General features: G+C 56.7%; 46 protein-coding genes, 1 tRNA gene and 4 pseudogenes (2 of these 51 running past the window's edge). 31 read left to right on the forward strand and 20 right to left on the reverse strand.

Features of this window, described 5'->3' with window-relative positions:
* Positions 1-403: the 3' end of a quinone oxidoreductase family protein gene (locus ACYASS_RS07320; RefSeq protein ID WP_463585633.1), read on the forward strand. 557 nt of this gene lie to the left of the window's left edge; 403 of the gene's 960 nt are visible here — the last part of the coding sequence; its start codon lies beyond the left edge, outside the window; its stop codon occupies positions 401-403.
* Between the two features lie 150 nt (positions 404-553).
* On the opposite strand, the pseudogene ACYASS_RS07325 reads toward ACYASS_RS07320, so the two are convergent.
* Positions 554-1,045: pseudogene (locus ACYASS_RS07325) on the reverse strand (methyl-accepting chemotaxis protein); the annotation flags it as partial.
* A gap of 792 nt (positions 1,046-1,837) precedes the next feature.
* Positions 1,838-2,122, reverse strand: a pseudogene (locus ACYASS_RS07330) (PAS domain-containing protein); the annotation flags it as partial.
* A gap of 794 nt (positions 2,123-2,916) precedes the next feature.
* On the opposite strand from ACYASS_RS07330, the gene ACYASS_RS07335 reads away from it, so the two are divergent.
* The 5 genes from ACYASS_RS07335 to ACYASS_RS07355 all read left to right on the forward strand — a co-directional run bounded on the left by ACYASS_RS07335 (position 2,917) and on the right by ACYASS_RS07355 (position 15,113).
* Positions 2,917-4,596 carry a ShlB/FhaC/HecB family hemolysin secretion/activation protein gene (locus tag ACYASS_RS07335; protein ID WP_463585634.1) on the forward strand — a complete coding sequence of 560 codons (1,680 nt, stop codon included), beginning with the start codon at positions 2,917-2,919 and terminating at the stop codon, positions 4,594-4,596.
* 32 nt (positions 4,597-4,628) lie between these two features.
* Positions 4,629-12,578, forward strand: a complete 7,950-nt coding sequence (locus ACYASS_RS07340; RefSeq protein ID WP_463585635.1) for a hemagglutinin repeat-containing protein — start codon at positions 4,629-4,631, stop codon at positions 12,576-12,578.
* Positions 12,575-13,366, forward strand: coding sequence for a hypothetical protein (locus ACYASS_RS07345; RefSeq protein ID WP_463585636.1), 792 nt, complete (start codon positions 12,575-12,577; stop codon positions 13,364-13,366). The genes ACYASS_RS07340 and ACYASS_RS07345 overlap by 4 nt, the downstream gene beginning before the upstream one ends.
* Positions 13,367-13,431: 65 nt before the next feature.
* Positions 13,432-14,019 (forward strand): hypothetical protein, encoded by a 588-nt coding sequence (locus ACYASS_RS07350; RefSeq protein WP_463585637.1) that lies wholly within the window; start codon positions 13,432-13,434, stop codon positions 14,017-14,019.
* Positions 14,020-14,261: 242 nt separating this feature from the next.
* Positions 14,262-15,113, forward strand: a complete 852-nt coding sequence (locus ACYASS_RS07355) for a CAP domain-containing protein (protein WP_463585638.1) — start codon at positions 14,262-14,264, stop codon at positions 15,111-15,113.
* A 310-nt stretch (positions 15,114-15,423) separates the two neighbouring features.
* Here the strand turns inward: ACYASS_RS07355 and ACYASS_RS07360 are convergent, their stop codons facing one another.
* Positions 15,424-15,720: a DUF6124 family protein gene (locus ACYASS_RS07360; RefSeq protein WP_463585639.1), complete on the reverse strand. Its 297-nt coding sequence runs from the start codon at positions 15,718-15,720 to the stop codon at positions 15,424-15,426.
* A gap of 1,332 nt (positions 15,721-17,052) precedes the next feature.
* Between ACYASS_RS07360 and ACYASS_RS07365 the strand changes: the two genes are divergently transcribed.
* The 4 genes from ACYASS_RS07365 to ACYASS_RS07380 are packed head-to-tail and all read left to right on the forward strand — an operon-like array spanning position 17,053 to position 21,580.
* Positions 17,053-18,222: a DNA adenine methylase gene (locus ACYASS_RS07365; protein ID WP_463585640.1), complete on the forward strand. Its 1,170-nt coding sequence runs from the start codon at positions 17,053-17,055 to the stop codon at positions 18,220-18,222.
* Positions 18,219-18,944 (forward strand): hypothetical protein, encoded by a 726-nt coding sequence (locus ACYASS_RS07370; RefSeq protein ID WP_463585641.1) that lies wholly within the window; start codon positions 18,219-18,221, stop codon positions 18,942-18,944. Before ACYASS_RS07365 ends, ACYASS_RS07370 begins: the two co-directional genes overlap by 4 nt.
* On the forward strand, positions 18,937-19,920 hold the full coding sequence (locus ACYASS_RS07375) for a beta-ribofuranosylaminobenzene 5'-phosphate synthase family protein (RefSeq protein ID WP_463585642.1): 984 nt from the start codon (positions 18,937-18,939) through the stop codon (positions 19,918-19,920). Before ACYASS_RS07370 ends, ACYASS_RS07375 begins: the two co-directional genes overlap by 8 nt.
* On the forward strand, positions 19,913-21,580 hold the full coding sequence (locus ACYASS_RS07380) for a non-canonical purine NTP pyrophosphatase (protein WP_463585643.1): 1,668 nt from the start codon (positions 19,913-19,915) through the stop codon (positions 21,578-21,580). The genes ACYASS_RS07375 and ACYASS_RS07380 overlap by 8 nt, the downstream gene beginning before the upstream one ends.
* Positions 21,581-21,617: 37 nt before the next feature.
* Here the strand turns inward: ACYASS_RS07380 and ACYASS_RS07385 are convergent, their stop codons facing one another.
* The 3 genes from ACYASS_RS07385 to ACYASS_RS07395 form a co-directional block, all read right to left on the reverse strand.
* The gene (locus tag ACYASS_RS07385) at positions 21,618-22,328 is read right to left on the reverse strand and encodes a restriction endonuclease (protein ID WP_463585644.1); all 711 of its coding nucleotides are present in this window, start codon (positions 22,326-22,328) and stop codon (positions 21,618-21,620) included.
* A gap of 325 nt (positions 22,329-22,653) precedes the next feature.
* The gene (locus ACYASS_RS07390; RefSeq protein ID WP_463585645.1) at positions 22,654-22,929 is read right to left on the reverse strand and encodes a hypothetical protein; all 276 of its coding nucleotides are present in this window, start codon (positions 22,927-22,929) and stop codon (positions 22,654-22,656) included.
* Positions 22,926-23,906 carry an integrase domain-containing protein gene (locus ACYASS_RS07395; protein WP_463585646.1) on the reverse strand — a complete coding sequence of 327 codons (981 nt, stop codon included), beginning with the start codon at positions 23,904-23,906 and terminating at the stop codon, positions 22,926-22,928. Before ACYASS_RS07395 ends, ACYASS_RS07390 begins: the two co-directional genes overlap by 4 nt.
* A 716-nt stretch (positions 23,907-24,622) precedes the next feature.
* Here ACYASS_RS07395 and ACYASS_RS07400 point away from each other — a divergent pair.
* Entirely contained in the window at positions 24,623-25,264 is a 642-nt protein-coding gene (locus tag ACYASS_RS07400) for a BRCT domain-containing protein (protein WP_463585647.1), read from the forward strand.
* 236 nt (positions 25,265-25,500) lie between these two features.
* Here ACYASS_RS07400 and ACYASS_RS07405 read toward each other — a convergent pair.
* Positions 25,501-25,576, reverse strand: a tRNA-Thr gene (locus tag ACYASS_RS07405).
* 279 nt (positions 25,577-25,855) lie between these two features.
* On the opposite strand from ACYASS_RS07405, the gene ACYASS_RS07410 reads away from it, so the two are divergent.
* Entirely contained in the window at positions 25,856-26,860 is a 1,005-nt protein-coding gene (locus ACYASS_RS07410) for a J domain-containing protein (RefSeq protein WP_463585648.1), read from the forward strand.
* A 276-nt stretch (positions 26,861-27,136) separates the two neighbouring features.
* Here the strand turns inward: ACYASS_RS07410 and ACYASS_RS07415 are convergent, their stop codons facing one another.
* The 3 genes from ACYASS_RS07415 to ACYASS_RS07425 are packed head-to-tail and all read right to left on the reverse strand — an operon-like array spanning position 27,137 to position 29,283.
* Positions 27,137-27,727, reverse strand: coding sequence for a YggT family protein (locus tag ACYASS_RS07415; RefSeq protein WP_463585649.1), 591 nt, complete (start codon positions 27,725-27,727; stop codon positions 27,137-27,139).
* A 28-nt stretch (positions 27,728-27,755) separates the two neighbouring features.
* Positions 27,756-28,574 (reverse strand): pyrroline-5-carboxylate reductase, encoded by an 819-nt coding sequence (gene proC / locus ACYASS_RS07420; protein ID WP_463585650.1) that lies wholly within the window; start codon positions 28,572-28,574, stop codon positions 27,756-27,758.
* 22 nt (positions 28,575-28,596) lie between these two features.
* On the reverse strand, positions 28,597-29,283 hold the full coding sequence (locus ACYASS_RS07425) for a YggS family pyridoxal phosphate-dependent enzyme (protein ID WP_463585651.1): 687 nt from the start codon (positions 29,281-29,283) through the stop codon (positions 28,597-28,599).
* Positions 29,284-29,338: 55 nt separating this feature from the next.
* Between ACYASS_RS07425 and ACYASS_RS07430 the strand changes: the two genes are divergently transcribed.
* Positions 29,339-30,373 carry a type IV pilus twitching motility protein PilT gene (locus ACYASS_RS07430; RefSeq protein WP_463585652.1) on the forward strand — a complete coding sequence of 345 codons (1,035 nt, stop codon included), beginning with the start codon at positions 29,339-29,341 and terminating at the stop codon, positions 30,371-30,373.
* A 117-nt stretch (positions 30,374-30,490) separates the two neighbouring features.
* Here the strand turns inward: ACYASS_RS07430 and ACYASS_RS07435 are convergent, their stop codons facing one another.
* Positions 30,491-31,183, reverse strand: a complete 693-nt coding sequence (locus ACYASS_RS07435) for a C40 family peptidase (protein ID WP_463585653.1) — start codon at positions 31,181-31,183, stop codon at positions 30,491-30,493.
* A 249-nt stretch (positions 31,184-31,432) separates the two neighbouring features.
* Between ACYASS_RS07435 and ACYASS_RS07440 the strand changes: the two genes are divergently transcribed.
* Entirely contained in the window at positions 31,433-31,852 is a 420-nt protein-coding gene (locus tag ACYASS_RS07440) for an NINE protein (protein WP_463585654.1), read from the forward strand.
* 159 nt (positions 31,853-32,011) lie between these two features.
* Here ACYASS_RS07440 and ACYASS_RS07445 read toward each other — a convergent pair whose 3' ends face one another.
* The 7 genes from ACYASS_RS07445 to gshB form a co-directional block, all read right to left on the reverse strand.
* A complete protein-coding gene (locus ACYASS_RS07445) occupies positions 32,012-33,283 on the reverse strand; it encodes a dihydroorotase (protein WP_243244044.1) in 1,272 nt (423 codons plus the stop codon).
* Positions 33,280-34,284, reverse strand: a complete 1,005-nt coding sequence (locus tag ACYASS_RS07450; RefSeq protein WP_027898382.1) for an aspartate carbamoyltransferase catalytic subunit — start codon at positions 34,282-34,284, stop codon at positions 33,280-33,282. The genes ACYASS_RS07445 and ACYASS_RS07450 overlap by 4 nt, the downstream gene beginning before the upstream one ends.
* A gap of 24 nt (positions 34,285-34,308) precedes the next feature.
* On the reverse strand, positions 34,309-34,830 hold the full coding sequence (gene pyrR, locus ACYASS_RS07455) for a bifunctional pyr operon transcriptional regulator/uracil phosphoribosyltransferase PyrR (RefSeq protein WP_463585655.1): 522 nt from the start codon (positions 34,828-34,830) through the stop codon (positions 34,309-34,311).
* A gap of 100 nt (positions 34,831-34,930) precedes the next feature.
* Positions 34,931-35,374 (reverse strand): Holliday junction resolvase RuvX, encoded by a 444-nt coding sequence (gene ruvX, locus ACYASS_RS07460; RefSeq protein WP_243244048.1) that lies wholly within the window; start codon positions 35,372-35,374, stop codon positions 34,931-34,933.
* Positions 35,374-35,943 (reverse strand): YqgE/AlgH family protein, encoded by a 570-nt coding sequence (locus ACYASS_RS07465; RefSeq protein WP_243244050.1) that lies wholly within the window; start codon positions 35,941-35,943, stop codon positions 35,374-35,376. Before ACYASS_RS07465 ends, ruvX begins: the two co-directional genes overlap by 1 nt.
* A 76-nt stretch (positions 35,944-36,019) precedes the next feature.
* Complete coding sequence (locus ACYASS_RS07470) at positions 36,020-36,913, reverse strand: energy transducer TonB (protein WP_463585656.1); 894 nt, start codon at positions 36,911-36,913, stop codon at positions 36,020-36,022.
* A 179-nt stretch (positions 36,914-37,092) separates the two neighbouring features.
* Entirely contained in the window at positions 37,093-38,046 is a 954-nt protein-coding gene (gene gshB, locus ACYASS_RS07475; RefSeq protein ID WP_463585657.1) for a glutathione synthase, read from the reverse strand.
* Between the two features lie 261 nt (positions 38,047-38,307).
* On the opposite strand from gshB, the gene pilG reads away from it, so the two are divergent.
* The 7 genes and pseudogenes from pilG (at position 38,308) to ACYASS_RS07510 (ending at position 48,577) form a co-directional block, all read left to right on the forward strand.
* A complete protein-coding gene (pilG, locus tag ACYASS_RS07480; protein ID WP_243244056.1) occupies positions 38,308-38,718 on the forward strand; it encodes a twitching motility response regulator PilG in 411 nt (136 codons plus the stop codon).
* Between the two features lie 49 nt (positions 38,719-38,767).
* The gene (gene pilH / locus ACYASS_RS07485) at positions 38,768-39,133 is read left to right on the forward strand and encodes a twitching motility response regulator PilH (RefSeq protein ID WP_003316741.1); all 366 of its coding nucleotides are present in this window, start codon (positions 38,768-38,770) and stop codon (positions 39,131-39,133) included.
* A gap of 13 nt (positions 39,134-39,146) precedes the next feature.
* Entirely contained in the window at positions 39,147-39,686 is a 540-nt protein-coding gene (locus tag ACYASS_RS07490) for a chemotaxis protein CheW (RefSeq protein ID WP_463585658.1), read from the forward strand.
* 73 nt (positions 39,687-39,759) lie between these two features.
* Entirely contained in the window at positions 39,760-41,802 is a 2,043-nt protein-coding gene (locus ACYASS_RS07495; protein WP_463585659.1) for a methyl-accepting chemotaxis protein, read from the forward strand.
* Positions 41,803-42,105: 303 nt separating this feature from the next.
* Positions 42,106-44,616, forward strand: a pseudogene (locus tag ACYASS_RS07500) (Hpt domain-containing protein); the annotation flags it as partial.
* Positions 44,617-45,258: 642 nt separating this feature from the next.
* Positions 45,259-48,102, forward strand: a pseudogene (locus ACYASS_RS07505) (hybrid sensor histidine kinase/response regulator); the annotation flags it as partial.
* A complete protein-coding gene (locus ACYASS_RS07510) occupies positions 48,095-48,577 on the forward strand; it encodes a chemotaxis protein CheW (protein ID WP_243244062.1) in 483 nt (160 codons plus the stop codon). The pseudogene ACYASS_RS07505 and the gene ACYASS_RS07510, both read left to right, overlap by 8 nt.
* Before the next feature lie 812 nt (positions 48,578-49,389).
* On the opposite strand, the gene ACYASS_RS07515 is transcribed toward ACYASS_RS07510, so the two are convergent.
* Together ACYASS_RS07515 and ACYASS_RS07520 are read right to left on the reverse strand one after the other, a co-directional pair.
* Positions 49,390-49,665 (reverse strand): type II toxin-antitoxin system RelE/ParE family toxin, encoded by a 276-nt coding sequence (locus ACYASS_RS07515; RefSeq protein WP_463585660.1) that lies wholly within the window; start codon positions 49,663-49,665, stop codon positions 49,390-49,392.
* Positions 49,643-49,891: a CopG family ribbon-helix-helix protein gene (locus ACYASS_RS07520; RefSeq protein ID WP_463585661.1), complete on the reverse strand. Its 249-nt coding sequence runs from the start codon at positions 49,889-49,891 to the stop codon at positions 49,643-49,645. The genes ACYASS_RS07515 and ACYASS_RS07520 overlap by 23 nt, the downstream gene beginning before the upstream one ends.
* Before the next feature lie 527 nt (positions 49,892-50,418).
* Here ACYASS_RS07520 and ACYASS_RS07525 point away from each other — a divergent pair.
* From ACYASS_RS07525 to madM, 10 genes are all read left to right on the forward strand, one after another.
* Positions 50,419-50,631 carry a DUF6124 family protein gene (locus tag ACYASS_RS07525; protein WP_463585662.1) on the forward strand — a complete coding sequence of 71 codons (213 nt, stop codon included), beginning with the start codon at positions 50,419-50,421 and terminating at the stop codon, positions 50,629-50,631.
* 265 nt (positions 50,632-50,896) lie between these two features.
* Positions 50,897-52,573 (forward strand): malonate decarboxylase subunit alpha, encoded by a 1,677-nt coding sequence (gene mdcA / locus ACYASS_RS07530; RefSeq protein ID WP_463585663.1) that lies wholly within the window; start codon positions 50,897-50,899, stop codon positions 52,571-52,573.
* Positions 52,573-53,454 (forward strand): triphosphoribosyl-dephospho-CoA synthase, encoded by an 882-nt coding sequence (locus ACYASS_RS07535; protein WP_463585664.1) that lies wholly within the window; start codon positions 52,573-52,575, stop codon positions 53,452-53,454. The genes mdcA and ACYASS_RS07535 overlap by 1 nt, the downstream gene beginning before the upstream one ends.
* Positions 53,455-53,456: 2 nt before the next feature.
* On the forward strand, positions 53,457-53,756 hold the full coding sequence (locus ACYASS_RS07540) for a malonate decarboxylase subunit delta (protein WP_087265683.1): 300 nt from the start codon (positions 53,457-53,459) through the stop codon (positions 53,754-53,756).
* Positions 53,749-54,600 carry a biotin-independent malonate decarboxylase subunit beta gene (locus ACYASS_RS07545; RefSeq protein ID WP_463585665.1) on the forward strand — a complete coding sequence of 284 codons (852 nt, stop codon included), beginning with the start codon at positions 53,749-53,751 and terminating at the stop codon, positions 54,598-54,600. Before ACYASS_RS07540 ends, ACYASS_RS07545 begins: the two co-directional genes overlap by 8 nt.
* Complete coding sequence (gene mdcE, locus ACYASS_RS07550) at positions 54,597-55,397, forward strand: biotin-independent malonate decarboxylase subunit gamma (RefSeq protein ID WP_463585666.1); 801 nt, start codon at positions 54,597-54,599, stop codon at positions 55,395-55,397. Before ACYASS_RS07545 ends, mdcE begins: the two co-directional genes overlap by 4 nt.
* Complete coding sequence (locus ACYASS_RS07555; RefSeq protein WP_463585667.1) at positions 55,398-56,024, forward strand: malonate decarboxylase holo-ACP synthase; 627 nt, start codon at positions 55,398-55,400, stop codon at positions 56,022-56,024. It begins immediately after the preceding gene.
* Positions 56,021-56,956, forward strand: coding sequence for a malonate decarboxylase subunit epsilon (mdcH, locus tag ACYASS_RS07560; RefSeq protein ID WP_463585668.1), 936 nt, complete (start codon positions 56,021-56,023; stop codon positions 56,954-56,956). Before ACYASS_RS07555 ends, mdcH begins: the two co-directional genes overlap by 4 nt.
* A gap of 72 nt (positions 56,957-57,028) precedes the next feature.
* The gene (gene madL / locus ACYASS_RS07565) at positions 57,029-57,469 is read left to right on the forward strand and encodes a malonate transporter subunit MadL (RefSeq protein WP_095092781.1); all 441 of its coding nucleotides are present in this window, start codon (positions 57,029-57,031) and stop codon (positions 57,467-57,469) included.
* 1 nt (position 57,470) lies between these two features.
* Positions 57,471-57,671 carry the beginning of a malonate transporter subunit MadM gene (gene madM / locus ACYASS_RS07570; protein ID WP_027901340.1) on the forward strand. The gene runs 564 nt beyond the window's last position, so only the first 201 of its 765 coding nucleotides appear in the window; its start codon is at positions 57,471-57,473; its stop codon lies beyond the right edge, outside the window.

Below are 57,671 nucleotides of genomic sequence, written 5' to 3' on the forward strand. Positions count from 1 at the left end.
AGGCATTCTGTTGGGTAAGCCAGAGGAATTGGCTGCGCAGGTCAATGGCGTCTTCCAGAGCGGTGCCGATGTGATCTTCGACACCACCGGCTTCTGGCTTCCGGCAGCAGTGCCTGCCTTGGCCACCTTTGGTCGAATCGCGATCATTGCTGCTCCGGCGGACGGCCATGTGCAACTGCCGTCATTGGCGCTGTACCGCAAAGGCGGTTCGGTGGTGGGGATCAACTCATTGCTATACGACTGCAAAGCTTGCGCGAAGATGCTTGATCAGTTCGGCCGCTTCTTTGACGAAGGCACGCTGGAACTGCCTTCCGGGTTGGTCGAGTCGCCGCTGAGCGAAGGCGTGGCGCGATACGATGAGGTGAATCAGGGCGCGGGGGAAAAAGTGATTCTTTTGCCGTAAGGCCATCACGAAGCAAGCACAGTATCTGTAGGAGCTGCCGAAGGCTGCGAAAGCAGCGTGTCAGGATGAATGCTTCGCAGCCTGCGGCAACTCCTCAGAAATGCCATTCCCATTCAATGGTTGGCATTTTTTTTGATGGGGGCGATGTCGTTAGCGATTGAACCGCTCTACCAGTGCACGTAATCCACGGGATGTGTTTTCCAGTTCCGTACCCCGCGCCACTGCGGCATTGGCGTTGCTGGCTGAGGTCTCGAACGTCGCTGCGACGTTATTGATCTGCCGGGAAATATCTTCCGCCACATGAGCTTGCTCCTCAGAGGCGGTCGCCATCTGGTGGCCCATGCTGCTGATGCGTGCAATGGCCTCGCGGATGCCCTGCAAAGCGTTTTGTGCTTCGATAACCTGCGCGACACCGTTGTCGGCTTCGCTGATACCGACCTGCGCAATACTCACCGCTTCATCTGCACCTTTCTTCAAAGACTCGATGACCCCCTGAATCTGTTGGGTCGACTCGCGAGTCTTACCGGCGAGAGCGCGAACCTCGTCAGCCACCACGGCAAAGCCCCGACCTTGTTCCCCAGCCCGTGCCGCTTCAATTGCGGCGTTGAGCGCGAGCAGATTGGTCTGATCAGCAATGGCCTGAATGACGCTGGCTGCTGACATGATCTGCTGGGTTTCGTTGGCCAGATTGTCGACCGCGTTACTGATGCTGGTCACCGTGCCTGCCAGGCGCTGAATCGCTTCGCGAGACGTGCCTGCTACCCTGTTGCCTTGTTCAGCCAGCTCGTTTGCGGTAGTGGCTTCGGCGGCGGTGTGCTGTACGTGCTTGGCCACTTCATTGATAGACGCAGCCATTTCGGTCATGGCTGCGGCGGTCAGGTCGGTTTCCGCGCGCTGCTCCAGCAAGGCATGCTCACTTTGCGTGGACAGGTGCGAGGAATGTCCGGCTGCTTCCGATACTTGTGCCGCAAGGTCGCTCAAGCGTGTCAGGGCGGTGCGCAAGCGAGCATCTTCACTGACCAATACCATTTCAAGGCGTGCGCTGGTCCCGTAGGCGTCGCTGTAAGTCAGGGCGCTGACAGGGTCTGTGAACGCACCAGGTGCGCTGCGAATGATGCCCGACAGTTGCTGCTCGAAACGCATGTGCGCCCAGCCGCCCAGCGCCAGAAACAACACAGCGGTTGCCACGTGGGCGACGGTGCCGGGGAAGAAAACGTTGACGCCTACGCCCAGAACGGCAGCAATGGCTGGCACCGCCATGACGCTCAGGAACGCGGTCAGGTGACGTGAGCTGGCGACAGCCTTTTTGCCGCCACGCAGCCTTGCATAGAGCGTTTCGGCCCGGCTGACCTGTTCCGGCGTTGGCTTGACCCGCACCGACTCGTAACCGATCAGCCGACCGTCTTCGAGGATGGGCGTGACGTAAGCGCTAACCCAGTAATAGTCGCCATTCTTGCAGCGGTTCTTGACGATGCCCATCCAGCTTTTACCCGCTTTCAGGTAGCTCCACATCAGCCCGAACACCGCGGCAGGCATATCAGGATGGCGTACCAGATTGTGTGGGCTGCCGATAAGCTCGGCTTGAGAGTAGCCCGCAATTTTCGCGAACTCATCGTTGCAGTAAGTGATTTTGCCCTTGGTATCAGTCGCTGAAATCAGGCGTTGTTCGGCAGGGAAAGTCTGTTCGGTTTGAGTGATGTGTTTGGCCATCTTCAGCATCCGTATGAAGTAACTTCAGGCACCGGTGAAATCCATTTCTAGCAAATGGGTTTGACCTACAGGAAATTCGGGTTAAGAGTAAAAACTGTTAAATCAACAAGTTAAAAGCTTTTTTCGGCAAGCGCTCCTGTCTGGCGTTGAATCGCCACTGTATTGAGAGCTTCCGTGATGGCTGCATGCACACTCAAATGATGTGGGGAGTATAGATAGCGTCACGCGCTTATCAAATGTTGCGCCGATGGCCTTGCAACTTGCTGTCTGGTGGCGTGCTATCGGCCTGAACCGGGCGTTCTGAAGGTGCGGATCAGCGCTTTGTATGGGGGGCATCCTTTGACGCTTTTTTCGGACCCCTGACTGATGGAGCCCCCGAAACTTCGGAGGCAATGAAGACGCTACAGGGCTATCTTTCTACGAATCATTCGAGCGCCGTAAACAGTAATGTTTACGGCGTGTTTTTGTGCGCTCGATTCCCGGTTCAAAAATGCGTGCAATCGCATTTGTTGCATTCGCAACCGCCAGCTCACTTCATTTTTTTAGTGAACCTCATCACAAAATTTTTTCCTTGCAGGAACTTTCTTCGAATTAGCTGTCTGTTTCAGCGTTGATACACTTTGTTTAACTTTGTCATCTTTTGATGGCACTTTGCTGCTATTTGCTGGCATCTAGCCGGTATCAAAGCTTCCACTTCGCGGTTGCTGCTCTTCTTCTAGTCGGCGCACTTCAAACGCCCCCGGCATATCGATGGAATGTTTATGTTTGCTGCCCCACGGACGTGGTTGCCTTCGTGCGCCCTCATGTTTGCTTTTTGCTCGCCTGTGTTTGGTGCGACTCTGCCGACCCCTGGTGACCAGGACCTGATTCGTGATCGACAGAATCGCCTGATCGAAGAGCAGCGCCGTCGTCTTGAGGAACTCAAGGAGCTGCCAGGCTCCAGTGCAGAGCCTGCTAAACCCGCCTCGCCTGACGATGCGCGCTGCTTCCCGATCAAAACCATCGAACTGCAAGGTGCCGAACGCCTGGGCGGCGTTGATCGTGATCGGTTGCTCAAACCGTACATGGACCGTTGTCTGGCCGTTGCGGATCTGAATGAGCTCCTCAAGAGCATTACCACTTACTACCTGGACCAGGGGCTGGTCACCAGCCGTGCGTACCTGCCGCAACAGGATCTCTCCAAAGGGCATCTGATTGTGCTAGTGGTGGAAGGCAAGCTAGAAAGCCTGAAAGGTGCGCCGGGCAGTAACGTGTCTGATCGCGAACTGGCGATGACCTTTCCGGGAGCTACCGGCGAAGTGTTGAACCTGCGGGAAATCGAGCAGTTGGTGGACCAGCTCAACCGCTTGCCATCCAGGCAGGCGCAGATGGAACTGACGCCCGGTGAGCAAGTAGGTGGCAGTCAGGTAGTGGTACGCAACATTCCACAAAAGCCCTGGCGGGCGAACTTGTCGCGTAACAACAACGGGCAGAAGAGCACCGGTGAGCAGCAGGTCAATGCCGGGCTGGAATGGGACAGCCCGTTGGGTATCGCGGATCAGCTGGTTTTGCGCGGTGGGCACGACTTGCTCAGCGACCACAAGGCCACCTCGAAAAACGCCATGGCTTATTACAACGTGCCGTGGGGCTGGTGGAACTTCAGTTACAGCTACAGCCAGAGCGAATACCGCTCGCAGGTGAAAGCGGATGATTTTAGCTTCAAGCAAAACGGTGAAAGCCAGAATCATCAGTTTCTGGCCGAGCGCCTGATCCACCGTGACGCGGTCAGCAAAACTTCGGTCAATGCCGGGCTGGCTCATCTGCGCACCAACAACTACATCGAAGACAGCAAGCTTGAAGGCAGCAGCAACCGGATTACTGAAGCCCAATTCGGTATCAACCACGGTCGGCGTATAGGCAACTCCTTCATTAACCTTGATCTGGGCATGCAACAGGGCATCGGCGCACTGGATGCGCAACGCGAAGCTCAGCAGCGTGACCAATTCGGCAACCTGACTCCCACTCCGCGCTATCGCAAATACACCGCCACCGCGAGCTATTTGCTGCCGTTCAACTGGCTCGGTGAGTCGTTCAGTTTCAGCAGCCTGGCCACGGGGCAGCGCAGTGAAGACGTGTTGTTCAGCTCGCAGCGCATCAGCGTAGGCGGGAGCTCCTCGGTGCGCGGCTACAAGGATCAGTTCTTGACCGGTTCCAGCGGTGGCTACTGGCGTAACGAACTGCGCTGGACGCGGCCGGTGACGCTCGACTGGTTGCGCCCGATCGTTAGTCAGTACGGCACCAGCGTCGGTTATGACCAGGGTGTGATCAGCAACGATCGATACAGCGGCGGGTTCAACGGCCGGGTATCAAGCAACTCATTACAGCTGTTTGCCCGGGGTGAACACGTCAGCGCCAGTGTGACGTTCGCCCATTCGCTGGAGCGCCCAAGTGTGCTCACCGAGCGTGAGGCACCGATCTATTTCCAGGTCGACCTGTTTCTCTAATTAATCAAGTTTGTTGCCGCGAGACTTCGAAAATGGATGTTCATCAGTTTGCACTTCTGGCCCGCCAACCTTCCGCTGAGTTGAACCCGCGCAAGCGCTTCCTGGGCGTGTCCAGACGTGCGCTGGCGGTGCTGATGATCAACGTCGTGTTCTGGCAACCGATCTGGGCGCAGGCTGCAGGCATCGTGGTCAGTGGTGGCACCAACACCACGGTGGGCCAGGCAGGCAATGGTGTTCCCGTCGTCAATATCGCAGCGCCTAACGCTTCGGGTCTGTCGCATAACCAGTTCAAGGATTACAACGTCGGCAAGGAAGGCGTGATCCTCAATAACGCCACCAATGCCGTGCAGAGCACCCAGTTGGGTGGCTATATCAACGGCAATAGCCAGTTGGGTGGCCGAGCGGCGGGGATCATCCTCAACGAAGTCAACGGCGGTAGCGCCAGCCAGCTCAACGGTTACACGGAGGTTGCCGGTCAAGCAGCGCGTGTCATCGTCGCCAACCCTTACGGCGTAACCTGTAATGGCTGCGGCTTTATCAATACGCCGCGTGTGACCCTCAGCACCGGTAAGCCAGTCCTGGACAGCACCGGCAAGCTCGATCACTTCGCCGTCGACGGCGGCAGCATCAACATTGAAGGCGACGGGCTCAACGCCAGCAACGTCGACCAGTTCGACCTCATCACTCGCTCGGCGAAAATCAACGCCAAGATCTACGCCAAACAACTGAACGTCGTAGCAGGCGCCAACAACGTTAATGCCGACACGCTGGCCACCACTGCACGTGCGGGCAACGATGCCGACAAGCCTGCTTTGGCCATCGACTCCTCAGCGCTGGGCGGCATGTACGCCAACACGATCAAGCTGGTGGGCACGGAACAGGGTGTGGGCGTCAAACTCGCTGGCGATATGGCTGCCAGTGGCGGAGACATGCAGATCGACGCCAATGGCCATCTGACCATGGCCAAGGTTGCGACGAGTGGCGCGGTCAAGGTCAACGCCGAGAGCCTTGATGCACAGGACGCTATCTACGCCGGAACCAGCGCAGACATCAAAACCCGTGGCACGCTCAAAAACCAGAAAGTGCTGGCCGCGCGCGACAGCATCACCCTGACCAGCGATGGGCAACTGAACAACAGCGGCACGATTCAGGCCGGCATCAATCCCGATAACTCCCGCAACGCCAACGGTGACGTCACCCTCAAAGCGAAGGCGATCAACAACACCGGCAATGTCATCGCCAGCCGTAATCTCACGGCTACAGCGACGCAGGGGCTGGTCAACAATGGCGGCACTGTCGCCGCCGGTCAGACGCTGAAGGCCACTGCCGCGACGCTGGATAATCAGAACGTTGGCCAGATCCTCAGCGATGGTCGCATGGAGCTGACCGCCGACAGTCTGCTCAACACCAGCAATGGCTACGTCAGCAGCGGTGGTGCGTTGACGGTCAACGCAGGCGCGATCAACAACCGTCTGGGCGTGATCGAAGGGGCGACCACCCTCACCGTCACCGCGAACAGCCTGGACAACACCCAAGGGCAGATCCGCTCGCTGGGTCGCACAGGCAAAACCAGCTTTGCCATCGGTAGCTCGCTCAACAACAGCAGCGGCACGCTGGAGACGGCTAACACTGACCTGAGCCTTGCTGCGAGCAGCTTTCAGAACCTGGGCGGCAGCGTGTTGCACGTTGGCAGCGGCGCACTCGATCTTGATGGGCTGAACCTCAACAACGCTGGCGGCAGTCTCGTTACGCAAGGCGATCTGACCTTCAAAAATGCCGCCTGGACCAACAGCAGCGTAATTCAGGCTGGCAACCTTAACCTCGACGTCGACAATTTCGAGCAGACGGCCACGGGCCAACTGCTCGGCACTAACAGCTTTGTCGGCAAAGGCCTCAGCTGGAACACCAACGGCGTCATCGCCAGTGATGGCGGTGTCGACCTGACCCTCAGCGATCAGCTCACCAACCGCGGTCGTATTACCTCCGCGACCAGCCTTGGCATCAATGCGCCGCGAGTCAGCAATCTGGGCACGCTGGCAGCCGGTCAGGTGCTGGCGGTCGGCACTGGTAGCCTGCTCAATGATCACGCACTGATTTTCAGCGGCGGCAACATTAGCCTGCGTGTCGATCAGTTGAACAACCGCTATGCGGATATCTACGCCATGGGCAACCTGAGCGTCGACCGTGACGGTCTGGGTGGGCTGGCGACCCTGATCAGCAACAGCTCCTCGAATATGCAGGCTGACGGCACCGTGAGCCTGGCGGCGAGCACCATCGAGAACATCCGGACCATCCTGACTGTTGAGTCCGGGATCTACAGCGCTTCTATCACGCCGACCGCGTGCATTGAGGGTGTTACCGGGGGCGACTGCCGAGGCGGCAAAGAAAACCGCGTATTTCTGATCAGCCAGCGCGATCATCTGGCGGTCACCGAAGCCAGCGCTGCTTCGAGTATCACCTCGGGCGGCAGCATGCTGCTCACCGGCGGCAGCCTGAACAACAGCAGCAGTAGCATTGCTGCGGGCGGCGACCTTACCGCTATTTTCGATCAAGTCACCAACACCGCGATTGAAACCCACGACACCCAGACTGACCGTGTATTTGCGACCGTGCGTACACGCAATCCGGGCGGTTGGAACCAAATGGCTGCGGACTTCACGCGCAAGTATTCGCAGCAAAGTCCTTCTTATGACAAAAACGCGCTGGGTGGCCTGGAAGCCGGTTTGGCACGGTTCATCGGCACCACGCAAAACGAAGTACCGAGCAAGGCAAAAACTACTCAGCTGTCGGCACCTGATCAAAGCTATTCCGCAGTGATTCAGGCGGGTGGCACCGCTAACGTGCAGGCCACAAACGGCATCGACAACAGCGTCGTGCGCGGCGGCTACACCTACGTTGGCAGCGGTGCAAAAACGGATACCAACGAGCCGGGTTACTCCACCGTCGTCGCGCTCAATCCGCAGCTGCCACCGGATCAGACCCAGCAACCGGTCAACCCGATCGACCTGCCGGGCTTCAAGTTGCCCACCAGCCAGTTCGCGTCCAACCCGCAAAAGTACCTGATCGAAAGCGACCCGGCGTTCACTAATCTGGGCCTGTTCATGAGCTCGGATTACATGCTCGCCAAACTGGGCTACAACCCCGACGAAGCCCAGCGACGTCTCGGCGACGGTTACTACGAACAGACGCTGATCCGGCAAGCGGTTATCGCTCGCACCGGCCAGCGGTTCATTGACGGGCAAACCAGCGATGCCGGTCTGTTCAAGTACCTGATGGATAACGCCATCGCCAGCAAGGACGCCCTCAACCTGTCGGTGGGTGTGAGCCTGACTGGCGAGCAAGTCGCAGCGCTGACCCACGACATCGTGTGGATGGAGCAGCACGAAGTCGCGGGCCAGAAAGTACTCGTGCCGGTGCTCTATATGGCTCAGGCCAATAACCGTCTGGCCCCCAACGGCGCGCTGATTACTGGCAATGACGTTTCCCTGATCAGCGGCCAGAACCTCAATAACAGCGGCACCCTGCGCGCCACCAATAACCTCGGCGTGCGCGCTGGCGGTGACCTGACCAACTCAGGTCTGGTCGAGGCGGGCAACCAGCTGCAACTGCGTGCCAACAACAACCTGAGCAACACTGCTGGCGGTGTGATTGCCGGGCGTAATGTCGAGCTCGTTGCCGTCAATGGCGACCTGCTCAACGAGCGCAGCGTCACCACCCACCAAAGTGACAGCGGCTATCGCGCCGAGCGCACACAGTTCGTCAACAACGCCGCGCGCATCGAAGCCGCCGACACCCTGACGATGCAAGCCAAGCGCGACGTCAACAACATCGGCAGCGTGATCAAGAGCGGTGGCGACACCACTGTTCAGGCCGGACGCGACGTCAACATCGTCGCGGCTCAGCAAGACAGCAGCGGCGCAATCGGCACGCGTTCGAACCATCAGAACATCACCCAATACGGCTCCGTTGTAGACGCCGGTCGCGACTTCCAGGTCGTCGCCGCCCGCAACATCAGCGCCGTCGCCAGCCAGATCAGCGCTCAGCGGGACCTGACATTGGGCGCTGCCGAAAACCTCAACGTTGCCTCCGCGGCCGATGAGCAGCACTCCTACAGCAAGAGCAAAAAGGTCACCGCCCAGGAGGACCATGTCAGCCAGGTGTCGAGCGTGCTTACGGCGGGTCGCGATGCGACGCTGACCGCCGGGCAGGACATGGCGTTGACTGCCAGTCAGGTAAACGCGGGCAACGAAGCCTATCTCGTAGCGGGCAATAACCTTGCCCTGCAAGCGGCTGAAGATCAGGACTACAGCTTCTACAGCAAGACCAAGAAAACCTCGTCCGGGAAGAAATTCCGACTGGATGAAACCAGTAGCACTACCAATGTTGGCAGCCTGGTCAGTGCGGGTGGCGACAGTGTTGCAGTGGCGGGTAAAGATTTACTGCTGGCAGGTAGCGCGATCACGTCTGAAACAGGCGCCGCGCGGGTTGCCGCTGGGCAAGATGTTCAGGTTGTGGCTGTCACAGACTCTGCTAGCGCTCGCCACGAGCGCAAAGAGAGTAAAAGCAGCTGGGGCGGCCTCAAGTCCAGTAAGGTCCAGACCAAGGTCGACGAGGCAACCACCACGGCAGCAGGCAGCATGGTCGCCGGCGAAACCGTCAGCGTATCAGCCGGTCGGGATGCGGCGGTTACGGGGTCTTCGCTGGTCAGCACTAATGATTTGATCGTCGAGGCAGGGCGTGACCTGAAAGTGGATGCAGCGCAAAACACCTTCTCGCGCACCGACATGCACAAAGAAAAAAATCGGGATCTGACTGGCGTTCTTACCGCGAACAACCTTGGCCTGGACGACATCACCGGTAATCAGCACCTGTCTATCAGCAGCCAGAAGCACAATGGCAAAGCGTCAGAAACAACCCTTACTGGCAGCACTATCGGCTCCAGCAAAGGCAACGTCACGCTGACTGCAGGGCGCGACTTGAATGTGACCGCGAGTGACCTGGTAAGTACCAAGGATATGTCCTTGAGCGGCGCCAACGTTACGATCACTTCCGGCAACGAGACAGCAAGCCAAAGCAGCCAGGACAGCTCCAGAAGTCTGGCTGTCGGACGAGTGATTGGTGGCATGGTGGTCGACACTGCCAGAAGCATCCGCGACGCAACCAAGGCAGCGGAGGAGGCCGACGATCCGCGGCTCAAAGGCGTGAAAATCGCTCAGGCGGCGATGGCGGCCTACAATCTGGGCGGCCAGGCATCTGATGCCGCGGCCCAAAGTTCCGGGTTTGCGGATAAGCAAGGCGGCACCGCCAGCAACGGATCACTGATTAAAATCGGTACAGAACTGGCTAACACTCGCAGCAAGAGTTCGAGTGAGTACAACGCCCAGACTGCCAAAGTCAGCACGCTCAATGTGGGCGAGGACCTGTCTATCGTGGCCACCGGAGACAATGCGGGCGCGCAAGGCAACATTCAGATCACAGGTAGCAACCTGAAGGCTGCCAATACTTACCTGCTCGCCAAAAACAACATACTGCTCAATAGTTCGCAGAACACTACTGATCGTAAGAATGATGCGTCCAACAACAAGACGGCAATCGGTGCCAGTTTCAACATCGGTGAGCAAAACGGCTTCACCCTGGACCTGGGCGCTCAAGCGGCAAAAAACAACGGTAATGGCAACTCCGTCACCCAGGTGAACACAACGCTCGATACCGGGCTACTGGTGTTGAGCAGTGGTCGGGATACCACTCTTGAGGGCGCGCAGGTCCGTGCGGACTCAATCAAGGCCGTGGTGGGCGGCGACCTCAACATCACATCTCGCCAAGACACCGAGTCTCAGAAGAGCAAGCAGAGCAGCGGCGGTTTCGGGGCCAGCATTTGTATACCGCCGTTCTGCTACGGCTCGCCCGTTACGGCTTCGGCGAATATCGCGGCGGGCAACATGAACAGTGATTACAAAGCCGTGACTGACCAAAGCGGGCTGTTTGCAGGGGCGGGTGGTTACGATATTTATGTCGGGAAAAACACCAACCTCAAAGGTGCTGTAATCGCCAGCGAAGCCGCTGCAGAAAAGAATCACCTCAGCACGGATCGCCTTATCGTCAGCGACATCAAGAACACCAGTGAAATTAAAAGCAAATCCGCTAGTGTTGGCGTCTCCTTCAGCAGCAATAACGGCTTCACGCCCGGGGGCGCCATCCCGCTCGCGCTTGAAGAGTCGGATCGTAGTCAAACCCGAAGCGCTGTCAGCGAAGGCACTGTGGTGGTTCGCAATGCCGAAGGCGCCAATGATCTGGCAGGCCTCAACCGCGATACAGCAAATGCCAATCACCAGCTGGACAGGCCAGATCAAAAGGCCATTCAGGAGCGCATGGATCTGATTCAAAGTTCTGTCGCGCTCAGCAAGGATGTGGTGAACGTGGTCGCTACCAAGTCTGTTAATGATGCTAAAGAGCAACTGGACAAAGCAGATACCCCAGAAAAAGTTAAAGCTGCCGAGCAGAATCTGGCGGACGTTTCGAAGAGTTGGGCAGCAGGCGGCGATAATCGAGTCATCACTAATATCGTCACCGGCGTAATTGGTGCCGCAATGGGCGGCGCGGGCGGTGCAACTGCTCTGGGCATCGTAGCCAACACGACCGCCGCTGATGTCTACAAGAAAATCGGCGACTATGCCGATCAGCAACGTGATCTTGCAGGCAAGTCCGGTAACCTGGCAGCCCAGTCAGCATGGGATGAGGGCGGAGCTGCACGCGTGCTGCTGCACTCTCTGGCGGGTGCATCCCAAGGGCTGTCCGGTGGTACCGTGGGCGCCAGCGCCCTGGGTGCAGGTGTATCGAGCCTGACCGTGCCGATGATCGCCGAACAGGTTGCTCAGCTCGATGTGTCCGTCGAGGTCAAAAAAGCTCTGATTTCGAGTACTACCGGGCTTGCGGCTGCTGGCGTTGGCGGGATTACAGGCGCCGGTGCAGGCTTGCAGCAGGTGCAGAACAACTACCTGACGCACACCGATATCGAAATACTGTCCAAACAATTGGCCAGTTGTGCGGCGGATAACGCAACCTGTCGTCAGCAAGTTGTAGTGGATGCCAAGAAAATGAGCGACGCAAACGATGCTGAGCTGATGAAGTGCCAGGATCAGGCATGCCTGAACACGCACATCGCTAAAATCTTCGAAGGCGCCAAGAGCTTTGGTGAGATCTACGCAGCCGATCAGGCGCTGGATTCAAAAAACAAAACTACGTTTGGTGCGATCAGTGACATCGAAACCAATAGCCTTCTGTTAGCCGCCAACATGGCATCCGGCCTGCCGGGCTACAAAGCCTGGGCAGATAACAACTGTGCGTCATTGGGTGCGGCCGCCTGCCAGACCAAGTTTACTGAGACGGTGAAAGATGGCACGTTCATCAATTCTCAAGGGCAGCCGGGTGGGATGATTCCCGACTTATTTAGCTGGTACGAGAATAAATATCCGGAAGTCAGACAGCCGCACGAGTATCGGGATGTCACGCAGGGCTGCCTTGTCTCGCTCGGCGGCTGCGGCACGATGGCCCAAGCCTATGAGTCATTGCGTCGCAATGCAGGCCCCGGCGGAGATGGGGTGACCGTCGTCAAGAGTGGTGATGTGAGTGAGCTACATATGATGATCGCCAAGCTGGGACACGTAGCCCATTTGACCGACGACAGTACGATGAGTGTGATTAACATCACTTTGCCAGGCATGCATGCTTTGGACCCGGGTTTTGTCGTTCGCTCGATTCAGCCTACAGAGGATGGGGGCTTTAATGTGGATACCCGCGGTTGGGGTACGGGGCCGAGTCCGTTTAATAATTCAAATAGCTGGGGGGCGAAATATGTCTGGGGTGGCAATACCTTGTTGGGTATTTCATGGCAGGAGTTTGTTCGCAACAACCCTGAACATATCAAGAGCAACCTTCAAGACTTCAAAAAGATGATCATGCCGTCACCTGAGCTTGCGAAATGAAAATAGTGGAAGCCTTCAGGTTGCTGGCAGTACCTGTTGGCGGAGCATTGGTTTTCGCGATTTTTGTTCCTGTCATGACTGACTTCAATTTAGCATCAGTCTTTGTCGGGTTGTTGTGCGGCTTCATTGGTTCGATGCTTATCGGTATCCCGTTACTTTTACTGGGCGATTGGCTGTTCCCTGATTTCAAAGCTCGCCATGTGCTCAGCAGTGTTATTCAGGTCGTGGTGACCTATCTATGCTTTAGCGGATTTTCTCCGCGCTTGTTGATGGCGGCGATAGTTGTTGGTCTGGCACTCGGTGTTGGCTACACCGTTACGGACAAGGCTCTGGTGCGGTACGCTGCTGATAAGCACTCGCCTCAAATGAGTAAGGTATACGTGCTCGGCATCCCATTATGTGGGGGCCTGCCCTTGGCTGTTATTGCCACTTGGGCTTTCGCCTCCCCCTCTGAGATAGTGGCCTCTTTAATCCTCTCCTTCTTGGTAGGCGCTGGTCTGAGCATGCTGGCCGGCTGGCCCGTTCTCTGGCTGACCGAGCGCTTTCTCACGACCCGTTGGCGCTATGTCATCGGAGGAGTGATCACCGGATTGCTGTTATGGCTGCTCTTTGGGGTTCCGGGCCTGCGCCCGACTCCAGTCGCGCAGCACATGAATTTTCTGATGTACCAGATCAAATACGGGGTGCTTCTTTATGTCTTGATGGGGTGTGTATCCGGTTTGCTGTTTACCGGCTTCCATTGGGTCTATTCAAGGCTGTCTCCGCGCAAAGAAAACCCTCTCGACTGAGCGCATTGCTTTTGATGCAACAGCTTCAGCGCGCTCCAACTTTTGTCCCAAGGAATAACTACGCCATGCAAAAACTTACGTTCCTGGTACTGGCTGTGGCTGTGGCTGTGGCAGGGTGCCAATCCAACGTCAGAAGCTCCGCACCAACACTGCTTAAAGACGGTGTTCAACTGCAGCAAAAGCAGGTGGTCGCGGATGCTGAGCACGCCAAAATCATCATGAAAGCCACCGGCTTCACTTATCCGGTTCAATTCTCAGTGCGTCGTGCTGCGGACGCTGATCAGCGCCCTGAAATTCTAGGTCGGGTGGTCGATTCCGGTCGTGGCAAGGTTTTTGGCTGGATCGCCAAGATGAACGAGGTCGCCAACAGCGCAGCAGTCAAACGCTTCCCTCAACTCGAAGTACAGGCAGATCCCGGTCAATCCATAGAGGTGATTGGTGAGTCCAGAGTCATCCAGGAGAACGGGCTTTTCCCAGACTCTGTTGTGTACGACTGCGGCCCCATGCGCTCGACGTTCAAACCTGAAAAGCAGAAAACCTATCTGGTTGAGTTTGTGATCGTCGGGAAGGGCTGCGAGCAGCATGTTTATGACGTGACTCAGCCTAGTACGCGTGTACCTGTGAGCACTGAGAGTGGGGCGGGTCCGGTCTAGCCATCCTGAAGCCCCGCCAGTTTAGTCATGGCGTAACGACGTATGCGTTGGCGAATGCGCGGCGACGGCTTGCCGCGCAGACGTGAACAGAGAGGTGCATAGCATCCTGCATGATGGCTCTTGAGCAGTATCTGATCGAAGAGCCATCTCGGTGAATACGGCTGAGCACCGCCATCACGAACTTGTTCCCGATTCCCCAGTCAGATCAGCGCCCGATTTCGATCATCAGAGCAGCCCATCCCATGCGCCTGATTTCCCGCTTCACCTCGCTCTGCTTCATCGCCTTACTCCCACTGCTCGCCAGCCACGTTCATGCAGGCGAGACGCAGCAACTGGTCTCGATTATCAACGACTATCGCGCACAGCCTTCACGTTGCGAGGGGCGGGCGGTGCGTGGATTATCGCCGCTGGAGTTGAGGCAGGACCTGGCGCTGCCCATTGGCTTTGCGGGCGACATGCGCAACACTTTGAAGGCCTCCGGTTATCGGGCCGTGGCCGTGCGCAGCATTCGGTTGGTCGGCGCTCAGGATGCCAAAGGCGCGTTCGCCATGCTGCAGAGCCGTTACTGTGGCGCATTGCTGGATAACCAATACGCCGACATTGGTATCACTCAGTCAGGCCGGGACTGGCGATTGGTACTGGCCAAGCCGTTGCTCGACGGTCATCTGGGTGATCAGCAATCGGCGGGCAGAACGCTATTGGCTCAGGTCAACGCTGCCCGTGCCAAGCCTCGCATGTGTGGCAGCCAACCCTACGCCGCTGCGCGGCCTCTGACATGGAATACCACGCTGGAAAACGCCGCGCTACGGCACAGCCAGTCGATGGCCAGCGGCGGCTATTTCTCCCATCAAGACCCTAACGGCGACATTGCCAAAGACCGCGCCCGAGCGGCCGGCTACAACGGTCGTCAGGTGGGCGAAAACATCGCCAGCGGCCAAGGCTCGCCTGAAAAAGCCATGCAAGGCTGGCTAGCCAGCCCCGGCCATTGCGCCAACCTCATGAACCCGATGTTCACCCAGATGGGGGCTGCTTACGGGACTAACCCGAACAGCAAAGCCGGGGTGTACTGGACCATGATGTTTGGTGCGCCTTGATGGACTGGATCAGGTTTTCATTGGCGCGAGGTTTTTACAGTTTTCCTTGCGGGTCGGGTACTGCTCGCACTTGAGCCGCACGCTCTGGGCATTTCGCGAGTTTCTCGGGGGCGGTGATGCGGGAGATGATTGATTGGGGCATGGGCTAAGCAAACACTAGAGCCTAACGACGAACACCGCCCCGGTAGGAGCGAACTTGTTCGCGAAGCAATTGAGCTGACACGCTGTGCTGACGCTGAAAACGCTCAAGCCCCGCCCCTGTTGGAGCGAGGCCTGCCCGCGAACCGACTAACGGCACAGATCACCTACGTTACTTCGGTCGTTGCTTCTCCTCCAACCCCGCCACCGAAGCCTCAACCAGCGCTCTGGCCGCTTCAATCTGATGCACCACCGACCTCGCCAGCGGGCGAAATTCCAGCGTGCTGTTATCTGCCGTTTCATAAGCCGTAGCCGCCGCGCAGCTCAGGTATTCCGACGCCAGAACCAGTGCGTCTTCGATCTTGATATCGGGCTTCACGGTGAACAGGCTGAGGTTGCCCAGGTTGGTATTGCTGACAAGGTTTTGCTTTATGGGCGTAGCAGGGGGATGTGGCGTGGATCTGATCATGGTGACTCTCCCGGTATAGTTGAGCCATCGCTCTTTGCGACTAAACAAAGGGTGGCGGCTGTGCGCGGGTTAGTCGACCGGGAACCAGGCAGCCCGGCGCACCCAAAGGTGCCCCTTGCACAGCCGCCATAAGATTCCACGCCGTCGCTCAAGGCTTCGGCAATGGTTATGACAGATGCTTCGCTTGGTTATTTATTGGGCGACTAAACCCGATCGTTGAAATCAACGACAGGCAGGAAGGTAGTCGCCGCATCAGGCATCTACAAGCGGACGCAGAGCATATCCTGAATTTTCAGAAAGGTCCTACAGGCCGCGGGTTTTGGGGCTGAAGGTTGTTTCTGATTGTTGAGTAGTTTTGGAGATTTTACGGGGAGTAGGCGACAGGGGGGAGTTAAAGCGGCCTCTTCAAAAGAAGGGTTTTTACAGGAGCCTTCTTGATCGCGGTAAAAACTCCAGACGAAAAAACTCGCCTTTTGCACGCCTGCCTATAGGCAGGTCCCTACCCGTTGAGTAGGACGTGTGGCGAGCGTGTTGCGGGTAGGTTCTGGGCACCACATTGGGCTAGGCCGATTCCAATCTTGCAATGCCTGCTACACCGCCTTCGCAGCCATTGGTAGCTCCGAAATCAAGCGCGCACAAAAAAACCACCTTTCGCGAGGCTCTTTCGATGGCGGTATGATGCGGCACCAGACGAACGGTATGTTTCGGCGAGGCTAGGTTTTCCGGGCGTCTGGAGCTCGCTGGAAAATTCGGCGTACCCCAACTAGTAACTATAAATAAATCAGCTAGTTATGGCGTTCGGTGGAATCGAACTCGGGATTTTTTAGATGTCAGCACGTGTCGGTCTGCAAGTAATTCAGAGCCAATACGGAACGGTAAACCTCCTGAGTTCGATCATCCCCTCCGTAGAGAATAGGCAGGAATTCGCCAAAAGCTGCCCTGGCGACAGGCTGCAGACGGGCTAGAAGCGGACGCTCCACCAAGGGACGGCTTCCAGCTTAATTGAGCTCGTAATCGTAGATGAGCTTCACATATGATTTGCTTGGTAGCAGTAGCAATACGGCATAGCTCAGGCGATGATGTCCGGTCAGCTAGGCTAGGCGAAGAGATGAGGAAGGATTGTTCAGATGGAATGCTCAGGCGAGATCTACCCGTCTAGGTCAAATAAACCTATAAATGACGCAGCAAAAGTCGCCGAAGAATACAACTGCTTTCTTTGTTTAAAAGTTATACATTCTCACCTTCTATACTTCCACGTTCAACTTGCAATGAAGCACCAAAAAGTTCTGGCGCTCGCAAAGCTAAGAATATTAATAGCCTCCGGAGCGCTAAATGCTTGATCCTCAACTAAGCGAAATGTTAAGTCATGGGAGCGCAGCCAAAGAGGACTGGCGCGCGCTGGAAAATCAGTCACAGTATATCCTTCCAATTTCTAAAAAAAATAGCTTGGATACATTAGAGGTAGAGGAGGTATTCCTCCCTCAAACAAGGTACTACGGAAGCAAGCGAAGACTAGCCAAGTGGATGTTAGGTGAATTTAAAAACCATAGTTTCCATACGGCAATAGATATATTTGGTGGAACCTCAACCGTATCACTAGCACTAAAGCACCTTAACAAAAAAGTTACCTATAACGATATTTTAGAGTCAAACCGCACCATAGCTACGGCATTACTATCTAATGAACCTTGTGCGACAACTGAGCAAGAATTAGAGTCATTCATCAGAAGCGTACAGCCAGAAAGCGGATTCATTTCGAAAACTTATAAAGATATTTATTACACAGATATAGAGAATGCGTGGCTCGATGGTGCGTTAAGAGCTTTATCAAAAATTGAAAATCCGTTAAAAAAAGCAGAAATATCATATTGCTTGATTCAGGCCTGCTTGCAGAAAAGACCATTTAATCTGTTTCATCGAAAAAATCTGTATCTAAGAGAGAATAATAATAAGGATACAAAGTTTGGTAACTGGGCTACATGGGAAAAGCCGTTTTCAATTCTAATGATTCGCGCGCTCAATGAAATTAAAAAAACGAGGTGGGCATCAGAGCACGCCCCCATAATTATGCCTTGCACTGACGCCATTGAAATCCCCAATATCTACGATTTTGTATATCTTGACCCCCCTTATGTTCCTCAGAAAAAACAAGATATATCGTACATGGACAGATATCATTTTTTAGAGGGGATCTCCTTGCCTCAACTTTGGGATCAGCGAATTGATCGTTCAAAGAAAAATCACCCTATCCCCAGTCCTGAAGAGATGCTGAAGTGGAATACTAAAAGTCACTTCAAAGATAATCTCTTTGAGTTGGTCGAGAAACATAAAAATTCTATTGTATGCCTTTCATATGTACATGATGCATTTCCAAGCATTCAAGAGATACGGGATTTTTTCTCCTCTAAATTCAAAAAAATTACGTTGCTCGAGTATGAAATGCCGCATGCTTTAAGCAAAAAAACAAAAAAGGAAGTCATCATTATTGGAGCTCCAAGATGAAAATGCTAAAGCACAATTTCGTCGTTAATACGCCGCGACTCTACTTAATGACACTTATTCTCGCGGCAGTATGCTTCAGTGTGGCCTTGTATATAACGGACGATAAAGCAGATGCTCGCCTACTCGGAGTTTTGAGCGGCTTGGCCTCTGGCCTAGTCATAGCATCACTTCAGTTTCTTACCCAGTATCTAGAGCAAAAAACTTTAGCTGAGTATAAAAAGCACGGGTTAATTGAATTTTTAACCAACAGAAAAGACACTGAGTATTATCGGGAGCTAATTGGAAGCACAAAAGTTGGCGATAAAATCATCGTTGCGGGTGTAACCTGCAATAGATTGTTAGATGACTTCGCGAATACCCAAGTGCCACAATCTCAAAACCTTTTAGAGGCATTAGCGCGAGGAGTTGAGGTGACGCTACTGCTTCCTAAGATATCTTATTTGGAAGAGCCGAATTTATCAGATTTTAAAAATAAAACCCTGCAAAAGGCAGAGGAAATAACAAATAGATATCCGGATAAATTCAAGATCTATTATTACGATTTCGAGCCATCGCACAGCATATTTCTTGCGGGTTCACGCTGCCTGGTTGGACCAATTTTCAAAAACAAAAGCAGTAAAGAGACTCCAGCTATTAGCTTCGATAAGGATGGTTTGTTTATCAAGCCATACTTAGATTACATTCAGGAGACACTGAAGGGGGCATCTGAAAAGTATGACTAGATCATTAAAGATCTCGGCTCCTGCGCGCCTGCATGTTAATTTGTTCGATATGAGTGATCTTGGATATAGGCAAAACGGCGGCATAGGTTTTTGTGTGAAAGAGTTCGACACCATTATCGAATTTAAAAGTAGTCAAAATTTTGAAATAGTTGACAAGCGAGCAGTAGGTTTAACACAAACCGAAGAGAAAGCCTTGATGAATTTCTTACAAGGGCTTTATGAAGTAAATAATTACTCTCAAAAAATGGCTGTCGTATTTTTGTCAGGACCACCGCCCCATAGTGGATTTGGAACAGGTACTGCATCAAAGCTAGCGTGTGCTGAGGCCGCAAGCATTTTCAACCACGTTGATGCCAATCAAGCACAGTTGGTAACTGCTTCCGGACGAGGTGGCACTTCTGGAGTAGGAATAAACACCTACTTTAAAGGTGGGCTAAATATTGACTTTGGTGTAAAAAGTAACGGGCTTCGGCTAGGGCCTTCTTCCTCTAGGATAAGCCCTTCACAAAAACCAATCAATTTGTTAAATATTAAACTGCCCACTGAGTGGAATTTTGGTGTAGTTATTCCCCCCGGCGCGCATAGGATATCAGCGAAAGAAGAAGTGGATTTTTTCAATAGAACTTGTCCTATTTCGCTGGAGTCAGTTCATGAGTCAATCTATCACGCGGTCTCCGGAATGGCTTGCGCCGCGGTAGAAAAGGACTATTTAACCTTTTGCACATCTATTAATGCCATTCAAAAAACCCAATGGAAAAAAGCAGAGTGGGCAGCGCAAACGAATCCAGTTCGTAGCTTAAAAATTGACTTGTATGATGCAGGTGCACAATGCGTCGGCCTGTCGAGCCTCGGTCCCGCTGTGTATTTCATGACACCAAATTTTGAAGAGTTGATAGAAAAGCTTCAGCTCTCTAAGGAGTACATCGTGGCACAGTGCTTGCCAAATAATTTTGGAAGAGAGTTAGAAATTGATTAAACTCGTTTTTTTGTCATCCAATCTTACAAAAATTGCACATTTTGAATATTTGCTGCGAGAGCAGCCAATTTTGCTGCTCCCGCCTCCAAACTATGGCAAGCCTTACTATGAACCTCGTATAGAGGATAGAGAGAAGCTACTCGAAGAAAGCATACAAAGCGCCAATTTAAAGTTGGCCAAGAATTTAAGCGGCATTGATCAAGAATTGCAGAGTGGTATTTTCAGCAATGGGGGGGTTGAAGATGCCGCCCTTCTAGCACGATACGCTTCAATGCATCAGCATAAGCTTTTCTTTATTGAAGACACATCTATTGCTATCGAGGCTCTAAGTGGAGATGGAGAGTTTCCCGGAGTAAACGTTAAGTACTGGATGAGAGAAACATCATTTGCAAAGTTAGACGAACTGCTAAAAAAACTTGGCAACAATAGAAAAGTAACTGTTCGATCAGACATCGTCTTATATTTGCCGCCAAATTTGCGGACTACTCCAAGCGAAACTTATAAGGTTTTTGTTGGTAAGACCCAGGGTAGTATAGTAGAGAAAGAAGTAACGTTTGAAACAAATAAAATTTACCCTTGGCTCGACAATAAAACGTTTAACAAATGGTTCGTGCCTAAAGGCGCAAAAAAGCCAATAAGTCTGTTACCAATAAATACTGCAATTAAACACGATTTTCGAAATTTAGCATTACAGCATCTTATAGAATTTTTAAGATCAAAGGATCTTATCGATGATAAAAGGCTACAAGATAAACCGTTTCAGGGAGAGTTGTTCCCCAGGAGAAATTATATTATATGTGGTTCAACATGCGCAGGGAAAACAATTCTAGCGTCTGCTCTGACTAGGCTTCACGCATACAGGCATATTGAAGCTAGTGACTTCATGAGGTGCGCCTTGTATACCAGGCATGGTTATTCTAGCAATATGAAGATCCAAGACTTTGCTAAAAATGCGTTGGATACCGATCCAGGAATCGTAGCGAGACAAATTTCCGAGTATATAAAAGGCACTCCTAAAACTGGGCTAGTCATAACAGGTTTTCGCTCGCCGAAGGAAATCAGAATACTGCAAGAAGAACTGTCGGGGATAGAGCTAGAGGTATTATTTATCGATAGTAGTCTCGAAACTAGATACCAGAGAAATATAAAAAGAAATAGATCAGATGCGCCAATAAGCTTTGCAGAATTTGAAAGTAAAAATGAAATTCAAAACTCTATGGGTCTGTCTGCCATAGCTTCAAGCGCCAAAATAATCATAAATGAAAGCAATCTCATAACTTATATAAGATCAACAGTAGCTGCTTTAACTAATGAAGCCCAGCTCATTCCATTTGCTTGCGAGATATCAAAAATAACTGACTTCTTACCCTTGGAACAGGCAATTCTCGTTTCAATGCTAATTGATCACAAAAAAGATATATTGCCCTCAACCACTACGCAAATTGCAAAAAACATGCAAGGAAACATACCCACGCTAAGGCAAAAGGGCAATAAAATTATGCCTGTGGACAAAAACAACGTGAGCAGATTTTTCAATCAGCGATTTAGCCCTCATTTTGAAGCGCATATTAAAAATGAAAAAATCCATTTCAGCCTCTCACACACAGGCATCAGCGCAGCGATATCCCTTATAAGAAAGATAATCAGCGATAACTCATGATGGGGCTTTAATCACAGGACTCGTTAGCTGTCTAAGTCTACCGGCACGAATCTGCAGAAGAGCAACGAACCAATTTAGCTTCTAGTACCACCAGCATTTTCTCCATTAATTCGATAAGTTCATCGAGGCATTCAATTGCAGTTGGCAGTTCTTGATCAGCAAGATTAACAGCAATTGATAGATGTATTGAAGTAGGATGTATGGGGTAAATGCCACGAAAGCCTTTTGCTGCCAGATCCTCTAGTATTTCTATAACATTATTGCCGGAGTACCCAACTTCGCTAGTGTCGGGTCGTAAGCCATACTCAATTCGACGCCGTTTAGGGAGATTCCAGTAACTGATTTTACACTCTAAAATCCGATCATATGCTTCTCGCAGTCTCATTGACAGTATATCATGGCTAGCAGTTGTCATAACGTTCTGAAGCGATGTTAGGTGAACATTTGTCAATGCAGACGCTTCGATGGCACCGCTTTGGAAACCATTTTCCGCTAATAGAATTCCTCTGTCAGCACCGATATCACTAACAATCTCCCGTAGCGCGAGGACATGTAATTTAGTGACTTTGGTGTTCCATAGCTTACATTCCACTATCCAAGTAACCTCAAAACCAGCATGCTTTGACTTCACAAGAACATCAACATCATGCTCCGTTCTCACGCCTTTAACTGTCACATCCGTCTCAGCTTCTAACCCTAAAGACCTGAAGAATAGTGCTGTTTCTTCTTGATATTCCCTCCAGTTCAAAAGCGATTCCTCTAGGATAAATTTTGGGGAGCATTAGGGCAGCGTTGATTGTGACCTAACTGTCTATGAAAACACTTTTTAAGCTTCAATTGGCGAGGGTCACTAAATCATAGTATCGCCTATCTTGCATGACCGCTGCTGTCGACGCTATCGGTTGGACCGAATCGCCGCTTACTGCGTCATAGGCGCCGTTTACTCGTGTAGATACTCCCTCATTCACCTGGGGAGCATGAGTATCTGCGAAAAATCAGCGCATTGACCTAGCTACATGCCAGAACGCGGGTCTGATGCGAGCGTCCGATATTAGCCGTTTTCTCACCTTTGTTTAGCGATTGAACTGCCAGCGTTTTCCTAAGCGATGAGTGAGTAATTGCACGGTCAGCAGATAGTAATAGCGCGTCGATTCAGCGTGCTGGTTCACATGGTGATTTAGGAGCCATGCGAGATGTTTTTGCTGCCAAGTCCATGGATTATCGCGTTGCCAGCGATCAGCTATTGCTGTTTGTATAGCCTTCGCCTGACGTAGGTGGCGTTGGCGCGTGGCATGAGATCCAGTCAGGACGCTCGCCAGGAACAGTTCCATATCGAATGCGTTACTCATGCTCGGCCCCCAATGTAAGCCGAAACTACGTCGATACGACCGTGTCCCAGCTCATAGCTGATTTGCACCCGGGCCTCCTGATCGAGGTGTCGGTCGAGCTGGTAGCAACGGCCACCGTTGATTGGCGCAGGATGCTGGGTGATTTGCTCATATCGTTCGCACGCATAGGCTGCCCGCAACTCGTGGAAGCCTTTGAGGTTGTGCTTATGGAGGATGTCCCGTGCGGGTCGGACGATTCCCTGCAAGAAATCGAGGTAGCGTTCGTTCGGTGCAAGCAGGTTGCGGCTACCGTCGGGCGAGACCTGTTCGGCAAACCTCAATGCGTCACGAATATGATCATCTACCGTAATCCAACGAGGTGCTGACGCGCCTGAACGGCCACCTTTGGTGCCGTCCTGGATGTTGATCTTGCCGAATTGCGTGGCTTCACCTTTTAGACGGGGAAGGTCGGCCAAAATCGTCTCGCGTAAGCGCATACCGGTGGCTCGGGCCAACAATGCGATAGCGGCTGCGCGCGATTGCTGATGTCCCCAGAGCGCCTCTACGACCCGCTTCACGTGTTCGCGGTCTTGGCCTTGCGGCACCGAGCTGCGAACACTAGTGCGCTGCATGCCCAACGCCTCGCTCGGACTCGGGACGTTCACGTATTGATCGCCGCGAAGCGCAGCTATGGTTCGGTTCACGCTGGACAACCGGTTTTGCGCAGTGGCGATGGCGAGCTCACCTTGTTCAACTTGCAGGCGCAAATATCCGACGTAGTCGAGCAGCGTTTTCTGATCTATTTGACGCGCATCGTTGACCCCTGGCCCCTCCTCTGAGCGACACCACCGCACGAATGCCCGCCACCGATCACTATGCGCCTTGACTGTGCCGTAATGCCCACCGCCAAACAGATCACGTAGTGCCTGTGGCCCGGCATAGCTCAATTGCCGGCCATAGCCAAAGTTCCGCCCATCCCGTTTACCCACCAGGGCCATGATCGAACACCTCTTGAAGCCAAAACTTTTAAAACCTTCCCCACGTCATCCCGCCAAGAATGTTGAGTGTTATCAGGGATCAGGGCCCCTGCGACCTGTGAGGGTTGTCCACTAACGCGGGACTGACGGCTCTTTACGACCGGGAGCTTGGGCATCTCATGATCTGACCTCCTGAGCACTTCCGAAGAAGTGGGCGGGTGGAGGCTGCGCTGGCTGACGAGACCAGCACCGCGAGATCCTGAGTCGGGTGAAGGCAGTGAGGCGATGACCGGGGCATGCCTAACTGTCAGTCAGGTGCAGTCCATTCCGTGGGCTGCGGCACCATCATCTGCATCGCTGTTGCTGGTGACTTTTCGGTGTTTGTCACGCCGATTGTCACGAGGGGAATGCCGCAAAGCCTTGTACGAGTTGGGCTGCAGCAGCGGTTGGAGCGCCCGTCTCTTTCCAGGAGAAAGAGACGGGCGCAGGTTGGCGCAATGAAATGGCCAAGCGGATAGGTTGCTGCAGGGCAGCTATGAAAGGGGATGAGTTGCCGCAGTGGGCACACTGGTAAAAGTGGGCATCCATCACCGAGAGAATGGTAAATGTTCAGAAGTTGCAGCAAGCCATGGCGATGATTGAAGAAGCGTCGTCATTCCTGCCTTTCAGCGGGTGATGTCTCTAGGCTAGTATCGGTCGAGTCAGCAACCGTATGACGTTCAAAGGAATGGTAAGTAATGGACCTACACAACGAGTTCGAAAAAAGTAAGTTTTTTCATAGCGCTCGCATTGATCGCCGCTCCGCCGATGCACTGGTCGGCTTGGCCGCTGGTTTGACGGCTGACGGTGCGGTAACCACTAGCGAGGCTGTGTTCCTAAAGCAGTGGCTGGATACCAATCTGATTCATCTTGATGATCCGGTGATAAATCTTCTGTACTCCCGGCTATCGAGAATGCTTCAAGACAACGTTTTGGACGCTGACGAATCCCAAGAGCTGCTTAGTCTTCTGCACAGTTTCTCTGGCCTGCCGGTAGAAAAACCGAAGGGTGCTGATCTGGGTTTTGTCGCGCCTAATGATTTGCCTTTCAACGCTCCTGCGCCTGATCTGATCTGGGACGGCAAGATGTTCGTTTTCACAGGGATCATGGCTTACGGACCTCGCAAGGATTGCCAGGCGTTGATAGAGGCGCGTGGGGCGTTGATTGGTGGGGGCGTGAGTAAGAAAGTGCATTATTTGGTTGTTGGCAGCGTCGGCAACGAGCAATGGCGTCACAGCACTTACGGCACCAAGATCATGAAGGCAGTGGAGCTTCGCGAGGCGGGAGCGCCGATAGCCATTGTCGGTGAGAGTCATTGGCAGCGCATGCTGTTCGGTTGAGGCGTCGTGGCGCTCAGGCGAATCTGATTGAATGCTGCAGCGGACGTTCATGCCTGTTGTTGCTCGATTGGTCTTGAGGTTGCTATCGCGAGCAAGCTCGGCTCCTACAGAGTGAGGGTAGCGGGGCGTTTGTCGTTGTTTTGGATGACGCCTTCGCAGCCTTCGGCAGCTCCTACAGAAAACACACGCGCACAAAAAAGGCCCACCTTTCGGTGAGCCTCTTTCGATGTAGCGTATGGTGCCGGCACCAGGAGTCGAACCCGGGACCTACTGATTACAAGTCAGTTGCTCTACCAACTGAGCTATACCGGCGTGATGGGCGCTGAGTATATAGAGTTTTTTTTGGCTGTAAACCTTAGCTCACTGATTTCGTTTAAAAATTTCTTGAGCGGTTGGCTGCGCGCAGGCGTTGGGGCAAAGCGTTGAGGGAGTGAGCCTTTATCGGCGTTCTGGCGTGGGGCTGAAGGGCGATTCGTCAGGTGGGGCCGGGTTTTGTTTTGGTTTGTGCGCTGGCCTTCAGCTTGGGGTGTGGGGCGGTTGCGGTGGGGGAAAGCTTGCTAAGATGTCGCGTCGCAATGGATAGCAAGCTCAATGCCCAGAACACGTACTTATTACGACGAGCTCAATGTTGCTCGGGATGCCTCGCCAGAGGAGATCAAGCACGCCTTCCGGAAGCTGGCGCAGCAGCTGCATCCGGACCGTAATCATGCCGCCAATTCGTCTGATTTGATGGCAGTGGTCAACGCTGCTCATGATGTGTTGGCCGACCCCGCCAAGCGCGCTGCGTATGACGCCAGTCTGGTTCGTGATGCGCAAGTGGCCCGTCAGGCTGCCACTCAACGGCGTCAGGCCGGGCCGCGAAATGCGCCGCAAGCCGCCGCAAGGCCGCAGGCTCGTCCCTCCGTAAACCCTCAAGGCAAATCAACTAAACAAGCAAAGCCAGCGCGGCGCGGCAGTCGTTTGCGTTGGGTGGCGGTGTTTGTGGTCGCTTGTGGCGCGGGTGCCTGGATGGGTTATGACCGGGACGCAGGCAAGGCGTCTATTCCGCCATCACTGCCGGTGGTGGACGATATGGCGATTCTGGCTGAGGCGCAGGCCAAGGCGGAGGCTGTTGCTGAAGCGGCCAGGGTCGCAGCTGCGGTGCCGGTTAATACGCCCGTGAAGATCGTCGAGCCGGGGCAGCCGGAGTGTGTGCCGCCGCTGGTTGATCCTTTGGGAGCGCCTTGGCCGTCTGCGGCAGGTTATATCGCGGGCATGCCGTTGATGCGTGACGGTGGCTGGTCGGAGATCACTGTGGATAACACTGCGGGCGAGCAGGCGGTGTACGCGAAGATTACCGATGCGACGGGTAAGCGTGATTTCCGGCACGCGTATATTCCGGCGCGCAGTCGCTTTACGTTTGGGCGCATGGATGTCGGTTATTACCAGCTCAAGTACAAGATGCTCGATACCGGGTGTGCTTATGCGTCGAGCCGGATTCGGCTGGAGGAGACGCTGGTCGGGGACCGGATCAAGTCGAGTGTTTACAAGCTGACGCTGCGCAAGCTGCAGAATCGGAATTCGCAGTTTTCGAATGTCAGGAGTGAGGAGTTTTGACGAAGAGCTAGTGCTGGGCCTTTGTTATTTTCTCTATTGGCCTGTAAGCGAAAATCGTGTGGGAGCGAATTCATTCGCGAAGGGGCCGTTACATTCGCAGCCTATGTATCGCATGAAATACCGATTCCCGAATAAATTCGGTCCCACCCTTACGTCGTGAGCTTGAGGCCACAATCAACCTGTGATCATTGCTTGTCCGCGATGAAGTCAATCAGGTCTCAGACACCGAGTCGATCTTATCGCGGGCAAGCCCGGCTCCCACCCAGGGCCAGTTGATTACATCAGCAAACGCAGTACGCTCGGCATTTGGGTCATGGCGGCGAGGTTGTTGATGACCAGCATGTCCAGCAGTTTGAGGATCATGAACGCCAGAATTGGCGAGATATCCAGGCCGCCCAGGTTTGGCAAAATCCGGCGCAGCGGTGCCAGCAACGGTTCGGTGATCTGATTGACCAGCTGTGCGCCAGGGTTGTGGCTGCCAGGGGCGACCCACGACAGGATCACGCTGATGATCAGGGCGTAGAAGAAGATGTTCAGGAACAGACCGGTCACGCCGATGATTGCCCAGAGCAGCAGGTGCAGCGGATCGCCGGTGGTGCCGTAGGCCAGCAGCAAGGTCAGTGCCATCAGGATCATCTGCACGATGATCGCCAGGATCAGCGAGGACATGTCCAGGCCGAACAGGCTCGGGATGATCCGGCGCAGCGGCTTGAGCAGTGGCTGGGTGGCTTTGACCGCGAACTGGCTCAGCGGGTTGTAAAAGTCAGCGCGTACCAGTTGCAGCACGAAGCGCAACAGGATGATCAACAGATACATACTGCCGATGGTTTGCAGCACGTAGATTGCAGCGGTGTTCAGTCCGATCATCGGTCTGCTCCTCAATGGCCTAAAAAGATTACTTGCCCAGCTGTTCGGCCATTTCTGCCGAACGATGTGCGGCGGCGGTCAGCGCGGTGTCTACCAACGCTTCGAAGCCTCCGGCCTGGAATGATTTGATTGCGGCTTCCGTGGTGCCCGCTGGCGAGGTCACGCGGCGGCGCAGCTCGGCAGCATCCACATCGCTGCCGGTGGCCATCAGCGCAGCGCCCAGCGCGGTTTGCATTGTCAGCTGCGCGGCCACGTCCTGAGGCAGGCCGAGTTTCACGCCTGCGGCGGTCATGGCTTCGATCAACAGGAAGAAATACGCCGGGCCGCTACCGGAAACGGCGGTCACGGCGTCCAGTTGCTGCTCTTCTTCCAGCCACAGCGCGATGCCGACAGCCGACAGCAATTGCCCGGCCTGCGCACGCTGCGCGTCGTTGACTTGCTCGGTGGCGTACAGGCCACTGACGCCCTGACGCAGCAGCGCCGGGGTGTTGGGCATGCAGCGTACGATGGGCTGTTCGCCGAGCCAGTTTTTCATGCTCGCGCAGGTGATACCGGCTGCGATGGAGACGACTAGCTGATGCGGTTTGAGGCTCGGGCGCAGGGCTTCGCAAACGGCTTTCATGGCTTGCGGCTTGACGGCGATCAGCACCACATCCGCGCCTTCCACGGCTTCGGCGTTATCAGCGAATACCTGGATACCATGCTCGGCGCTGATCTTGCCGCGTGTTTCGGCGCCCGGGTCGCTGGCCCGGATAGAGTCGGCTTCAACGCCTTGGGCGCGAAGCCCTCCGATCAGGCTGGCGGCCATGTTGCCAGCGCCGATAAAGGCGATGCGGGTTTTGCTCATGTCGGGTTCCTTGCGTCAGAGGTCATGGCTGGCCGTAATCACGGGCGCCAAAAAGGGCAGTGCCAATCCGCACCCAAGTGGCGCCTTGTGCAATGGCAGCCTCCAGGTCGTGGCTCATGCCCATGGAAAGGGTGTCCAGCGGCAGGTTCAGTTGCGCCTGCAACGAGCTGACAGCGGCGAATGCAGCGTTCTGTTCTGCGCTGTCTTCAGTGGGTTCCGGGATGGCCATCAAGCCACGCAGCTTCAAGCGAGGCAAGGCGCTGATGGCTTCGGCCAGCGCAGGCAGGTCGGCGGGCGTACAGCCGGACTTGCTGGCTTCGCCACTCACGTTGACCTGAATGCAGATATTCAGCGGCGGCAGCTCAGCAGGGCGTTGCTCGGACAGGCGTTGCGCGATTTTCAGGCGATCCACTGAATGTACCCAGGCGAAGTTCTCGGCGATAGCACGAGTCTTGTTCGACTGAATGGGGCCGATGAAGTGCCAGCACAAGGGCAGGTCGGTCAATTCGAGCTGTTTGCCGAGTGCTTCCTGCAAATAGTTTTCGCCAAAATCCCGTAAGCCCGCTGCGTAGGCTTCGCGCAGGGCCTGGGCCGGTTTGGTTTTGCTCACCGCCAGCAGGCCGATGGACGCCGGGTCACGCTGCGCCGATTGAGCTGCTGCGCTAATTCGCTCGCCGAGCGTTGAAATGTTCGCTGCTATCATGGACATTGATTTGCGCCAGCAGGGCTAAAGTCTGCGGCATTCTATGTGATTGAGGAGCTGTATGGATATTACCGAGCTGCTGGCTTTCAGTGCCAAGCAAGGCGCATCGGACTTGCACCTCTCGGCTGGGCTGCCGCCGATGATTCGTGTGGATGGCGATGTGCGTCGGATCAACCTGCCCGCACTGAATGCCAAGGACGTGCAGGCGCTGATCTACGACATCATGAACGACAAGCAACGGCAGGATTTTGAAGAGTATCTGGAGACGGATTTCTCGTTCGAAGTGCCGGGCGTTGCGCGCTTCCGGGTCAACGTGTTCAACCAGAATCGCGGCGCGGGAGCGGTATTCCGGACCATTCCCGCGAAGATCCTCACGCTCGAAGAATTGGGCATGGGAGAAGTGTTTCGCAAGATTACCGACGTGCCTCGCGGGCTTGTGTTGATCACCGGGCCGACCGGTTCGGGCAAATCGACGACGCTGGCGGCGATGATTGATTATCTGAACGTCAATCGTCATCACCACATCCTGACCATTGAAGACCCGATTGAATTCGTGCACGAGTCCAAGAAGTGTCTGGTCAACCAGCGTGAAGTGCACCGCGACACGCTGGGCTTTTCCGAAGCGTTGCGTTCGGCATTGCGCGAAGACCCGGATGTGATTCTGGTCGGGGAGATGCGTGATCTGGAGACCATCCGCCTGGCGCTGACCGCAGCAGAGACCGGGCATCTGGTGTTCGGCACGCTGCACACGACATCGGCGGCGAAAACCATCGACCGGATCGTGGATGTGTTTCCTGCTCAGGAAAAATCCATGATCCGCTCGATGCTGTCCGAGTCACTGCATGCGGTGGTGTCTCAGGCGTTGCTCAAGAAGGTCGGCGGCGGTCGGGTAGCGGCCCACGAAATCATGATGGGCACGCCAGCGATTCGTAACCTGATCCGTGAAGACAAGGTCGCGCAGATGTATTCAGCGATTCAGACCGGCGGGTCGTTGGGCATGCAGACGCTGGACATGTGCCTGAAAGACCTGCTCGCCAAAGGGATCATTACCCGCGACGCCGCGAAGGAAAAGGCCAAGGTGCCGGATAATTTTTGAGGCAATGCACATTCCCGGTAGGAGCAAACTTGTTCGCGAGACTGCCTTACACCCGACACATTAGTGTTGGATGTACAGGCTCCTCGCGAACAAGTTCGCTCCTACCGGGAATGGGTCTTAACGCTGCACGACCCGCAGCGGCGTGCTCTGCTTGGGCAGTACGCGCTTGGCGACCATGTAATGGCTGTTCCAGTACGGCTTCTTCAATGTATCGACGCTGACTTTCTTGCCGCGACGCGGGGCATGAACGAAGCGGTCGTTGCCCAGATAAATGGCGACGTGGTTGACCTTGCGGCTTTTGATGTTGAAGAACAGCAGGTCGCCGGGCTTCAAATCTTTGCGATCAACCTTTACGCCATGCCCTTCAGCCATGGCATTGGAGGTGCGCGGCAAATCGACTTCAGCCACGTCGTTGAATGCATATTTCACCAAACCGCTGCAGTCCAGCCCTTTACCTGGGGTGTTGCCGCCCCAACGATAAGGAGTACCGACCGCTTTCAGAGCACGGCTGACGACCGAGTTGCTCTGCTTGATGTTTGGGACGCCTGGCGTCGGCAACGTTTGCACGTTGGCAACGGCCTTGGAATTCTTTGCCGGGGCGCGGTAAATAACGGCCCGGGAGCTGTGGCCACGTGGAGAGATGACAGGCGCAGGCTCGGTGGTTTGAGTAGTCGCGTTGGCTGGCGAAGAATGAGTTTTCGCAGTGTAGCCGGTGAAGCTCGCGGGTAGTTGTTGCTCACGATTGGTGGCGTGGGCGGCCAGTGGCATAAGTAGGCAGATGGTTAGCCATGACTTGAAAAAAGGACGCATTCGGCAGGGCTCTTGTGGGTTAGCGCGCAACTTTATAACAGCTTTTTGCGGCTTTCAGACCCTTGATGACAGAACGATTACGGTACGATCGTTTCAAATTCTGCGACAAACTCTCTCAAAACATGGGTGAATCCCTTGTGTTACAAGGGTTTGTTATAAGCGTCAGAGGTTCCTGCCATACGTCGGACAGATACAAAAAAGTCACATGCTTTACAGATATTTTTTTCTATTACGGCAAAAGAGGTCCTAATGAACACCTATCAACTGGATTCACAGCGTCAGGACACCCATAGCAAATTGCTCGGTTACCTGCTGTGGATTGTCGGTTTCACCGGCGCTCATCGCTTCTATTACGGCAAGCCAGTCACCGGCACGATCTGGTTCTGCACCTTGGGCTTGCTGGGCATTGGCTGGTTGATCGATTTGTTCCTGATCCCCGGCATGGATCGCGAAGCTGATTATCGCTTCACGGCAGGCACTACCGACTACAACGTGGCCTGGTTGCTGCTGGCATTCCTTGGGGTTTTCGGTGTGCATCGCATGTATCAGGGCAAGTGGATCACCGGGATCATCTACCTGTTCACGGGCGGGCTGTTTCTGGTGGGTGTGCTGTATGACCTGTGGACACTGAATGATCAGATCTCGATCAAGAATGCCCAGCGCGGTTAACGCGACCTGATTGGGGGGCAGTTTGTCATCAGTGGTTCCTGTGGGAGCGGTGCTTGCCCGCGATAAACGATTACTCGGTTATGCAGGTAAACCGAGACATCTGAATCGCGGGCAAGCACCGCTCCCACAAAGGTTTGCGGTCTCCGGTAGGCGCGAGCCTCAACCCGTATGCGTAATCCGCCCATCCACCAGCGTGTAGCGCACTGCGCTCGGCAGGCAGTGGCCGAGGAACGGGCAGTTTTCGCCTTTGGACAGCCAGGTTTCTCCGGCAACGGTTGAGGCTGCAGGGTCAAACAGCACGATGTCGGCTGGCGAGCCGGCGCTCAGTTGCCCAGCAGGCAGGCGCAATGCCGCTGCCGGGCCGCTGCTCAAACGGGCGATCAGGGTTGGCAGGTCGAGCAGGCCATCTTCAACCAGTGTCATTGCCAATGGCAGCAGCAATTCCACGCTGCTGATGCCTGGCTCGGTCGCGCCAAACGGGGCCAGCTTGGCGTCACGCTCGTGCGGCTGGTGATGGCTGGAGATCGCGCTGATTACCCCGGATTTGACCGCTTCACGCAGGCCGTCGCGATCGGCGCGAGTGCGCAGTGGTGGTTGCACGTGATACAGGCTGGAGAAGTCGATCAACGCTTCATCCGTCAGGATCAACTGATACAACGCCACGTCAGCCGTAACCTTCAGGCCGCGTGCCTGTGCCTGAGCGATCAGCGCTGCGCCGCGAGCGCTGGTCAACTGGCTGAAGTGCGCGCGTACACCGCTTTGCTCGACCAGCAGCAGATCGCGTGCGAGAGCCACGGTTTCAGCGGTTTCAGGAATGCCTGCCAGGCCGAGGAAGCTCGCGGTCGGGCCTTCGTGAGCCAGGCCACCGTCGGCCAGATCACGGTCCTGAGAGTTGAAAATTACCGTCAGGTCGAACGTCGCCGCGTATTCCAGCGCACGGCACAGCGTGCGGGTGTTGCGAAAGCTCTCCAGACCGTTGCCGAAGGCGACGCAGCCCACATCGCGCAACGCGACCAGTTCAGCCAGTTGCTCGCCTTCCAGGCCCTTGCTGAGCGCACCAATCGGGAACACCTTGCTGTGCCCGGCTTCGCGAGCGCGATCAAGGATCAACTCGGCGACGGCCGAAGTGTCCAGAATCGGCTTGGTGCGAGGCGGGCAGCACAGACTGGTCACGCCACCGGCTGCGGCGGCGCGGGTCTCGCTGGCAATCGTGCCTTTGCGGCTGTAACCCGGCTCGCGCAGGGCGACGTTCAGGTCAACAAGGCCGGGAGCGGCGATCAAGCCAGTAGCGTCGATGGTTTGCACAGGTTCGAAACCGGCTGGCGCCTCGCCGATTGCGAGAATCTTGCAGGCTTCCAGGTGCAGGTCGGTAATTTGGTCCAGACCGCTGTTGGGGTCGATGACGCGAGCGCCGAGGATGCTGAGCTTCACTGGGCGTTCTCCTGTTCGAATTGTCGTTGCGCGGTTTGTCCGCTCATGGCCATGGACAGCACGGCCATGCGCACGGCGATGCCGTAGGTCACTTGATTGAGGATCACCGAGTGAGCGCCATCGGCCACGGCTGACTCGATTTCCACGCCCCGGTTGATCGGGCCGGGGTGCATGACGATGCAGTCCGGCTTGGCGCCGGCCAGCCGCGCAGTGGTCAGGCCGAACAGGCGGTAGAACTCCCCCTCGCTCGGCAACAGGCCGCCCTGCATACGTTCGCGTTGCAGGCGCAGCATGATCACCACGTCGACATCTTTCAGGCCTTCGTTCAGGTCGGTGTAGACCTTCACGCCATATTGCTCGACGCCGACCGGCAGCAAGGTTTTCGGGCCGATCACGCGGATGTCCGGGCAGCCCAGCGCTTTGAGGGCGATCATGTTCGAGCGCGCCACCCGCGAGTGCAGGATGTCGCCGACGATGGCCACTGAAAGGTTTTCGAAGCCGCCTTTGTGCCGACGAATCGTCAGCATGTCGAGCATGCCTTGAGTGGGGTGAGCGTGACGGCCGTCGCCGCCATTGATGATCGCCACTTCCGGGCAGACATGCTCGGCGATGAAATGCGCCGCGCCCGAATCGCCGTGCCGCACGACAAACATGTCGGCAGCCATCGCTTCCAGGTTACGCAGGGTGTCGAACAACGTTTCGCCCTTGCTGGTCGAGGACGTGGACACGTTAAGTGTGATCACGTCCGCCGACAGCCGCTGCGCCGCCAGCTCAAAGGTCGTGCGGGTGCGCGTGGAGTTCTCGAAGAACACGTTGCACACAGTCTTGCCGCGCAGCAGCGGGACTTTCTTCACCGCCCGGGCACCGACTTCCAGAAAGGAGTCAGCGGTATCGAGGATTTCGGTAAGCAGCTCGCGAGGCAAGCCGTCGAGGGACAGAAAATGGCGCAGCTGACCTTGATGGTTGAGCTGCAGCGGGCGCTTGGCGTCGAGGGGCGTCATCGCAAAGGACTCTTTCAAGGGCGGTTAAAGGGCGGCGGAGGCGGTGGACAGGTCTTGGATTTCGAGGGCCAGCGGCGCAGGGCCGCTCAGCTTGACGCGCTCGTTGGCGGCCAGCGACAGGGTTGCGCCGACCACGTCCGGGCTGATCGGCAACTCGCCCGCGTCCAGGTCCAGCAGGCACACCAAAGTCACGCTGGCCGGGCGGCCATAGTCGAACAGTTCGTTGAGAGCGGCGCGAATAGTGCGGCCACTCATCAATACGTCATCGATCAGTACCAGGTGCTGGCCTTCGATTTCGAATGGCAGGTCAGAAGGGCGCACTTGCGGGTGCAGGCCGTTCTGACTGAAGTCATCCCGGTAGAACGAGACGTCCAGTGTGCCCAGCGGGTCATCGCGACCGAGCGTCTTGAGCAGTTCCTGCGCGACCCAGACGCCGCCGGTGCGAATGCCGATGAAGCGAGGATCGCTGACGCCGCGCTTGTTGAGGTGCGCGTTCAGATCAGTGGCCATCTGACGAATCAGTTCGGCGGGGTTGGGCAGGGTCATGACGTTGCTCCTGAAAGTACCCGAGCCGGGTCGAGGCCAGGCTCAGGCGGAAACGAGAATTCAAGGTGTTACTGCTTGGCGTTTGTACAGGCTCAATGCGTCAGGCATTGAACAGTTCGGAGTTGGCATCAAGCCAGCCTTGCAATAACAGCATGGCGGCGATGGCATCAACCGGGTTGTCTTTGTAGCTGCTGCCGCGTTGCCCGCCTCGGCTCATGCGTTCGCCCTTGGCCTCGAAGGTGGTCAGGCGTTCGTCGTGGGTGTAGACCGGCAGGTTGAAGCGGCCGTTGATCCGACGCGAAAATTTCTCTGCCTTGACGCTCATCTCGCTCGGCGTGCCGTCCATGTTCAAGGGCAGGCCGACGACGATGGCGTCAGGTTTCCATTCACGGATCAGCGCTTCGATCTGGTTCCAGTCCGGCACGCCTTGCTGGGCCTTGAGGGTGCACAGCTCGCGGGCCTGGCCGGTGATGACCTGGCCCACCGCAACACCGATCTGTTTGGTGCCGTAATCGAAACCCAGCAGTAAACGCAGTGCGGCCATCAGGCGTGGCCTGCCTGGCTGGTGAGCAAGCTCAGGTTGACGCCAAGGCGCGCAGCCGCCGCATTGAGCCGCTGGTCACTGTCGACGTCGAAGAGGATGGCCGGGTCGAACGGGCAGTTCAGCCAGGCATTGGCGGCCAGTTCGGCTTCAAGCTGGCCTGCATCCCAACCGGCGTAACCGAGGGTGATCACATTTTGATCAGGGCCATAGCCGTCAGCGATGGAAAAAAGCACGTCCTGCGAGGTCGAAAGCGCCAGGTCACCGAGTTCGACGGTTGCCTGGAAAATCTGCCCTCTAGGGTGCAGAACGAAGCCGCGGTCGGTTTGCACGGGGCCGCCAGTATGAATCTGGATATCCTGGCAGTGCGTGGGAGGGGGCAGTTCGGGGCGCAATTGCTCAAGAACATCTGCCAGGGTGAGGCTTTGCGGTCGATTGATGACCAGCCCCATGGCTCCATTGGCATTGTGCTCGACGATATAAGTCAGCGTCTGCGCAAAGTTCGGGTCCACCATGTGTGGCATGGCGATCAGGAATTGATGCTTGAGATAACTCGCAGATACGTTTTTCATGAGCCCTAGTGTGGCGCTGCGCGGCGGGCCTGACAACTGGCAGTTCTGACAGGCTCGCAGGTTTGTGAAAGAGCCGTCAGTTACTGGAAAGCTTGTCGCCTCGGGCAAACTTCCAGGTGCGGATGATTTCGAGCCGGTCGATGTCAGCCAGATCGCCGGTGAACGGCGCAAATGGCGCCGCCAGCCGTACGATTCGCTGCGCAGCCTGATCCAGTAACGGTTGGCCGGAAGACTCCAGCACCAGTACTTCGTATAGCGAGCCGTCACGATTGATCGAAACCATCAGGCGTAAATTGCCGTAAATCTGCTTGCGGCGTGCCTCTTCCGGGTAGTTCAGGTTACCGACGCGCTCGACTTTCTTGCGCCAGTCGTCTTTATACCAGGCGCCCTTGTCGCGCATGGTCGACGCTGCGTTGAGGCGGTGGATCTTTGGTCGCTTGGCGTACAGCTGTTGTTCGTTGGACAGTTCGGCTTCGAGGCTTGCGATTTCGCTGCTGAGTTGCGAGCTGTCAAATTCTGGCGCGGCTTTGGGGGTTGGGTCAGGTTTGACCTCTTCACGTTTGGCCACGGTCTTTTCAGGTGTCTTGGCCTTGGTGGCGACCACGGTCTTCGTCGATTCCTGCTTTTGCACAGGCATGGCCGCAGGCGGTGGGGTCACTTTGTTGATCTTGGTGTCCTGAAAGGGCGCAAGCTCGGTGGTCTTGGGGATTTCTGCCTTGTCCAGGGTGCCGCTGCCTTCCTGATTTTCTTGCGCCAGAAAGTCCGCCTGCTTGGGCCTGGTTTCGCTTTTGAAGGTGGCGAGGGTGATTTCCAGCGTCTGGCTGATCTGCTCCGGTTTGACGTAGGTAAAACCCACACCAAGGATGATCGCCACGTGAATCAGCGCCGCAATCAACAAGGTAAAGCCCAGACGATCAGCCGGGCGCACGCCTGCTTGGGAAAGTTCGTATGGGAGATCGACAGCAGTCATCAGCGGGTTAGCGTCTCTTGGGGCGGAATTCTTCAGGCCGCGCATCATAACTCAAGACCGGGCGCGAACCCTGTAGGAGTGAGCTTGCTCGCGATAGCGTCATATCAGTCAATGACCTGATCGCCTGTTAAATCGAATCGCGAGCAAGCTCACTCCTACAGAAATTGCGCTCCCAAAGATTATCTGGCGTTCAGCTTTTTCTCGATCACATCCATCAACATGCCGCCAATGTTAGTACCAAACGCATTGTCGATTTCACGGATGCAGGTCGGGCTGGTGACGTTGATTTCAGTCAGATGCTCGCCGATCACATCCAGGCCGACGAAAATCAGGCCTTTTTCGCGCAAGGTCGGGCCAATCTGCTCAGCGATATAACGGTCTTTTTCAGTCAGCGGGCGCGCTTCGCCACGACCACCGGCCGCAAGGTTGCCACGGGTTTCGCCAGCAGCCGGGATACGCGCCAGGCAATACGGTACAGGTTCACCGTCGACCATCAGGATGCGTTTGTCGCCGTCTTTGATCGCCGGCAGATAACCCTGCGCCATGATCTGCTGAGTGCCATGTGCAGTCAGGGTTTCCAGAATCACCGACAGGTTTGGATCGCCCACACGATGGCGGAAGATCGAAGCACCGCCCATGCCGTCCAGCGGCTTGAGGATCACATCGCCATGCTCGGCGGCGAACTCACGCAGGATGTCGGCACGACGGCTGACCAGGGTCGGCGGCGTCAGGTGCGGGAATTGGGTGGCGAACAGTTTTTCGTTGCAGTCACGCAGGCTCTGCGGCTTGTTGACGATCAGTACACCCGCGCGCTCGGCTTGTTCCAGCAAGTACGTGGCGTAGACAAATTCCATGTCGAACGGCGGATCCTTGCGCATCAGGATCACGTCCAGATCGTCCAGACCGCTGTCCACTTCGGTACCAAACTCGAACCATTTGGCCGGGTCGGCGAAGACTTTCAGCGGTTTCATGCGGGCGCGTGCCTGGCCAGCATTCTGATACAGGTCCTGCTGCTCCATATAGAACAGCGACCAGCCGCGTTCCTGAGCTGCAAGCAGCATGGCCAGTGAGCTGTCCTTTTTATAGGAGATGCGCTCAATCGGGTCCATGACAATCCCTAGGCGAACGCTCATGGGCAAATATCCTCTGATCGATAACGGCCGCGTCGGCCTTGAAATAGGCGTCAGGGTGGCGCTCCGCTTGCTCCGGGTCAAGAGGCAAGCATGCGGCGCCCGGCTTTATGGATTGAGTCTGGAGAGTGTGCTAAAAAGGCTTCGCGCCTGAATTTGGCATTTGGCCCTTCAGCCCCTGAAAATCAGGAGCTGGCAGTACTATCAGGCTTCCCGTGCCGGGCAGAACACGCATAATCACGCCGCGGCGATGGAAGAGCAGACATGGAACAGCATTCATCAGCACTGAAAGTCATGGTCATCGATGATTCGAAGACGATTCGTCGCACCGCCGAAACGCTGCTCAGGAATGTCGGTTGTGAAGTCATCACGGCTGTCGACGGGTTCGATGCGCTGGCTAAAATCGCCGACAATCATCCGCGCATCATCTTTGTCGACATCATGATGCCGCGCCTGGACGGCTATCAGACCTGCGCGCTGATCAAGAACAACCGGGCGTTCAAGTCAACGCCGGTGATCATGCTCTCGTCCAAGGATGGCCTGTTCGACAAGGCCAAAGGGCGAATCGTAGGTTCCGATCAGTTTTTGACCAAACCGTTTAGCAAGGAAGAACTGCTCAGCGCGATCAAGGCGCATGTGCCGGGATTCGTTGCAGTGGAACAACAAGTATCGTGACGTCTGCCGCCCTCAAGGGCTGCGGGCATTCATCCTTATGGGGAACACCATGGCTCGAATTCTGATCGTCGATGACTCGCCGACTGAAATGTACAAATTGACCGGCATGCTGGAAAAGCACGGTCATGAAGTCCTCAAGGCCGAAAATGGCGCCGACGGTGTTGCGCTGGCGCGTCAGGAAAAACCCGATGCCGTGTTGATGGACATCGTCATGCCCGGTCTCAACGGTTTTCAGGCTACCCGCCAACTGACCAAGGATGCCGACACCAGCATGATCCCGGTGATCATGATCACCACCAAGGATCAGGAAACCGACAAGGTCTGGGGCAAGCGTCAGGGCGCCCGGGATTACCTGACCAAGCCGGTGGACGAAGAGACCCTGATGAAAACCCTGAACGCGGTACTCGCCGGCTGACCGCCGGTTCGTCATGGCTGAGTCTCAAACCGCCTTCCAGCTGCTGTTCGACATCGACCAACGCTGTCGAACACTGGCGGCGGGTCTACCGTTTCAGGAAACCCGCCAGCAGGACTGGAGCGGTATCGGTTTTCGTATGGGCGGCCGCTGCTACGTCGCGCCGATGGGCGAAGTCGGCGAAATTCTTCATGAGCCGCGTTATGCCGCGTTGCCGGGCGTGAAACCCTGGGTTCGCGGCGTGGCCAATCTGCGCGGCAAGCTGTTGCCCATCATGGACCTGTGCAGCTTTTTCGGTCATGAGCTGTCGCCCCTGCGCAAAGAGCGACGGGTGCTGGTCGTCGAACATCATGACGTCTTCGCCGGTTTGCTGGTCGATGAGGTTCTTGGCCTGCAGCATTTCAGTCAGATCAGCCTGATGCCACGGCAAGGGGCCGAAATGGAAGACGCCATCACACCGTTCATTCGCGGACAGTTTCTGCGCGAGCAGGCCTGGCTGGTGTTCAGCCCATGGGCGCTGGCGCAGTCACCAGGCTTTATGGACGTAGCACTGTAAGACTATTGGGCAGGCCAGCGATGCTGGCCTTTTTTGCTTGCGCGATGAACATCGCATTCGGTCCAGGTGGGACATGAGTAAGACAGGCAGATCCTTGGAAGGCCTACGCAGCCGCTCGCAAATCGTCGTGCTGTTCGTTGCGCTGATCATTTTCATCGTATTGCTGTTCGTCAATTTCGCTTACCTCAATACGCAATCGACCTACGACAAGCAGTACATCGGGCACGCTGGTGAATTGCGCGTGCTCTCCCAGCGTATCGCCAAGAACGCCACCGAAGCCGCTGCTGGCAAACCCCAGGCATTCAAGTTGCTCGCCGATGCGCGTAATGATTTTGATATGCGCTGGGGTTTCCTGCGCAAGGGTGATAAAGCCACCGGCCTGCCGCCAGCGCCTCAGGGCGTGCGTGACGAGTTGCAGACGGTGCAGACCGACTGGGAGGCCCTGCGCAAAAGTACCGACGTCATTCTGGCCAACGAACAAACCGTGTTGTCGCTGCATCAGGTGGCGGCGACGCTGGCCGAAACCATTCCGCAATTACAGGTCGAGTACGAAAAAGTCGTCGATATTCTGCTGCAAAACCGCGCCCCGGCCAGTCAGGTGGCGGTCGCACAGCGCCAGTCGTTACTGGCGGAGCGGATTCTCGGTTCGGTCAACAAGGTGCTGGCGGGTGATGACACCGCTGTGCAGGCTGCCGACGCCTTTGGCCGTGACGCCAGTCAATTTGGACGGGTGCTCAGCGGGATGCTCGACGGCAACGTAACCCTGCGCATTGCCCAGGTCGATGACCCGGACGCCCGGGCGCGTCTGGCCGAGATTGCCGAGTTGTTCCAGTTCGTTTCCGGCTCGGTAGATGAAATCCTTGAAACCTCGCCTGAGCTGTTCGAGGTCCGCGAATCCGCAGGCAATATCTTCAATAGCTCGCAAACGCTGCTCGACGAAACATCGGTGCTCGCCAACCGGCTTGAGCATCTGGCCAGTGCGCGGTCGTCCAATACCATTGGCGGTTACGTGCTGGGGCTGCTGGCCCTGATGTCGATCATTCTCATTGGTCTGGTCATGGTCCGCGAAACCAACCGCCAGCTTCGCGAAACGGCCGAGAAGAGTGAGCGCAACCAGAACGCGATCATGCGTCTGCTTGATGAGATCGAAAACCTCGCGGACGGTGACCTCACGGTGGCCGCCTCTGTGACGGAAGACTTCACCGGGGCAATCGCCGACTCGATCAACTACTCCATCGACCAGTTACGCGAGCTGGTAGCGACCATCAACCTCACCGCCGAACAGGTGTTCGGTGCGGTCAAGGACACTCAGGGCACGGCCACGCAACTGGCCGCTGCGTCGGAGCATCAGGCGTTGCAGATTGCCGCAGCGTCCAACGCGATCAACCGCATGACGGGCTCCATCGATCTGGTATCGGCCAACGCCCACGAGTCCTGGTCGGTGGCCGAGCGGTCGGTGGCAATTGCCAATAAGGGTAACGAGGTGGTGCACAACACCATCAACGGCATGGACAACATTCGCGAACAGATTCAGGACACGTCCAAACGGATCAAGCGCCTCGGTGAGTCCTCTCAGGAGATCGGCGATATCGTCAGCCTGATTGACGACATTGCTGACCAAACCAACATTCTGGCGCTGAACGCAGCAATTCAGGCGTCCATGGCCGGGGATGCCGGACGCGGCTTTGCTGTGGTAGCCGACGAGGTCCAGCGGCTGGCCGAGCGTTCTTCCTCTGCGACCAAGCAGATTGAAACCCTGGTGCGGGCGATTCAGAACGACACCAACGAAGCGGTCATCTCCATGGAGCAGACCACCACCGAAGTGGTGCGTGGTGCACGCCTGGCACAGGACGCCGGGGTGGCACTGGAGGAGATCGAAGGCGTTTCAAAAATCCTCGCGGCGCTGATTCAGAGCATTACCAACGCGGCTCAGCAACAGGCTGAACTGGGGCTGCAGATATCCCAGACCATGACCGTTATTCAGCAAACCACCTCGCAGACCACCTCGGGCACCGCAGCCACGGCACGTAGCATGGGCAACCTGGCGAAGATGGCCAGCGCGATGCGTCGTTCGGTTTCGGGCTTCACCTTGCCATCGTCGAAGGACCACGGGTGATGGTCAGAAAACGTACAGCTCAGCACGGTCATGGAACCTGGAAATACATGACCTGTAGGAGTGTGCTTGCACGCGTTTCGGTCTCCTGTTCTATGAATATATCGACTGTGCTGACGCAATCGCGAGCAAGCTCACTCCTACAGCGGGCGTGTGGTTCAGAGACGGTGTCGCACGGTATATACGGATTCCGTTGGAGCGAGGCTTGCCCGCGAAGAACGATAACGCGTAGTGCCTGTTTCACCGTGTTGCCAGATTCGCGGGCAAGCCTCGCTCCAACAAATGCTGCTGGGTATTGGAGTCGTCATGGCTGATCGGCACGACTATGTGGCGCTGGAATGGGTGAAGGGCGAAATCGCCGAAACCCTCAAGCAGGCCCGCCACGCCCTCGAAACATTCATTGTCGATCCCGGCCAGACGGCTGCGATGGACGAGTGTCTGGATTGCGTTCACCAGGTGCATGGCAGCCTGCAAATGATCGAGTTCTACGGTGCAGCGCTGCTGGCCGAAGAAGTCGAGCAACTGGCGCTGGCATTGCAGCAGGACCGCGTTGCGGAGCGGGCCGAGGCCGAGCAATTGCTGACTCAGGCCATGACGCAGCTGCCTGCCTACCTGGACCGCATTCATTCAGCCAGGCGCGATTTGCCGTTGGTGGTGCTGCCGCTGCTTAACGACTTGCGCAGCGCCCGTGGTGAAAGCCTGCTCTCGGAAACCAGTCTGTTCGCCCCGCAATTGGTCAGCGTGGCACCGCTGGACGCGCAAACCCTTGAGCAGCGCGACAGCCCCGAGTTGCCCGCGCTGCTGCGTAAATTGCGCCAGACCCTGCAAACCGCATTGGTCGGCCTGTTGCGTGAACAGGACGTGCAGATTCAGCTTGGCTACATGGGCAAAGTCTTCGCGCGCCTCGAACAACTCTGCGATAACGCGCCACTGGGTCCGCTTTGGCAGATAGCCTCGGCGCTGGTCGAAACCATGCTCAATGGCAACTTCACCAACAGCCCGGCACTGCGCAGCCTGTTCAAGGACGCTGACAAAGAGCTCAAACGGCTGCTGGAGCAGGGCATCGCGGGCATCAACCAGCCTGCCCCGGATGAGTTGCTAAAAAGCCTGCTGTTCTACATCGCCAAGTCGGACAGTCAGGCGCAGCGAATGGTTGATCTGAAGGATCAGTACGGTCTGGACGAAGCATTGCCCGACACCACGCCACCGAGTCAGCAGCGGACGAGCCTGGGCCCCGACCGCGATGCAATGCGCTCGGTGATCAGCGCATTGTGCGAAGAACTGGTACGGGTCAAGGAACGGCTCGATGTGTTTGTCCGCGGTGATCGCAAGTCGGTCAGCGAGCTCAACAGCCTGTTGCCACCGCTACGGCAGATTGCCGACACGCTGGCGGTGCTGGGCTTCGGCCAACCGCGCAAAGTCATCATTGATCAGTTAGCCGTGGTCCAGGGCTTGGCTCAGGGACAGCGCGAACCCAGCGACGCAGCCTTGATGGACGTGGCCGGTGCGCTGCTTTACGTGGAAGCGACACTGGCCGGTATGGTCGGGCCAGTAGAGCAAGCCGCTAATCGCGAAGACAGCCGCCTGCCGACCACGGACCTCACGCAGATTCATCAGTTGGTGATCCGTGAAGCACGTGTTGTGTTGCAGCAAGCCAAAGACGTGATCATCGATTACATCGACGGTGAGTGGGATCGTCAGCGTCTTGAACCGCTGTCCGCGCTGTTGGTGCAGGTGCGCGGCGCGCTGGCAATGATCCCGCTCGCCCGTGCCGCGAGTTTGCTGGCGGCCTGCAACGATTACATTCTTGAACACCTGCTGGTCGATGAAACCCGCCCGGCCTGGACCCAACTCGACAGTCTGGCTGACACCATTACCGGCATCGAGTACTACCTGGAACGCATGGGCGAAGACCATGAAGCACCGGGTGAGCAGGTGCTGGACATGGCACAGGAAAGCCTGGCGAGACTGGGCTACACCCCGGCGTCGGACACGCTGGACGTGCCGGTGCTGGACGAGGTTATCAGCCAGGACGAGATTCTGGAGCTGGAAGCCCGCAACGCATTGGTCAGCCCGACACAGACCATTGCCGATGTGCTGGCCAGCCCGGTGAGCGCAGTCAACCCGCCTGCTCTTCACACACCCGCCAGCCTGTTGCCGCCACCGGTCGATGAAGAGGCCGTGGATGACGAATTGCTGGAAGTGTTTCTTGAAGAGACCGACGAAGTCCTCGCAGCCCTGCGTGAATACTTGCCGCAGTGGATTGGCTCGCTCAACGATGCGCGCAGTAACACCACCGCGCTGACTGAAGTACGCCGCGCTTTCCATACCCTCAAAGGCAGCGGGCGGATGGTGCGGGCGTTGATCCTTGGTGAGCTCGCATGGGCGGTGGAAAACCTGCTCAATCGGGTGCTGGAAAACAGCGTCAAACCTGACGTGCACGTTCAACAGTTGCTCAACGAAGTGCTGGCGTTGTTGCCGGAAGTCATCAAGGACTTCGCCCTGGGTGCGCAGCGTCAGCGTGATGATGTCGACCGTCTGGCCGCCCGTGCTCATGCCTTGGCAAAAGGCCAAGGCCTGCTGACCTTCGACACTGCTCCCGAAGACGACGAACACGACGAGCTCGACCCGCAATTACTGGAAATTTTCCGTCAGGAAGCCTTGAGTCATCTGGACAGCCTCAAGCGTTTTCTCGATGGCAGCGCCGACGACCCAGAGCCAGCCATCAGCGACGACTTACTGCGTGCGCTGCATACCCTCAAAGGCAGCGCCTCCATGGCGGGCGTGTTGCCGATCGCCGAGCTGACCAGCCCGCTCGATCAACTTGTGCGTGAGTACAGGGCGCACATGATTGCCCTTGGGCACGCCGAGCTTGAGTTGCTGCGCAGCGCCGAGCCGCTGTTTCTTCAAGGCCTGGCGCAACTGTCGAGCACGCCGCTGGGGCCTATTCCCGGTGCGACTCAGTTGATCGAAGCGGCGCAGGCCTTGCTGGAAGAGCGCTTGGCTGCGGCGGTAAATGCGTCGAACAACGGCTTGCGGATCAAGCGTAATCCGCAACTGATTGAAAGCTTCCTCGCTGAAGGCATGGACATTCTGCTGGACGCGGAGAACCTCTTGCAGCGTTGGCGTGAACACCCCGGCGAGCGGCAGGAGCTCTCGGCGCTGCTGGAAGAACTGACCACGCTCGGGCACGGCGCGCACCTCGCTGATCTCCCGCAAGTGGACGAGCTCTGCGAAGCCTTGCTCGACCTTTATGGCGCAGTGGAAGAAAGCAGCCTGGCGGTCAGCGAACGGTTTTTCGACGAGGCCGAACAGGCTCATGAAGCGCTGATCTGCATGCTTGATCAGTTGGCCGCCGGACAAGACGTCGAAGCCTGCCCGGCCCGTATCCAGGCCTTGCGTGACCTGCTTGACCAGGCGCTGGACCCATCGGCCACCGGCCTGATCAAAAGCGACGGCAGTCAGGCGCTGAGCATCACCGAGCTGAACGCGGCCACCGAACAGTTGGCCAGTCATGCGCCGATTTACGACGACCCGCTGACTCTGGACGACGAGATCGTCGAGATATTCCTCGAAGAGGCGGTGGATATTCTCGACAGCGCCGGGCAAGCCCTGCAGCGCTGGCTGGATGATCCGGAAAACCCGATGCCGCTGTCAGCTTTGCAGCGCGACCTGCACACCCTCAAAGGTGGCGCGCGCATGGCCGAAATCGGTCCCATCGGGGATCTTGGGCATGAGCTGGAAAGTGTGTACGAAGGCCTGATTGATCGTCGCTACAACTATTCCCCGGCGCTCGCAGAGCTGCTGATCCAAAGCCATGACCAGTTGGCGTTGATGCTTGAGCAACTGCAAAAGCATCAGGTGTTGAGCGATCCGGTGGGTTTGATCGAGGCTATTCGGGATTTGCGTCTGGGCACCACCCGCGCATCAACAACCGATCTCACCGCCAGGCCTGCGCAGCCCGAGGCCGGAGTCAATGCGCCGCCTGAGCGCGATACCGAACTACTGGAAATCTTTCTTGAAGAAGGCTTCGACCTGCTTGAAAGCTCTGGCGCAGCGCTGACCAGATGGCAGGCCGACCCCGATAATTTGCTGGAAGTGGAAAACCTGCTGCGTGACCTGCACACCCTCAAAGGTGGCGCTCGCATGGCGGAAATCGCGCCTGTTGGCGATCTGGCCCATGAGCTGGAAACACTCTACGAAGGGCTTTCGGCGGGAACGTTAAGGCCTGACCCGATCACCATCAGCCTGCTGCAAAGTGGTCATGATCTGCTGGCCGACATGCTTGATGCCGTGCGTTCCGACAAGCCCCTGCCGGGTGCTGCGCTGTTGATCGAGAGCATTCGCAAGCACGCCATCGCTGACCACTCAGAACAGCCAATGCAGACCCCGCCAGTGCCTGAGCCGCTGGCGTTGCCTCCCGAGCCAGGCCCTGCCTCCGATGCAGAGGGCGAGCGGTCTGCCGGAGAAATGGTCAAAGTCCCCGCGCAAGAGCTGGAAACGCTGGTCAATCTGGCGGGTGAAACGTCTATCTTCCGTGGTCGCATCGAACAGCAGGTGATCGACGCCGAAGGCACTCTCGCGGAAATGGCCACGACCATTGAGCGTATGCGCGACCAACTGCGACGCCTCGACATGGAGACCCAGGGCAGTATCCTCAGCCGCGAGCAGGTACAGGCCGAACGCTTGGGTTATGAGGATTTTGACCCGCTGGAAATGGACCGCCATTCCCAACTGCAGCAACTGTCCCGTGCTCTGTTCGAGTCGGCATCCGACTTGATGGACCTCAAGGAAACGCTGGACGCCCGGGCCAACGATGCGCAAACCCTGTTGCTGCAACAGGCGCGGGTCAATACCGAGCTTCAGGAAGGCCTGATGCGCACGCGCATGGTGCCGTTCGAACGTATGGTGCCGCGCCTCAAGCGCATCGTGCGTCAGGTGTCCGCCGAGTTGCACAAGAAGGTCCGGTTTGAGGTCGGTAATACCGAAGGTGAAATGGATCGCAGCGTGCTTGAGCGCATGGTCGCCCCGTTGGAGCACATGCTGCGCAATGCCATCGATCATGGCCTTGAAAGCACCGAAGAGCGTCTTGCCCAAGGCAAGCCCGAGTACGGCACGATCATCCTGGATCTGAAACACGAAGGCGGCGATATCGTCTTCGAGATGAGCGACGACGGTGCAGGTGTTGATCTGGATGCGGTGCGGAAAAAGGCGATCAAGCGCGGCATGATTCCGGCCCATGCGCAGCCGGGTGACCACGAAACATTGCAGTTCATTCTTGAGCCAGGGTTCTCCACGGCAGAAACCGTGACGCAGATTTCCGGGCGGGGCGTTGGTATGGACGTGGTGCATGCCGAGGTCAAACAACTGGGCGGCAGCATGCTTATCGAGTCGGTGCCAGGGCAGGGCGCGCTGTTCCGGATTCGTCTGCCGTTTTCTGTTTCGGTCAATCGTGCCTTGATGGTGCAGTGCGGCGAAGAGCAGTACGCCGTGCCGCTCAATACCGTTGAGGGCATTGTGCGAGTGATGCCCGCCGAGCTGGAAAGCTGCTACCAGTCGACGCCACCGCGATACCAATACGGCGAGCGGGTTTATGAGCTGCGTTACCTGGGCGAGCTGCTCAACAACAGCCTGCCGCCTTCACTGATAGGTCAGACCCAACCGCTACCCGTGTTGCTGGTGCATGTTCAGGATCAATGGGTAGCGGTGCAGGTGGATGCGTTGGCAGGCTCGCGGGAAATCGTCGTCAAGAGCCTCGGTCCGCAGTTCGCCCGTGTACAGGGTGTTTCCGGCGCGACCATTCTGGGCGACGGCCGAGTGGTGTTGATTCTGGATCTGCTGGCCCACATCCGCCGCTTGCACAGCCGCTTGCAGGCAGAACAGGCGGCGGGGCGCAGTGTCCCTGCATGGCGTGACATCGAACAGGGCCGACCGCTGCTGGTCTTGGTGGTGGACGATTCGGTCACCGTGCGAAAGGTCACCAGTCGTCTGTTGGAGCGTCACGGCATGAACGTGCTAACGGCCAAAGATGGCGTCGACGCCATGGCGTTGCTCAAGGAACGTGTGCCGGATGTCATGCTGCTGGACATTGAAATGCCTCGTATGGACGGCTTCGAAGTCCTCAGTCATGTTCGCGCCGATGAGCAGCTCAAGGAGTTGCCAATCATCATGATCACCTCCCGCTCCGGGCAGAAGCACCGCGACCGTGCCATGGGGCTGGGCGTCAACGAATATTTGAGTAAGCCGTATCAGGAATCAGCGCTGCTCGAAAGCATCGCCTACTGGAGTCAGGTCAATGCCTAACGCCGCCAGTGCTACACAACTGACCGGGTTGATCCTGCCTCTGAGCGATCGCAACCTGCTGGTGCCCAACGTCGCCGTGGCTGAGCTGATCGACTACCAGGATTGCAGCGCGCCCAGCGACGCGCCGGACTGGTACCTGGGGTCCATCAACTGGCGCCAGCGCACCTTGCCGCTGCTCAGCTTCGAAGCCGCATGCGGCGGCCGAACCCTTGTGGGTGGCCGGGCACGTATTGTCGTGCTCAACGCATTGGGTGATCGTGATGAATTGAAATTCATCGCGCTACTGACGCAGGGTATTCCGCGCTCCTGCAAGGTTGATAACCAGCTCAGCTATGTCGACGTCCCCCTCGATGCGCTTGAGCTGGCGGCTGTGCAAGTCGGCGAGACCGTCGCGAAAATCCCTGATCTGGTGGGGTTGGAGCAGTGGTTGGTGGACGCGGGGTTGGCCGAGTCGTCAGAAACGAGCCACCTGTAGGCGTGAACTTGTTCGCGATCTGGCGCGAAGCGGCTGCAATGGCCGCGACTCGGTGCATTTGCTGGGATCGGTTCGTCAGATATACGACTGCCGCGCAGCCGTTCGCGAACAAGTTCGCTCCTACCGAAAAATGCGTACCCAGTTAGATACGTGAGCCGATTAAATCGGCTATTCGGCTCATGTGCAAAACGGCCGTCACCATGAACTTACCCTTGAACTGGATCTGGCAGCATTCTGGCTACCGGGGGAGGGGCGAGTACGCGGTATTAGCTGGCTTTGGATTGGGCGGTTGTTGTCCCGCAGCTAACCTTGGACCTGTAGGAGTGAGCTTGCTCGCGATAGCGTTAACTCAGGCGATAATTGTCGTCGACAAAGAAACCGAATCGCGAGCAAGGTGGAACGCCACCCCGGTCACTCCTACAATGGCCTGTGCTTGCTGCATGAGAGCGTACTGTCAGATCGGCAGGTGCTGAATGCGTCGGTTTACTTCGAGCTCGCTTAGGTTCAAGGACATATCGTCGGTCAGAACTGTCCTGGCTTAGTGTTGAGCGACAGAGCGGCGCAGGCGGTTGGCGTTTGATTCCGTACTCAGCAAGTAAGTCGTCTCAACGCTGGAGTTTTCATTCCGCGGGTTGTCAGGCGAGGTCATGATGAAATCCGAAGAGCGTTTTCAATGAAAAGTAACTGATTTAGGCTGAGCTAATCAGTACGCATGTATTACCCGTCGAGATATTGAGCCACAACTTGCCCGCTCTACAGTCAGACATCGCCCTTTCCCTTGAGTGAAATTTCCGAGAAAAAACCTGGACCAACTAAGCATCTCGTTGATGTCGAATTCTAATGACTTGAATTTCTTGATCGTTTACTCGGTACAGCGCTAAAAATGGGTAGCGAACAAAAACCAGCTCACGAACCCCTGGACGCAGAGCCGGGCGCCCCATGCTGCTGAAAATCGTCAGTGGGTCCAGCTTTTCGAGGAGGTGGAGAATAATGCCAGTTGCTACCTTTGGACCTGCGTTTGCAACGTAGTATTCGTGGATAGAAAGCAGGTCGCTTCGAGCTTTCTCAGTCAGCGCTATTGTTCGCACGTGCTAACCACTCAGCTTTTACTATTTCAAGATCGGTGAGACGTCCCGCTTCAGCGTCTGCAATGCCTTCGTCTATCGCCTGCAACTCTTCGAATGCTGTTGCCAAATATTGTTCTAACGCCCGTTGCAGATGGTATTGGCGGTCTCGATTTGAAGCCGACACGAGCTCGTCGAGTTTTGCTGCCAATGAGTCATCAATAGAGAATGACAACGTGGATGATGCCATGACGTACTCCCCGAATAGGCAATTGTAGGTTTGCGCGCAACGCTTGGGAGTATACCGCTGCTGTGAGTGCAGAGAGGTTTCGCTATTCAGATGTGTCATTGCTTTGAAGTTTTCGCAGGAAATTTGGGCTTTGAAATTTATCAAGGGATGCCTACTTTTTGAGTTAGATATTTATTGCCTGCGCAGATGTTGACTCGTTCTATGGCCGTCCGATAGCAAGAAGCCTCCCTTTCCCTTGAGTGAAATTTCCGAGAAAATCCCGGCCTATTGCGCCCTGTGATTGGGGTCTCTAACCTCCTGCCGTCGCTGCAAAATCAGCGATCAGGTTTGGTAGACCTAGAGTTACAGGCGCAAGGCGCCACCTTCTGCGAGGCGCTTTTTTACGGCCTGTGTTTATGGTGGCCGTGCGCATGGTGTCTTCGGACGCGCCGGGTTCCTGTAACCGGTTCTACCAACTTGCGTGCGGCTGCCACCCGTCGTTTGGTAGCGAATGGGTGGCTCCTAAATTCATACAGGAATTAAATTAAATGCCCGAATCAACACCCCAAATACCCTTCCTCGCCAATCACGCCCTGACCCAGGAGCAAGCCCTGACTCACGCCTCGGACTTGCTGCGCTGCGCCATGGCCACTGCTTACGAATGCGGCGACAGCCTGACCGGTTCGAAGCGCGATCTGGCGTTTTCCGTTGTGCATCTGGTTGAAATGGCCAAAGCGATGGTAGAGCGTTCGCTTCGATAGTTGCTGCGAAGCTGCTGCCTCCTGTGGGAGCTGAGCTTGCTCGCGATGAACGATGATGCGATCGGCCTGAAACACCGCGGTGCCTGCATCGCGGGCAAGCCCAGCTCCCACAATAATCTGAGCCTTGCACTACAGCTTTTGGGCCAGCATTAGCCGCTATTAACTGATCATTACTCCAACCGTAACGATCCCACGCTCTACTTGATTGATGCCCCGCACCCTTAGCTCCTAAGGTGGCCCACGACAGCGAAATCGTGGAGTGGACATGACAACAATAACGACCCCCGACGCGCGCTGGTCGCGTCGTCGCACCGAGAAACAGCGGCGGCTCGAGCAGGTGCGGCACCTGGCTGATGGTGTGGTGTTGCCAACCGACAACATCGTCGCGGCGCTGGAAGCCTTGATGGTGCCCGGTGATCGCGTGGTGCTTGAGGGCAACAACCAGAAGCAGGCGGACTTTCTTTCCCGTGCCCTGGCCAAAGTCGACCCGGCCAAGCTGCACGACCTGCACATGATCATGCCCAGCGTCGGACGCTCGGAGCATCTGGATCTGTTCGAACGCGGCATCGCCCGCAAGCTCGATTTCTCTTTTGCCGGCACGCAAAGCCTGCGCATCAGCCAGTTGCTGGAAGACGGCCTGCTGGAAATCGGCGCGATTCATACCTACATCGAGCTGTACTCGCGGCTTGTCGTCGATCTGATTCCCAATGTTGTGCTTTCCGCCGGTTTCATGGCCGACCGGGCGGGCAATATCTACACCGGGCCAAGCACCGAAGACACCCCCGCATTGATCGAACCTGCCGCGTTCAGCGACGGCATCGTGATCGTTCAGGTCAACCAGTTGGTGGACGACGTCAGCGATCTGCCTCGCGTTGATATCCCTGCGTCGTGGGTTGACTTCGTGGTGGTGGCCGACAAGCCGTTTTACATCGAGCCGCTGTTCACCCGCGACCCGCGCCACATCAAACCGGTGCACGTGTTGATGGCGATGATGGCGATCCGTGGCATCTACGAAAAACATAACGTGCAGTCGCTCAACCATGGCATCGGTTTCAACACCGCTGCCATCGAACTGATCCTGCCGACCTACGGCGAATCACTTGGCCTGAAGGGCAAGATCTGCCGCAACTGGACGCTCAACCCGCACCCGACACTGATCCCCGCCATCGAAAGCGGCTGGGTAGAAAGCGTGCATTGCTTCGGCACTGAGCTGGGCATGGAAAACTACATCGCCGCCCGGCCGGACGTGTTCTTTACCGGGCGCGATGGCTCGCTGCGCTCCAACCGAATGGTCTGCCAACTGGCCGGGCAATACGCGGTGGATTTATTCATCGGCGCGACGTTACAGGTCGATGGCGATGGTCACTCATCAACCGTCACCCGTGGTCGCCTTGCCGGTTTTGGCGGTGCGCCAAATATGGGCCATGACCCTCACGGGCGTCGCCATCCAACCCCCGCCTGGCTGGACATGCGCCAACAGAGCGGCGACGGCCCGGATGCTTATCTGGAGCGCGGTAAAAAGCTCGTCGTGCAGATGGTCGAGACTTTCCAGGAGGGTGGCAAACCGACTTTCGTGGAAACACTTGATGCGGTCGAAGTGGCGAAGAAAAGCGGCATGCCCCTCGCACCGATCATGATCTACGGCGATGACGTCACCCATTTGCTCACCGAAGAAGGCATCGCCTATCTGTACAAGGCGCGCAGCCTGGAAGAGCGTCAGGCGATGATTGCTGCGGTGGCAGGCGTGACCGTGATTGGCATGCGCCATAACCCCAAAGACACTGCGCGTATGCGCCGTGAAGGCTTGATTGCGCTGCCGGAAGACCTGGGTATCCGCCGCACCGACGCCAGCCGCGAATTGCTCGCCGCCAAGAGCATTGGTGATCTGGTGCAGTGGTCGGGCGGCTTGTACAACCCGCCTGCCAAATTCAGGAGTTGGTAATGAGCGCACTCGCACACAAAACCAAATCCGACAGCCTGCTGTTTGCCGAACAGTTGGCAGACCTCGCCGTTGAAGCGCTGATTGATGAGGCGGACCTTTCCCCGAAACCAGCATTGGTGGATCGGCGCGGCAGTGGCGCGCATAGCGATCTGCATCTGGGCCTGATGCACGCTTCGGCGTTGTCGCTATGGCCAATGTTCAAGGACATGGCTGAGGCCGCCGAACAGTTCGCAGAAATCGGCCAACCGTTGCGCGAGGCTTTGGGCCGCATTGGTCGTGAAGGTGAAGCGGCGATGCTGCGCACTACCAACGGTGTGAACACCCACCGTGGCGCGATCTGGGCCTTGGGCCTGTTGGTCACCGCTGCCGCACTTGAACCCAATAACTGCAGCGCAGCGCAGTTGACCTTGCGTGCCGCAAAACTGGCCTTGATCGAAGACCGCAACGTGGTCGCGCAACTTAGCCACGGCGCACAAGTGGCCCAGCGTTATGGCGCCATGGGCGCGAAAGAACAGGCACAACTGGGCTTCCCGGCCGTGATGCAAAAAGGCCTGCCGCAACTGCGCCGCAGTCGTGCCAACGCCAGTGGCGAGCAGAACGCGCGACTGGATGCCTTGCTGGCGATCATGACCACCCTGGCGGACACCTGCGTGCTGTATCGCTCTGGCCTTGAAGGTTTGCACGCCATGCAGCACGGCGCACAACGGGTGCTGGATGCGGGCGGCAGCGCGAGCCTCGCCGGTCGCCGTTGTTTGCATGCGCTGGATCAGCAGTTGTTGCAGCTCAATGCATCCCCCGGTGGCGCTGCCGACTTGCTCGCCGCATGCCTGTTCATCGATAGCCTTGAGCCTTTGCTCGGCTCTGAATCGAGGAGTGTTTGACCATGGAAACCCTGTCTTTTGAATTCCCCGCCGGGCAGCCGCCGCTAGGCCGTGCGCTGGTGGGTTGTGTCGGCTCCGGTGATCTGGAAGTGCTGCTCGAACCCGGCGTGCCCGGCAAGTTATCGATCAACGTGGTGACGTCGGTGAATGGTGCGTCTGCCCGCTGGCAGCATCTGTTCGAGCGCATGTTTGACGGTCAAACGCCGCCTGCACTGGCCATCGATATTCATGACTTCGGCGCGACGCCGGGCGTGGTCCGGTTACGTCTGGAACAAGGTTTTGAGGAGATCGGCCATGACTGATACCGCACGCTTGCTCCAGCAACACAGCTTCGTCGAATTGGGTGCCCGGCAACGGGCCGAGGCCTTGCTCGACGAAGGCAGTTTTCGTGAGCTGATCGGTCCGTTTGACCGCGTCATGTCGCCCTGGCTGATCAAGCAAGGCATCGTCGCCCAGGCGGACGACGGAGTAATTGTCGCCAAAGGTACGGTCGGTGGTTTACCGGTGGTTATCGCCGCCATCGAAGGTGCGTTCCAAGGCGGCAGCATGGGTGAAGTGGGCGGCGCGAAAATGGCCGGTGCGCTGGAACTGGCAGCTGAAGACAACCGCAACGGCATCCCGACTGCCGCGATTTTGCTGCTGGAAACCGGTGGCGTTCGCTTACAGGAAGCCAACCTTGGCCTGGCCGCAATTGCCGAGATTCATGCCGCAATTGTCGACCTGCGTCAGTACCAGCCGGTGATCGGCGTGGTGGCGGGCAGCGTCGGATGCTTCGGCGGCATGTCCATCGCAGCGGGCTTGTGCAGTTATCTGCTGGTGACCCAAGAGGCGCGACTCGGCTTGAACGGCCCGCAAGTGATCGAGCAAGAAGCGGGCATCGAAGAATACGACTCCCGCGATCGGCCTTTCATCTGGAGCCTGACTGGAGGTGAGCAGCGTTACGCCAGCCACTTGGTGGACGGTTTTGCCGCTGACGACGTGCAAGCGATTCGTGAACAAGTGACCGGCTGGATCAGCCTCGGTGTTCCGGCTCAGGAGCGCAGCAGCCAGTACGAAACCTTTCTGCATCGTCTGGCGCGTCTCGATACGACTTCCCAAATCGAACCGCAGGCAGTTCGCGATCTGTATGTAGGAGAAAAGCGATGAGCGCTTCCCAACGAGGTTTGAACTGGTTTAAAGCGCTCAGCGCTAACGCGGCCGAAGTGGTCGGTTTGCCGCATTCAGTCAAAGCAGCCGACGGTGTGTTGGGCGATCAGCCGGTGCGTTTTCTGGCGGTGGTTGCCGATGCTGACAACCGTTTCCCGCGTGCCCGCAGCGGCGAGGTCGGTTTGCTGGAAGGTTGGGGCCTGGCGAAGGCTGTGGATTCCGCCATCGAGCTGGATCGAGACAACGAACACAAGCGGGCGTTGATCGCCATCGTCGATGTGCCAAGCCAGGCCTATGGACGACGCGAGGAGGCGCTGGGCATTCATCAAGCGCTGGCGGGCGCGGTGGACAGCTATGCCCGCGCGCGATTGGCGGGCCATGCAGTGATTGGTTTGTTGGTTGGCAAAGCGATGTCCGGTGCGTTTCTGGCTCACGGTTATCAGGCCAATCGATTGATTGCCCTGCGTGATCCAGGCGTCATGGTGCATGCCATGGGCAAAGAGTCGGCAGCGCGAGTCACCTTGCGCAGTGTCGATGAACTGGAAAAACTCGCCGCCAGCATCCCGCCCATGGCGTATGACATCGAGAGCTACGCCAGCCTTGGCTTGCTCTGGGAAACCTTGTCGGTGAGCCAAATCGAACAGCCCTCCGCCACAGATATCAGCCACGTTCAGGACGTGCTGAACAGTGCGATCAAAGACGTGAAGACCACTGGAAATGACCTGAGCAGCCGACTCGGCGCGAGTAATCGCCAAGCCTCGTCGAAAGTCCGCGAACTGCTACGGGCGCAGTGGTAAATGAACGCTGATCTGGCAGTGCTGCCCCATGATCTTTTGTGGGGGATGCCTGTGTCTGCCCTGCCTGCCGATACGCCGGACTGGGTGCTTGAGGCCGTGCGCCTTGATCATCCGGTGGTGGTCCGGCGTTCACTGGCGCCGAGGGCGCTTGTCGCGGTGGGTATTCGTGGTCCGCGTCGTGAGCAGCGCTATGCCGCGCTGATGCCACGATCTTCTATTGAGCGTTGCGTGCGTCCTGAGCAGTTGACGCATGTTCAAGGAACGCACGATTGGCCTGCGCTGCAAGCACTGGATCAGATTCGGCCGTTGATGGATCTGCTGGCGCTGCCTTGGGGCGTGAGCGGCAGCGCTGGTTTTGAATTGGCCAGTGGTGTGGCGGCACTGCATCAGAACAGTGATCTGGATTTGATTGTGCGCACCCCGCGTTTCGTCAGTCGTGAATGGGCTGGCGAGTTGGTGACGGTTCTGGACCGTTCCGTGTGCCGCATCGACGTGCAACTTCAGACGCCTTTTGGCGCACTGGCATTGCGCGAGTGGGCGGGCACTTCGCGTCAGGTGTTGCTCAAAAGTGAGCACGGTGCCTGGCTGGTCACTCAACCCTGGCAGCCGACCGAGGCCTGCGCATGAGCAGTTTCTGGGTGTTCCCTGGCCAGGGCGCGCAGCAGCCGGGCATGTTGCATCAGTTGCCGGATGAGCAGTTGATACGTGATTGCCTGAGCGAAGCCAGCGACGCGTTGGGCGAAGACGTATTGCTGCTGGATTCTGAGCAAGCGTTGCAATCCACTCGTGCCGTTCAGTTGTGTTTGTTGGTCGCCGGTGTCGCCAGCGCTCGGTTTCTCCAGAAGCAAGGTTGTGTGCCGGATACCGTCGCCGGGTTGTCCATCGGGGCTTACCCGGCCGCGGTCATTGCCGGTTCGCTGGCATTTGCCGATGCCGTGCGGCTAGTGGCATTGCGCGGTGAGTTGATGCAAAGCGCTTATCCCGAGGGCTATGGCATGACGGCGATTATCGGGCTGGATCAGACCGCCGTCGAAGCGCTGGTCGCTGAAATTCATGGTCAAGCATCGCCTGTGTACCTCGCCAATATCAACGCCGAAAACCAGTTTGTGATCGCCGGAAGCATCGAGGCGATGGTTGACGTGGCGCGTCTGGCCAAAGCCAGTGGCGCGGCAACGGTCAAGCGCCTCGCGGTAAGCGTGCCGTCCCATTGCGCGCTGCTTGAGCACCCGGCGCAGGCCTTGGCCGAGGCTTTCGCCAAGGTGACGATCAAAGCTCCCGTCGTGCGCTATCTGAGTGGCAGCACGGCGCGGCCAATGATGACTGCGGACAAGCTGCGTGACGATCTGGCCTTCAACATGTGCCGAGTCATCGACTGGCGCAGCACGGTGCAAACCGCTTACGAGCGCGGCGCTCGCCTACACATTGAATTCCCGCCGGGCACGGTGTTGACCGGGCTGGCGCGCAAGGTGTTTGAACAAGGAACGGCCGTCGCATTTCAAGGCGCTCGCCTGGACAGTCTGGTCGCGTTGTCACGCGAGGAGGGCAGCCGCAACCCATAGATCGCAAGGACGCTGGACCGTTTCGAAGAACAAGAACAACAACTTCGTAAGGCAAACTGAGGAATAACAATAATGATTATCTACGGTGTAGCACTGCTGGCTATCTGCATGCTTGCAGGGGTGATTCTCGGTGACTTGCTGGGCGTAATGCTGGGCGTCAAATCCAACGTGGGCGGTGTCGGGATCGCGATGATTCTGCTGATCTGTGCCCGTCTGTGGATGGAGAAGCGCGGCGGCATGAGCAAGGAGTGCGAGATGGGCGTCGGTTTCTGGGGCGCCATGTACATCCCGGTTGTGGTCGCGATGGCGGCTCAGCAAAACGTTGTCACGGCCCTCAAAGGCGGCCCTGTTGCCGTACTTGCAGCCGTGGGTTCGGTGGTCTTGTGCGGTTGCACCATTGCCCTGATCAGCCGAATCAACAAGGGCGAGCCGCTGCCTCCGGAAGAGCCGGTGATCATTCCGGGTATCACGCCGACGCCAACCTCATCGCCAGCACCAGCAGGGAGCCGCTGATATGTGGGAAATCATTGATAAAGGTTTGATCAGCAACGGGTTGGTAACTGCGTTCGCCTTTGTGGGCGTGGTGATGTGGATTTCTGTCGTGCTTTCCAAGCGCCTGACGTTCGGTCGGGTGCATGGTTCAGCCATCGCCATTGTCATCGGCCTGATTCTGGCGTGGGTCGGCGGCACGATGACCGGCGGGCAGAAAGGCCTG

Source organism: Pseudomonas sp. HP_14 (assembly GCF_055283875.1).

Coding starts and splice junctions, on each gene's coding strand:
- ACYASS_RS07465 (WP_243244050.1), bottom strand. CDS start 35,943: ATGAAAAACGTATCTGCGAGTTATCTCAAGCATCAATTCCTGATCGCC.
- mdcE (WP_463585666.1), top strand. CDS start 54,597: ATGAGCGCTTCCCAACGAGGTTTGAACTGGTTTAAAGCGCTCAGCGCT.
- ACYASS_RS07340 (WP_463585635.1), top strand. CDS start 4,629: ATGGATGTTCATCAGTTTGCACTTCTGGCCCGCCAACCTTCCGCTGAG.
- ACYASS_RS07470 (WP_463585656.1), bottom strand. CDS start 36,913: ATGACTGCTGTCGATCTCCCATACGAACTTTCCCAAGCAGGCGTGCGC.
- ACYASS_RS07525 (WP_463585662.1), top strand. CDS start 50,419: ATGCCCGAATCAACACCCCAAATACCCTTCCTCGCCAATCACGCCCTG.
- ruvX (WP_243244048.1), bottom strand. CDS start 35,374: ATGGCCGCACTGCGTTTACTGCTGGGTTTCGATTACGGCACCAAACAG.
- ACYASS_RS07370 (WP_463585641.1), top strand. CDS start 18,219: ATGAAAATGCTAAAGCACAATTTCGTCGTTAATACGCCGCGACTCTAC.
- ACYASS_RS07375 (WP_463585642.1), top strand. CDS start 18,937: ATGACTAGATCATTAAAGATCTCGGCTCCTGCGCGCCTGCATGTTAAT.
- mdcH (WP_463585668.1), top strand. CDS start 56,021: ATGAGCAGTTTCTGGGTGTTCCCTGGCCAGGGCGCGCAGCAGCCGGGC.
- proC (WP_463585650.1), bottom strand. CDS start 28,574: ATGAGCAAAACCCGCATCGCCTTTATCGGCGCTGGCAACATGGCCGCC.
- ACYASS_RS07400 (WP_463585647.1), top strand. CDS start 24,623: ATGGACCTACACAACGAGTTCGAAAAAAGTAAGTTTTTTCATAGCGCT.
- ACYASS_RS07430 (WP_463585652.1), top strand. CDS start 29,339: ATGGATATTACCGAGCTGCTGGCTTTCAGTGCCAAGCAAGGCGCATCG.
- ACYASS_RS07440 (WP_463585654.1), top strand. CDS start 31,433: ATGAACACCTATCAACTGGATTCACAGCGTCAGGACACCCATAGCAAA.
- ACYASS_RS07490 (WP_463585658.1), top strand. CDS start 39,147: ATGGCTGAGTCTCAAACCGCCTTCCAGCTGCTGTTCGACATCGACCAA.
- ACYASS_RS07390 (WP_463585645.1), bottom strand. CDS start 22,929: ATGAGTAACGCATTCGATATGGAACTGTTCCTGGCGAGCGTCCTGACT.
- gshB (WP_463585657.1), bottom strand. CDS start 38,046: ATGAGCGTTCGCCTAGGGATTGTCATGGACCCGATTGAGCGCATCTCC.
- ACYASS_RS07395 (WP_463585646.1), bottom strand. CDS start 23,906: ATGGCCCTGGTGGGTAAACGGGATGGGCGGAACTTTGGCTATGGCCGG.
- ACYASS_RS07535 (WP_463585664.1), top strand. CDS start 52,573: ATGAGCGCACTCGCACACAAAACCAAATCCGACAGCCTGCTGTTTGCC.
- ACYASS_RS07360 (WP_463585639.1), bottom strand. CDS start 15,720: ATGATCAGATCCACGCCACATCCCCCTGCTACGCCCATAAAGCAAAAC.
- pilH (WP_003316741.1), top strand. CDS start 38,768: ATGGCTCGAATTCTGATCGTCGATGACTCGCCGACTGAAATGTACAAA.
- ACYASS_RS07510 (WP_243244062.1), top strand. CDS start 48,095: ATGCCTAACGCCGCCAGTGCTACACAACTGACCGGGTTGATCCTGCCT.
- ACYASS_RS07415 (WP_463585649.1), bottom strand. CDS start 27,727: ATGATCGGACTGAACACCGCTGCAATCTACGTGCTGCAAACCATCGGC.
- ACYASS_RS07365 (WP_463585640.1), top strand. CDS start 17,053: ATGCTTGATCCTCAACTAAGCGAAATGTTAAGTCATGGGAGCGCAGCC.
- madL (WP_095092781.1), top strand. CDS start 57,029: ATGATTATCTACGGTGTAGCACTGCTGGCTATCTGCATGCTTGCAGGG.
- ACYASS_RS07520 (WP_463585661.1), bottom strand. CDS start 49,891: ATGGCATCATCCACGTTGTCATTCTCTATTGATGACTCATTGGCAGCA.
- ACYASS_RS07335 (WP_463585634.1), top strand. CDS start 2,917: ATGTTTGCTTTTTGCTCGCCTGTGTTTGGTGCGACTCTGCCGACCCCT.
- ACYASS_RS07355 (WP_463585638.1), top strand. CDS start 14,262: ATGCGCCTGATTTCCCGCTTCACCTCGCTCTGCTTCATCGCCTTACTC.
- ACYASS_RS07435 (WP_463585653.1), bottom strand. CDS start 31,183: ATGCGTCCTTTTTTCAAGTCATGGCTAACCATCTGCCTACTTATGCCA.
- ACYASS_RS07545 (WP_463585665.1), top strand. CDS start 53,749: ATGACTGATACCGCACGCTTGCTCCAGCAACACAGCTTCGTCGAATTG.
- mdcA (WP_463585663.1), top strand. CDS start 50,897: ATGACAACAATAACGACCCCCGACGCGCGCTGGTCGCGTCGTCGCACC.
- ACYASS_RS07350 (WP_463585637.1), top strand. CDS start 13,432: ATGCAAAAACTTACGTTCCTGGTACTGGCTGTGGCTGTGGCTGTGGCA.
- ACYASS_RS07410 (WP_463585648.1), top strand. CDS start 25,856: ATGCCCAGAACACGTACTTATTACGACGAGCTCAATGTTGCTCGGGAT.
- ACYASS_RS07555 (WP_463585667.1), top strand. CDS start 55,398: ATGAACGCTGATCTGGCAGTGCTGCCCCATGATCTTTTGTGGGGGATG.
- pyrR (WP_463585655.1), bottom strand. CDS start 34,830: ATGACCCTGCCCAACCCCGCCGAACTGATTCGTCAGATGGCCACTGAT.
- pilG (WP_243244056.1), top strand. CDS start 38,308: ATGGAACAGCATTCATCAGCACTGAAAGTCATGGTCATCGATGATTCG.
- ACYASS_RS07540 (WP_087265683.1), top strand. CDS start 53,457: ATGGAAACCCTGTCTTTTGAATTCCCCGCCGGGCAGCCGCCGCTAGGC.
- ACYASS_RS07450 (WP_027898382.1), bottom strand. CDS start 34,284: ATGACGCCCCTCGACGCCAAGCGCCCGCTGCAGCTCAACCATCAAGGT.
- ACYASS_RS07495 (WP_463585659.1), top strand. CDS start 39,760: ATGAGTAAGACAGGCAGATCCTTGGAAGGCCTACGCAGCCGCTCGCAA.
- ACYASS_RS07345 (WP_463585636.1), top strand. CDS start 12,575: ATGAAAATAGTGGAAGCCTTCAGGTTGCTGGCAGTACCTGTTGGCGGA.
- ACYASS_RS07425 (WP_463585651.1), bottom strand. CDS start 29,283: ATGTCCATGATAGCAGCGAACATTTCAACGCTCGGCGAGCGAATTAGC.